Annotated in this window: 55 protein-coding genes, 5 pseudogenes and 1 CRISPR repeat array (1 of these 61 cut by a window edge); of the genes and pseudogenes, 16 read left to right on the top strand and 44 right to left on the bottom strand. The window is 68.9% G+C overall.

Features of this window, described 5'->3' with window-relative positions; genetic code table 11:
* Positions 1 to 91: 91 nt before the first annotated feature.
* From ACIRVK_RS36500 to ACIRVK_RS36550, 11 genes are all read right to left on the bottom strand, one after another.
* Positions 92 to 1231, bottom strand: a complete 1140-nt coding sequence (locus ACIRVK_RS36500) for a glycosyltransferase family 4 protein (RefSeq protein WP_404254885.1) — start codon at positions 1229 to 1231, stop codon at positions 92 to 94.
* A complete protein-coding gene (locus ACIRVK_RS36505) occupies positions 1228 to 2463 on the bottom strand; it encodes a polysaccharide pyruvyl transferase family protein (RefSeq protein WP_404254987.1) in 1236 nt (411 codons plus the stop codon). The genes ACIRVK_RS36500 and ACIRVK_RS36505 overlap by 4 nt, the downstream gene beginning before the upstream one ends.
* A gap of 5 nt (positions 2464 to 2468) precedes the next feature.
* A complete protein-coding gene (locus tag ACIRVK_RS36510; RefSeq protein ID WP_404254887.1) occupies positions 2469 to 3977 on the bottom strand; it encodes a lipopolysaccharide biosynthesis protein in 1509 nt (502 codons plus the stop codon).
* Complete coding sequence (locus ACIRVK_RS36515) at positions 3974 to 5122, bottom strand: glycosyltransferase family 4 protein (protein ID WP_404254889.1); 1149 nt, start codon at positions 5120 to 5122, stop codon at positions 3974 to 3976. Before ACIRVK_RS36515 ends, ACIRVK_RS36510 begins: the two co-directional genes overlap by 4 nt.
* Positions 5119 to 7509 carry a DUF2206 domain-containing protein gene (locus ACIRVK_RS36520; RefSeq protein WP_404254891.1) on the bottom strand — a complete coding sequence of 797 codons (2391 nt, stop codon included), beginning with the start codon at positions 7507 to 7509 and terminating at the stop codon, positions 5119 to 5121. Before ACIRVK_RS36520 ends, ACIRVK_RS36515 begins: the two co-directional genes overlap by 4 nt.
* Positions 7506 to 8597: a glycosyltransferase family 4 protein gene (locus ACIRVK_RS36525; RefSeq protein ID WP_404254893.1), complete on the bottom strand. Its 1092-nt coding sequence runs from the start codon at positions 8595 to 8597 to the stop codon at positions 7506 to 7508. Before ACIRVK_RS36525 ends, ACIRVK_RS36520 begins: the two co-directional genes overlap by 4 nt.
* Positions 8598 to 8677: 80 nt before the next feature.
* The gene (locus ACIRVK_RS36530; protein WP_404254895.1) at positions 8678 to 9274 is read right to left on the bottom strand and encodes a hypothetical protein; all 597 of its coding nucleotides are present in this window, start codon (positions 9272 to 9274) and stop codon (positions 8678 to 8680) included.
* Positions 9271 to 10197: a glycosyltransferase family 2 protein gene (locus tag ACIRVK_RS36535; protein WP_404254897.1), complete on the bottom strand. Its 927-nt coding sequence runs from the start codon at positions 10195 to 10197 to the stop codon at positions 9271 to 9273. The genes ACIRVK_RS36530 and ACIRVK_RS36535 overlap by 4 nt, the downstream gene beginning before the upstream one ends.
* A 1627-nt stretch (positions 10198 to 11824) precedes the next feature.
* A complete protein-coding gene (locus ACIRVK_RS36540; protein ID WP_404254899.1) occupies positions 11825 to 12097 on the bottom strand; it encodes a hypothetical protein in 273 nt (90 codons plus the stop codon).
* A complete protein-coding gene (locus ACIRVK_RS36545) occupies positions 12097 to 12330 on the bottom strand; it encodes a hypothetical protein (RefSeq protein WP_404254901.1) in 234 nt (77 codons plus the stop codon). Before ACIRVK_RS36545 ends, ACIRVK_RS36540 begins: the two co-directional genes overlap by 1 nt.
* Before the next feature lie 317 nt (positions 12331 to 12647).
* Positions 12648 to 13454: a hypothetical protein gene (locus tag ACIRVK_RS36550; protein ID WP_404254903.1), complete on the bottom strand. Its 807-nt coding sequence runs from the start codon at positions 13452 to 13454 to the stop codon at positions 12648 to 12650.
* 76 nt (positions 13455 to 13530) lie between these two features.
* Between ACIRVK_RS36550 and ACIRVK_RS36555 the strand changes: the two genes are divergently transcribed.
* On the top strand, positions 13531 to 14112 hold the full coding sequence (locus tag ACIRVK_RS36555) for a transposase (protein WP_404254905.1): 582 nt from the start codon (positions 13531 to 13533) through the stop codon (positions 14110 to 14112).
* Here the strand turns inward: ACIRVK_RS36555 and ACIRVK_RS36560 are convergent.
* Positions 14066 to 14214 (bottom strand): annotated as a pseudogene (locus ACIRVK_RS36560) (IS5/IS1182 family transposase); the annotation flags it as partial. The gene ACIRVK_RS36555 and the pseudogene ACIRVK_RS36560 overlap by 47 nt on opposite strands.
* 209 nt (positions 14215 to 14423) lie before the next feature.
* Between ACIRVK_RS36560 and ACIRVK_RS36565 the strand changes: the two are divergent.
* Positions 14424 to 15173: a transposase family protein gene (locus ACIRVK_RS36565; RefSeq protein ID WP_404254907.1), complete on the top strand. Its 750-nt coding sequence runs from the start codon at positions 14424 to 14426 to the stop codon at positions 15171 to 15173.
* A gap of 46 nt (positions 15174 to 15219) precedes the next feature.
* Here the strand turns inward: ACIRVK_RS36565 and ACIRVK_RS36570 are convergent, their stop codons facing one another.
* The 7 genes from ACIRVK_RS36570 to ACIRVK_RS36600 all read right to left on the bottom strand — a co-directional run bounded on the left by ACIRVK_RS36570 (position 15220) and on the right by ACIRVK_RS36600 (position 20635).
* The gene (locus ACIRVK_RS36570; protein WP_404254909.1) at positions 15220 to 15342 is read right to left on the bottom strand and encodes a hypothetical protein; all 123 of its coding nucleotides are present in this window, start codon (positions 15340 to 15342) and stop codon (positions 15220 to 15222) included.
* Positions 15343 to 15761: 419 nt separating this feature from the next.
* A complete protein-coding gene (locus ACIRVK_RS36575; protein WP_404254911.1) occupies positions 15762 to 16667 on the bottom strand; it encodes an NADP-dependent oxidoreductase in 906 nt (301 codons plus the stop codon).
* 255 nt (positions 16668 to 16922) lie between these two features.
* Positions 16923 to 17690: an SDR family NAD(P)-dependent oxidoreductase gene (locus ACIRVK_RS36580; RefSeq protein ID WP_404254913.1), complete on the bottom strand. Its 768-nt coding sequence runs from the start codon at positions 17688 to 17690 to the stop codon at positions 16923 to 16925.
* 65 nt (positions 17691 to 17755) lie between these two features.
* Positions 17756 to 17962 (bottom strand): hypothetical protein, encoded by a 207-nt coding sequence (locus ACIRVK_RS36585; RefSeq protein ID WP_404254915.1) that lies wholly within the window; start codon positions 17960 to 17962, stop codon positions 17756 to 17758.
* A 229-nt stretch (positions 17963 to 18191) separates the two neighbouring features.
* On the bottom strand, positions 18192 to 19130 hold the full coding sequence (locus ACIRVK_RS36590; protein ID WP_404254917.1) for a catechol 1,2-dioxygenase: 939 nt from the start codon (positions 19128 to 19130) through the stop codon (positions 18192 to 18194).
* A 90-nt stretch (positions 19131 to 19220) separates the two neighbouring features.
* A complete protein-coding gene (locus ACIRVK_RS36595; protein WP_404254919.1) occupies positions 19221 to 19865 on the bottom strand; it encodes an FMN-dependent NADH-azoreductase in 645 nt (214 codons plus the stop codon).
* 56 nt (positions 19866 to 19921) lie between these two features.
* A complete protein-coding gene (locus ACIRVK_RS36600) occupies positions 19922 to 20635 on the bottom strand; it encodes a DsbA family protein (RefSeq protein ID WP_404254921.1) in 714 nt (237 codons plus the stop codon).
* 118 nt (positions 20636 to 20753) lie between these two features.
* Here ACIRVK_RS36600 and ACIRVK_RS36605 point away from each other — a divergent pair, with 118 nt between their 5' ends.
* On the top strand, positions 20754 to 21155 hold the full coding sequence (locus tag ACIRVK_RS36605; RefSeq protein WP_404254923.1) for a winged helix-turn-helix transcriptional regulator: 402 nt from the start codon (positions 20754 to 20756) through the stop codon (positions 21153 to 21155).
* A 315-nt stretch (positions 21156 to 21470) separates the two neighbouring features.
* Here ACIRVK_RS36605 and ACIRVK_RS36610 read toward each other — a convergent pair.
* The 7 genes and pseudogenes from ACIRVK_RS36610 to ACIRVK_RS36640 form a co-directional block, all read right to left on the bottom strand.
* A pseudogene (locus tag ACIRVK_RS36610) lies at positions 21471 to 22250 on the bottom strand (SDR family NAD(P)-dependent oxidoreductase); the annotation flags it as partial.
* 28 nt (positions 22251 to 22278) lie between these two features.
* Positions 22279 to 22719: pseudogene (locus ACIRVK_RS36615) on the bottom strand (acetyl-coenzyme A synthetase); the annotation flags it as partial.
* 156 nt (positions 22720 to 22875) lie between these two features.
* Positions 22876 to 23916 carry a helix-turn-helix domain-containing protein gene (locus ACIRVK_RS36620; protein ID WP_404254925.1) on the bottom strand — a complete coding sequence of 347 codons (1041 nt, stop codon included), beginning with the start codon at positions 23914 to 23916 and terminating at the stop codon, positions 22876 to 22878.
* Positions 23917 to 23938: 22 nt separating this feature from the next.
* On the bottom strand, positions 23939 to 24913 hold the full coding sequence (locus ACIRVK_RS36625; RefSeq protein ID WP_404254927.1) for an alpha/beta hydrolase: 975 nt from the start codon (positions 24911 to 24913) through the stop codon (positions 23939 to 23941).
* 29 nt (positions 24914 to 24942) lie between these two features.
* Positions 24943 to 25395 (bottom strand): DedA family protein, encoded by a 453-nt coding sequence (locus ACIRVK_RS36630; protein WP_404254929.1) that lies wholly within the window; start codon positions 25393 to 25395, stop codon positions 24943 to 24945.
* Entirely contained in the window at positions 25392 to 26093 is a 702-nt protein-coding gene (locus ACIRVK_RS36635) for a hypothetical protein (RefSeq protein ID WP_404254931.1), read from the bottom strand. The genes ACIRVK_RS36630 and ACIRVK_RS36635 overlap by 4 nt, the downstream gene beginning before the upstream one ends.
* Before the next feature lie 544 nt (positions 26094 to 26637).
* On the bottom strand, positions 26638 to 27333 hold the full coding sequence (locus ACIRVK_RS36640) for a TetR/AcrR family transcriptional regulator (RefSeq protein ID WP_404254933.1): 696 nt from the start codon (positions 27331 to 27333) through the stop codon (positions 26638 to 26640).
* A gap of 451 nt (positions 27334 to 27784) precedes the next feature.
* On the opposite strand from ACIRVK_RS36640, the gene ACIRVK_RS36645 reads away from it, so the two are divergent.
* The 5 genes from ACIRVK_RS36645 to ACIRVK_RS36665 all read left to right on the top strand — a co-directional run bounded on the left by ACIRVK_RS36645 (position 27785) and on the right by ACIRVK_RS36665 (position 32353).
* The gene (locus ACIRVK_RS36645; RefSeq protein ID WP_404254935.1) at positions 27785 to 28513 is read left to right on the top strand and encodes a DsbA family protein; all 729 of its coding nucleotides are present in this window, start codon (positions 27785 to 27787) and stop codon (positions 28511 to 28513) included.
* A 441-nt stretch (positions 28514 to 28954) separates the two neighbouring features.
* A complete protein-coding gene (locus ACIRVK_RS36650) occupies positions 28955 to 29152 on the top strand; it encodes a hypothetical protein (RefSeq protein ID WP_404254937.1) in 198 nt (65 codons plus the stop codon).
* Positions 29153 to 29182: 30 nt separating this feature from the next.
* Entirely contained in the window at positions 29183 to 29845 is a 663-nt protein-coding gene (locus ACIRVK_RS36655; protein ID WP_404254939.1) for an NAD(P)-dependent oxidoreductase, read from the top strand.
* Between the two features lie 43 nt (positions 29846 to 29888).
* The gene (locus ACIRVK_RS36660; protein WP_404254941.1) at positions 29889 to 30614 is read left to right on the top strand and encodes an SDR family NAD(P)-dependent oxidoreductase; all 726 of its coding nucleotides are present in this window, start codon (positions 29889 to 29891) and stop codon (positions 30612 to 30614) included.
* A gap of 269 nt (positions 30615 to 30883) precedes the next feature.
* Positions 30884 to 32353: an MFS transporter gene (locus ACIRVK_RS36665; protein ID WP_404254943.1), complete on the top strand. Its 1470-nt coding sequence runs from the start codon at positions 30884 to 30886 to the stop codon at positions 32351 to 32353.
* 138 nt (positions 32354 to 32491) lie between these two features.
* Here ACIRVK_RS36665 and ACIRVK_RS36670 read toward each other — a convergent pair.
* From ACIRVK_RS36670 to ACIRVK_RS36685, 4 genes and pseudogenes are all read right to left on the bottom strand, one after another.
* Positions 32492 to 33397, bottom strand: a pseudogene (locus tag ACIRVK_RS36670) (integrase core domain-containing protein).
* Positions 33398 to 33512: 115 nt separating this feature from the next.
* A complete protein-coding gene (locus ACIRVK_RS36675; RefSeq protein WP_404254945.1) occupies positions 33513 to 34172 on the bottom strand; it encodes a GntR family transcriptional regulator in 660 nt (219 codons plus the stop codon).
* A gap of 557 nt (positions 34173 to 34729) precedes the next feature.
* Positions 34730 to 35086 (bottom strand): ferredoxin, encoded by a 357-nt coding sequence (gene fdxA / locus ACIRVK_RS36680; protein WP_359427609.1) that lies wholly within the window; start codon positions 35084 to 35086, stop codon positions 34730 to 34732.
* Positions 35087 to 35161: 75 nt separating this feature from the next.
* Positions 35162 to 36187, bottom strand: a complete 1026-nt coding sequence (locus ACIRVK_RS36685) for a cupin domain-containing protein (RefSeq protein ID WP_359427611.1) — start codon at positions 36185 to 36187, stop codon at positions 35162 to 35164.
* A 207-nt stretch (positions 36188 to 36394) separates the two neighbouring features.
* On the opposite strand from ACIRVK_RS36685, the gene ACIRVK_RS36690 reads away from it, so the two are divergent.
* The 4 genes from ACIRVK_RS36690 (at position 36395) to ACIRVK_RS36705 (ending at position 40253) form a co-directional block, all read left to right on the top strand.
* Complete coding sequence (locus ACIRVK_RS36690) at positions 36395 to 37147, top strand: sigma-70 family RNA polymerase sigma factor (RefSeq protein ID WP_404254948.1); 753 nt, start codon at positions 36395 to 36397, stop codon at positions 37145 to 37147.
* Positions 37148 to 37246: 99 nt separating this feature from the next.
* Complete coding sequence (locus tag ACIRVK_RS36695) at positions 37247 to 37810, top strand: hypothetical protein (RefSeq protein WP_404254950.1); 564 nt, start codon at positions 37247 to 37249, stop codon at positions 37808 to 37810.
* A 284-nt stretch (positions 37811 to 38094) separates the two neighbouring features.
* On the top strand, positions 38095 to 39234 hold the full coding sequence (locus ACIRVK_RS36700; RefSeq protein WP_404254952.1) for a hypothetical protein: 1140 nt from the start codon (positions 38095 to 38097) through the stop codon (positions 39232 to 39234).
* Complete coding sequence (locus tag ACIRVK_RS36705) at positions 39231 to 40253, top strand: hypothetical protein (RefSeq protein ID WP_404254954.1); 1023 nt, start codon at positions 39231 to 39233, stop codon at positions 40251 to 40253. The genes ACIRVK_RS36700 and ACIRVK_RS36705 overlap by 4 nt, the downstream gene beginning before the upstream one ends.
* A gap of 631 nt (positions 40254 to 40884) precedes the next feature.
* Here ACIRVK_RS36705 and ACIRVK_RS36710 read toward each other — a convergent pair.
* From ACIRVK_RS36710 to ACIRVK_RS36720, 3 genes are all read right to left on the bottom strand, one after another.
* The gene (locus tag ACIRVK_RS36710; RefSeq protein ID WP_404254956.1) at positions 40885 to 41814 is read right to left on the bottom strand and encodes an NADP-dependent oxidoreductase; all 930 of its coding nucleotides are present in this window, start codon (positions 41812 to 41814) and stop codon (positions 40885 to 40887) included.
* A 250-nt stretch (positions 41815 to 42064) separates the two neighbouring features.
* Complete coding sequence (locus ACIRVK_RS36715) at positions 42065 to 42454, bottom strand: SDR family NAD(P)-dependent oxidoreductase (RefSeq protein ID WP_404254989.1); 390 nt, start codon at positions 42452 to 42454, stop codon at positions 42065 to 42067.
* Positions 42451 to 42627, bottom strand: a complete 177-nt coding sequence (locus ACIRVK_RS36720; RefSeq protein WP_404254993.1) for a hypothetical protein — start codon at positions 42625 to 42627, stop codon at positions 42451 to 42453. The genes ACIRVK_RS36715 and ACIRVK_RS36720 overlap by 4 nt, the downstream gene beginning before the upstream one ends.
* A gap of 93 nt (positions 42628 to 42720) precedes the next feature.
* Here ACIRVK_RS36720 and ACIRVK_RS36725 point away from each other — a divergent pair, with 93 nt between their 5' ends.
* The gene (locus ACIRVK_RS36725; protein WP_404254958.1) at positions 42721 to 43131 is read left to right on the top strand and encodes a winged helix-turn-helix transcriptional regulator; all 411 of its coding nucleotides are present in this window, start codon (positions 42721 to 42723) and stop codon (positions 43129 to 43131) included.
* A gap of 88 nt (positions 43132 to 43219) precedes the next feature.
* On the opposite strand, the pseudogene ACIRVK_RS36730 reads toward ACIRVK_RS36725, so the two are convergent.
* The 7 genes and pseudogenes from ACIRVK_RS36730 to ACIRVK_RS36760 all read right to left on the bottom strand — a co-directional run.
* Positions 43220 to 43435, bottom strand: a pseudogene (locus ACIRVK_RS36730) (nitroreductase/quinone reductase family protein); the annotation flags it as partial.
* Between the two features lie 315 nt (positions 43436 to 43750).
* Positions 43751 to 44440, bottom strand: a complete 690-nt coding sequence (locus tag ACIRVK_RS36735; protein ID WP_404254960.1) for a DsbA family oxidoreductase — start codon at positions 44438 to 44440, stop codon at positions 43751 to 43753.
* Positions 44441 to 44576: 136 nt separating this feature from the next.
* Positions 44577 to 44702: a hypothetical protein gene (locus tag ACIRVK_RS36740; protein WP_404254962.1), complete on the bottom strand. Its 126-nt coding sequence runs from the start codon at positions 44700 to 44702 to the stop codon at positions 44577 to 44579.
* A 112-nt stretch (positions 44703 to 44814) separates the two neighbouring features.
* Complete coding sequence (locus tag ACIRVK_RS36745) at positions 44815 to 45228, bottom strand: helix-turn-helix domain-containing protein (RefSeq protein WP_359427629.1); 414 nt, start codon at positions 45226 to 45228, stop codon at positions 44815 to 44817.
* 956 nt (positions 45229 to 46184) lie between these two features.
* Positions 46185 to 46518: direct repeats of the CRISPR family, unit length 28 nt; unit sequence GGCTCACCTCCGCTCGCGCGGAGAGGAC.
* 246 nt (positions 46519 to 46764) lie between these two features.
* A complete protein-coding gene (locus ACIRVK_RS36750) occupies positions 46765 to 47736 on the bottom strand; it encodes a hypothetical protein (RefSeq protein WP_404254964.1) in 972 nt (323 codons plus the stop codon).
* 86 nt (positions 47737 to 47822) lie between these two features.
* Positions 47823 to 48224 carry a DUF6009 family protein gene (locus ACIRVK_RS36755; RefSeq protein ID WP_125195902.1) on the bottom strand — a complete coding sequence of 134 codons (402 nt, stop codon included), beginning with the start codon at positions 48222 to 48224 and terminating at the stop codon, positions 47823 to 47825.
* The gene (locus ACIRVK_RS36760) at positions 48221 to 49456 is read right to left on the bottom strand and encodes a phage/plasmid primase, P4 family (RefSeq protein ID WP_404254991.1); all 1236 of its coding nucleotides are present in this window, start codon (positions 49454 to 49456) and stop codon (positions 48221 to 48223) included. The genes ACIRVK_RS36755 and ACIRVK_RS36760 overlap by 4 nt, the downstream gene beginning before the upstream one ends.
* Before the next feature lie 237 nt (positions 49457 to 49693).
* Here ACIRVK_RS36760 and ACIRVK_RS36765 point away from each other — a divergent pair, with 237 nt between their 5' ends.
* From ACIRVK_RS36765 to ACIRVK_RS36775, 3 genes are all read left to right on the top strand, one after another.
* Complete coding sequence (locus ACIRVK_RS36765; protein WP_404254967.1) at positions 49694 to 50380, top strand: hypothetical protein; 687 nt, start codon at positions 49694 to 49696, stop codon at positions 50378 to 50380.
* Between the two features lie 99 nt (positions 50381 to 50479).
* Positions 50480 to 51463, top strand: coding sequence for a phosphotransferase family protein (locus ACIRVK_RS36770; RefSeq protein WP_404254969.1), 984 nt, complete (start codon positions 50480 to 50482; stop codon positions 51461 to 51463).
* A 115-nt stretch (positions 51464 to 51578) separates the two neighbouring features.
* Positions 51579 to 51980 (top strand): hypothetical protein, encoded by a 402-nt coding sequence (locus tag ACIRVK_RS36775; protein WP_404254971.1) that lies wholly within the window; start codon positions 51579 to 51581, stop codon positions 51978 to 51980.
* Between the two features lie 40 nt (positions 51981 to 52020).
* Here ACIRVK_RS36775 and ACIRVK_RS36780 read toward each other — a convergent pair whose 3' ends face one another.
* The 4 genes in view from ACIRVK_RS36780 to ACIRVK_RS36795 are tightly spaced (each overlapping or abutting the next) and all read right to left on the bottom strand, a layout consistent with a single transcriptional unit that may run on beyond the window.
* Entirely contained in the window at positions 52021 to 52818 is a 798-nt protein-coding gene (locus ACIRVK_RS36780) for a class I SAM-dependent methyltransferase (RefSeq protein WP_404254973.1), read from the bottom strand.
* On the bottom strand, positions 52815 to 54065 hold the full coding sequence (locus ACIRVK_RS36785) for an ATP-grasp domain-containing protein (protein WP_404254975.1): 1251 nt from the start codon (positions 54063 to 54065) through the stop codon (positions 52815 to 52817). Before ACIRVK_RS36785 ends, ACIRVK_RS36780 begins: the two co-directional genes overlap by 4 nt.
* Complete coding sequence (locus tag ACIRVK_RS36790; protein ID WP_404254977.1) at positions 54062 to 55201, bottom strand: glycine amidinotransferase; 1140 nt, start codon at positions 55199 to 55201, stop codon at positions 54062 to 54064. Before ACIRVK_RS36790 ends, ACIRVK_RS36785 begins: the two co-directional genes overlap by 4 nt.
* Positions 55195 to 55414 carry the end of an aspartyl/asparaginyl beta-hydroxylase domain-containing protein gene (locus tag ACIRVK_RS36795; protein WP_404254979.1) on the bottom strand. It continues 791 nt past the right edge of the window, so only the last 220 of its 1011 coding nucleotides appear in the window; the start codon falls outside the window, past its right edge; its stop codon occupies positions 55195 to 55197. The genes ACIRVK_RS36790 and ACIRVK_RS36795 overlap by 7 nt, the downstream gene beginning before the upstream one ends.

Raw genomic sequence — 55414 nt, forward strand, 5'->3', positions numbered from 1 at the left:
CAGCCACCCCACACCCCCAGCAGTCGGACGGACGTCTCGGGACATCCAACCGCCGGAATCACCAACCCGGCCAACCTTCCCGGTCAGAGCACTAGAGGGTCCGGAACAGCTCCAGGTACCGGGCCGTCAGGTGTGGCCAGGCGTAGCGCTCCTCGGCCTCACGGCGGCCTGCCGCCCCCATGCTGTCGGCGAGGCCCCCGTCGGTCAGCAGTTTGGTGCATGCCGCGGCGAGGGCGTCCGGGTCGCCGGGTGGTACCAGCAGGCCCGTCTCACCGTCGGCGATGACGTGGGGGATACCGCCAACGGCGGAGCCGACGACGGGTGTGGCGCAGGCCATTGCCTCGATCAGTGCCATGCCGAAGGACTCCGCTTCGGTCAGTGACGGCAGCGACAGGACGGCGGCTGTGCGCACTGCGTCCGTCAGGGCCGTGCCGCTCAGCGCGCCGGGTGTCTCCAGGCGGTCGCGAACGCCGAGTTCGTCTGCGAGGTTGCGCAGGTCGGGCAGAGCGTCTCCGTCGCCTATCAGGCGAAGTCGCGCTCCGGGTATGTCGTCGGCAAGCCGCGCGAAGGCGCGGATCAGCACGTCGACGCCTTTCCATGCCGAGGAGCGGTCCATGCGGCCCACGTAGACGATCGTGCGTGCGCGCCGCGAGGCCGACTCGCCCGGTGTGAAGCGGTCGGTGTCGACGCCTGGTGTGATGCGCATGGCGTGCGGTCGGCCCTCGGCCAGCGAGACCGGTGACACGGCGACCAGGCGGTGGGCGCGGTTGAAGACCCGGGGTAGGAGAACCTTCTCGTACAGGCCGATGAGCCGGTCCGCGGCGCCGCTGTCGGGCTCGCCCTTGTGCATCGAGCCCGCGTGGTACGTCAGTACGGTCGGCCTGCGCCCGGACACGGCGACGGCGAGGTCGCCCAGGCCGGGCACGGGCGCGTGCGCGTTGACGACGTCGGCGTCGGTCCGCCGCAGCCAGCGGCGTAGTTGCAGGGGCCACAGGGGGCTGAGGGGGGTGTTGGACAGCTTCAGCCAGGCGCCGAGCCGTATGACCCGGATGCCCGCTTCGGTGGTGACGCGGGTGCGCAGTCCCCGGTCGAGGCGCGTGGTGATCACCACGGCGCGCAGACCGGGATCGGCGGCGACGGCGGCCGCCAGGCGCGCGGTGTACTGCTCCACTCCGCCGATCTTCGGCGGGTAGTACGGGGTGACGATCGCGATCGTGCGGCGGCGACTCACACCGCCTCCCGCAGACGGGAGGGCAGAGACTGGGCGCGGGCGACGTAACCGGGCAGGTTCGCGTCGAGGATCTGGCGGTAGGGGTCGGGGTCCTTCAGGAGTGGTTCCACCAACGCCCAGAGCCTGTCGTGGGTGACGTCGGCGATGGGCAGGACCCACTCACCCAGGCCCAGATCGGCCATGATTCCGCGGGTCTTGTGCTCGTACTCGATGGCCACACACGGGACATCACTGGTGAGCGAGAAGATCACCGAATGGAAGCGGGTGCCGATGAGCAGCGTGCACTCGTCGTAGAGGCCCTTGAGGTCGCGGTAGTCGACGACCTCGTCGACCAACAGCGGGCCGCTCGTGCAGTGTCCTGCGATCCGGCGCTCGCAGATACGGTCGTCGTCGCCGAGGTAGTCGGTGCTGACCTGAGGGATGAGCACCACGTGGGCCCCGGTGGCCTGGACGGCGTCGATGGTACGGGCGAGTTCTCGTTCGTATCGCTCCTGGGCGGTGGCGGATAGCCAGCGGCGGGCGGTGACGCCGACCAGCCGCTCGTCCGGCCCGACCCCGAGGCGGGACCGCCAGTCGATCCGCCGCTCGGGTTCGAAGGCGAAGCCGGCGTCCACCGCCCGCTCGATACGGTCGGCGGGGACCTTGCATGCCAGCAGCTCGCCCACGCTGACGTCCTCGCGGGCGAGCACCGCGGCCGAGCGGCGCATGACATGGCCGACCAGCCGCCGCTGGACGGCTGCCGGGAACGGTCCGAAGGACTGTGGGGCCCACACCACCGGGACGCCCGCCTTCTGGGCCAGTAGCGCCGGGAGCAACACGAAGAAGACGTTCTGGTAGCCGTCGAGGCCGGGACGGGCCAGGACGTAGCCGCCGCCCATGGACACCACCAGGTCCGCACCGATCACGGCCTCGGCCTCGCGTCGGGCCTCGGCCGGCAGCACCCGCAGCAGGGTGCGGGCGAGCGGGCGGGGGAGCGTCACGGCGGCGGTGCCGGCGAGGCCCAGCAGTGCCTTGCGCAGGAGGCGGCGGGGCAGTGTGGTGGTGCCGTCGGCGACGTACCGGCGGATGGAGCCGATGTTCCGCACGCCCTCGAACGCCGGGTGCGCGGCCGCGTCTTCCATTCCCGCGATCGCCAAGTCGGCATCGGGGAAGGCTTCTTGAACGTGGCGCAGGCAGACGGAGAGCAGCGCCGCGTCGCCCGCGTTCTCGCGGACGTACGCATTGATCACCACGATGTTCAAGGGGCGGGCCTCTCGGAACGGGAGCGGGGCCGGGACGGTCCGGCCGAGGGGGACGGGTAAGGGCTGGCGGCGTCGAGTGCGAAGGGGCCCTCGGAGGGGCGGCGGGTGAACTCGTCGGGATGGTCCGGCCCGTCCTTGGAGGCGTCCAAGACGGCTCGCTCGTAGGAAACGGCGGCCTGGCCGGGCACCCCGTCCCTTGCTGCCTCGGACGTGGCAACGGCGTACCGCGACGTCGCCTGGCTCCATATCAGACTCGCGGTGGCGAACACACCGGCCACGGCATTGCCCACGGCCCACGCGTATCCGACCCAGACCAGTCCGCGGTCGGCGAAGGCCACGCTCAGGCCGATCGAGAGGACGGCCATGATGGCGTTGGCAGCGATCAGGTGACGCATGTGCTGGGCCAGCTTCAGGGCGAAGCAGGCCCAGGTGTTCAGAGCGACCGGCAGAGCGGCGATGGCCAGGACGGTCAGCAGGGGACGCGCGTGCTGCGCGTAGCCTGCGCCGAACACGTGCAGCAGCAGCCCCCCTCCGGCGACGACCACCGCGGCGGCGGGTACCTGTACGGCGGCGATGATCCGCCCCGAGCGCAGCATCAGCTCCCGGAACCGCGACTCCTGGTGGGAGACCTCGGCGAAGACGGCCTCGCCGACGGCGGTGGAGACGGCGTTCAGCATGGCCGCGATCTGGAAGGCCACGAAGAAGTAGCCGGCCTCGGCCGCGCCGAGCTGGTGCAGCACGATCAGCGGTGTCGCCAGCACAGGCGCCAGGTTGACCAGGTTGGAGACGTGACTGGCCACCGAGAAGCGGAACTTCTCGCGCAGCCGGGTGCCGCGGGTACGCAGGTCGGCCCGGAAGCCGAGGCGGCGTCTGAGCACCAGCAGGGCGACGACCACCGTCACCGCGTAGCCCACGCCCGCCGAGGCGACGATACCGAAGACGCCGAGGCCGGTGAGGAGGGCCGGGACGGCGACCTTGGAGGCGCCCTGGGTCAGGCCGTCGATCAGGACGTTGTACTCGGGTATGCGCGCCGCGTTGAAGACCGATTTCACCAGCATGCTCGCGGCCGCGCAGCCGCAGAAGGCGGCGAAGGCGGCTGCCGACATCCAGTCCTCGCGGACGAACTCCAGCTTGGCGCCGTACAGCGGCAGCCCGAGCAGGTAGATCCCGCCTGCCGCGCATCCCACGATCCCGACCAGCAGCAGGGCTTGACTGATCTGCGCGTTGCGCGCCTCCCGCCGGGCCGGGAATCTGATCAGCGTGTTGTTGAGCCCGAGCAGGCTGAACGTGGCCAGCAGTGAGGTCGCGGAGATCAGCGAGGTCGCGAGGCCGACCTGGGCGGCGGTGTAGAAACGGGCGACCACGACCCAGAACACGAAGCTCAGGCCGGCGGTGACGACGGTGGAGACGAGCAGGAAGAAGGAGCTGCGGTAGATGCGGTCGCCCGTACGGCGGTGCCGCCCGCGGTCGGGCGTGACCGCGGCCGGGGCGGTGATGTCCGTCATCGGCCTTCACCGCGCCCGCGGTAGTGGGTCAGCAGGGTCTGGACGTGGTCGTCCCAGGCGAACGCCTTTTCCGCGTAGGTACGGGAGTACTCGCCCATCCGGGCCCGGCGTTCCGGGTCCGCCGCCAGGGCGCTCAGTTCGGCGGCCAGGGCTGGCACCTCGCGCGGCAGCAGGGACAGTCGGTCGCGGTCCAGGTGGTAGGGGGCGTAGCCGGGATCGTCGGTGGTGACGACCGGAAGCCCGGACGCCATCGCCTCCTGCACGGTGAGGGGGAAGCCTTCGGCGGTCGAGGGGAGGGCGAAGACGTCGCAGGCGCGATAGGCGTCGGCGACGGCCTCCTGCGACAGGGTGCCCAGGTGGTGGAGGCCGGGGCGGCCGACGAGGGCTGCGCTGTCGCCGCCTCCGGAGAAGACCAGGTCGTAGCCCGCGGCGGGGGTGTGGGCGGCGAGGAGCAGGTCGTACCCCTTCTTGGGGACGAGCCGGCCCGCGAACAGGACCAGGACCCGGTCGGCGGGCAGGCCGAACCGTTGGCGGGCGAGCGTGCGTTCGGCCTCGGAGGTGGCCGGCCGGAAGTGTTCGGTGTCCACGCCGTTGGCCAGGTGGTGGGCGCGGTGCTGCCGCGCGCCGTATGCACGTACGAATTGTGCGACCGAGGCGTTGAGGGTGAACACCGCGCGGGCGCCCCGCAACAGGGCGCGGCCGGCCACGCCGTACACCGCGCGTTGGACAGCCCGGACCAGGCCGGAAGGGTGCTCGACCACGGCCACGTGCTGAGTGAGGACGTAGGGGGTGCGGGTGAGGCGTGCGGCCAGACCCGCGGCCCAGGAGCTGAGGTAGAGGCAGTCGTGGATGTGCACAGCGTCCGCCCGGCGCACCAGGCGCAGCGCTGCGGTGAGCAGTGCGGGCGAAAACAGGGGGAAGGGCACGCCGGCCCGGCGTTCGGCGCCGTTCCATGCGGCCACGCGCACCACTCGTACGCCGTCCTCGACGGTGACGGAGGAGCGGTCGGCGCTGGTGAGGACGGTGACGTTGACGCCTTGCGCGGACAGGCCCCGGGCCTCGCGTTGTACGACGTTCTCGATGCCGCCCAGATGCGGCGGGTAGTAGTGGCTGACCAGGAGGACACTCAGCTGTCGTGCGCTCATCGGTAGATCACCGCTCCCCCGTTGCTGTAGATGAGGTCCCGCGAGTCCAGAACGGCCATCGGGTACCGGTACGTGATGAGGTCGCCCCCGTAGAACACGGTCACGTCGCCGGTGCGGGTGGGCGTGGTACCCAGCAGCACGTAGGAATCCGTGCGCAGGGCGGCCGGGGAAACGTCGGCGAGCGTCGGATGGGTCAACAGCGCCTGCAGCCGGCTGTAGCTGAACCGGTCGGTCTGCACCAGCCCGCTGCCCTCCTCGGTCAGGCGCCCGTCGAGCCAGAGCGCGGCCCTGCGCTCCTCGGCGTGGGGGTAGTAGATGGCGTAGTACTGGCCGGAGTCGGACAGTTGTAGCTGCCCCGGATAGCCGCCCAGCACCTTCGGCACCACCCCGGCCAGGTCGAGCAGCAGCGCCGCCAACAGCGCACAGGCCAGCGGCACGGTGCGGCGGCCGGCCCAGCGCAGGGCCCACACGGTGGCGGTGGCGAGGAAGGGCGCGAAGAAGAACAGGCCCTGCTGGAAGGCACGTAGCAGGCTGTAGTCCACGGACAGTTGCGGTACGAGGGTGAAGACGGCGACCATGCACCAAGCGCCGACGGCGATGGTCACCTGATCGCGCACCGGGCGGAATGCGGAGCGGCGAGCCCACAGCGCCACCACGAACCCGGCCATCGCCATCACCTGGAAGAACAGTGCGGCCGCCTGCCGCAGTCCGCCGTTGAGGCCGGGCACGCTGATGCCGAGCCCATCGATCGCCCGGCCGACGGCGGTCAGCTTCATGACCGGGACCGGGACGACGGGTGTGGACAGGCCGTCGACCTTCTTCAGCGGCAGGTAGGCCCCGCTCGCCCGCTGCGACGCCGTCTGCTTCAGCAGGTCCGCCTTGTACTCCTGCAACCGCTCGGTGGGGGGCACTTTGGCGCCACCGAAAATGCTGTAGGCGGTGTCCGATGAACCGGCTTGCGATGTGCCGCCGAACATCGCCGACGCCACCTCATGGAGGGTGCGCTGGGCCTGGCCACCGGTGTGGGTGAGCGGGCCCGCCCACAGCAGAGCGAGGACGGCGGGCACGACCACCATCCACCAGGTGAGGAAGGAGCGCATCCGGTCCTCGCGCCGCCTTCGCCGCGAGCGGTCCCGGCCCCGCCGGGACACCAGTCGCCACGCCTTGTCGAGAAAGAAGGAGACCGCGAGGGTGCCGACGACGACGTAGGTGGTGGAGTAGTGCGACAGCACAATGCCGGCCAGGAGCACCACGAACACGATGCGGCGGACCCGCAGCGGTCCCTGCGAGTCGGTGAGCACCACCATGGCGCAGCCCAACAGCAGGAACGCGATCTCCTGGCGCCCGAGGTAGGGCATGTCGGTGAAGAACGTCGGGAACACGATGAAGTACACCGCTGACATCAGCGCGACCACCCGCGGGGCCACGTTGCGTACCGCGCGGTGCACCAGCACCGGAGTGAGCGCGAACAGGAGCGGCAGGACGACCTTGAAGATCGCAGTCTCGGACAGGGCGGTGAGCTGGAACACGCTCACCGGCAGCAGGGTGATGCTCAGACAGGCGTTGTACGGGTCGGTGTAGGTGCTGATGTCCCAGTGCTCGCCGCCGAGGGCGAGCCGGAAGTACAGGAACTCCTTCTGGATGTCGTGACCGGTGATGTACTGCCCGCGCAGCGAGGTGAGCAGCAGCAGCGCAGCCGACGCGCAGTACAGGCCGAACTCCAGGACGGGCACCGGGTAGCGGCCCCGGCGCAGCAGGAGCAGGGCGATGAGCGCGGCGACGACGATCATGGCCACTGTGCTGACGGCGCCGCCCAGACCGTTGTTGAGCCGGATCGGCCCGGCCACGGCGAGGACGAGGGCGACCCCGCCGACAGCGGCTACCGGCTTGACACCCCGGGTGGCGAACAGCCCGCCCAGTGACGGCCGCTTGAGCCGCTTCGGCTCCGGTGCGAATACGCCGAGAGCGACGAGTACGGCGGCAGTGGCGATCGTCAGCACGAGTCGGGTCAGCGGACGGTCAACGCCGAGCGGCGGCAGCGCCGTGTTCACGGTGAGCGCGACGACCATGTCCGTCATCACCGCGAAACCGATCGACAGCAGCAACACCGCGGTCCCGGTGGTCACGATGCGCAGGGCCACGCCCCGCCACAGCAGCACGGGGACGCCGAACAACAGCCACAGACCGGCCAGGGTGTGCAGTGCGGCAGGCGACTGGGGCAGCAGCTCGACGACGCTCGCCGGGGCGAGGCTCAGCAGAAGGGCGAAGCGCCGGTGGAACAGGGGACGGCGGCCGGCCCGGCTGGGCCGGGCGAACCGTTCCTCGTCGGCGGGCGGCTGCGGGTCGGGCGCGGTGATGCGCAGGGCCAAGGTGTCCTTCGTCGTCACAGGCCCGCCTTGGCATAGACGTCCTCGACCAGCCGGGCAACGGTCTGCCACGAGTAGTCGCGGGACCGTTCGGCGCTGGCACGTGCCATCCTCGCCCTGAGCAGGTGGTCGCCGGCGAGGGTGTCGATCGCCTCAGCCAGGGCGGCCGATTCGGGTGCGGCCAGCAGACCGGTGTCCCCGACCAGCTCCCGCGTCCCCGGAACATCGGTGGCGACGACGGGCAGCGCCGCTGCCATCGCCTCCAGCACGACCAGCGGCATACCCTCCTTGTCGGACGGCAGCACGAAGGCATCGGCGTCGGCGTACGCCTTGACGAGGTCGTCGCCGAGGAGCCCCCCGCTGAACTGGACGTTCCGCAGGCCCAGTCGATCGGCCTGTTCCTCAAGCCGCCCCCGCAGCTCGCCGTCACCGACGATCCGCAGCCGTACGTCCCGGCGTGCGAGGTGCAGGGCGTCCAGCAGCCGCGCCACGTTCTTCTGGACTCCGAGCCGGCCGACATACAGCAGCTTCAGAGGCCCAGCCGCCGGCTCGCGGACCGGCATGAAGTACCCCTCGGCCACACCGTTCGGCACGACGTGGACGCGGTCGGCGGGCACCCGGTACCGGTCGGCGAGGAAGGCCGCCTGGGCGTCGGTCAGCGCGATGACACCGGCCGCGGACCGCAGAACCCGGCCGAAGACATGCTCCTTGTACTGCGGAAGGAGGGCGCCCAGCCGACCGGAAGCATCCACGTCGAGATGGAAGTGCAGCAGAAAGCGGGTACCTCGCAGCCGGGCGGCAAGGGCGACCATCTCCGGCAGCAGAGCGTGAGCACAGTGCAGGTGCAGCACCGCGTCACGGGGCAGCCGGGCCAGGTGCGCAGCCAAGCCCGGGGCGACGGCGGTGTGCGCCACCTCCACGGCACGGTGCCGGTACACCACGACCCCCTCCTCCCGGGAGGTGCGCGGCGCGCCGGCGGAGCCGAGGGCGGTGGTCAGGACCCGCACGTGATGCCGCTTGGCCTGCTCCCGCGCCAGGTTGGAAACGACGCGCTCAAGCCCACCCAGGTGCGGGGGGTAATAGGGAGTGATCTGGACGATGGTGCGCATGAGGCTTCCCGTGGGGTGGGCTGGCGCGGCTCCTGAGAGCAGGCGGGCGGTCGGTGAACTGGCGGCCGAACACGAGACCATCAGTGCAGGTGCATGCGGAGGCGCTGCGCATGCCCAGGCAGCGCCACTTGTACGAGGTTCGCGTGGCGCTTCGCGCCCTTCTTGAGGCGCAGCCGGACATCGACACCTAGCAGCGCGCCTGGTTTGGTGGTGACCGTTTCCGTCATGACCGCCAGCTGACGGCCCTTGGCGTCCTGGGCCCAGGTCCGCACGGCGTGCCGACCGCCGGTGTCGCCGTGCTCGACCAGCTTCAGGGGTACGACGAGTTCGTCGCCGTCGAAGAACGGCTCCCTGCCGAAGTACAGCTCGATGTACGCCTGCTGGCGCTCTGTGAAGGAGTCCCGCAGCACGGACCGCACCTGAGGTACGGTCCACGCGGCACCGCACAGCCCGAGCACGACCAACACGCCGAGAACGGGCACGAGTACCCGACGCAGCGGTCCACCACCGCCGACCGGCCCCGCCACGGCGAGCCGACTGAAACCAGCACTGACGGCCCTCTGAGACCACTCACGGCGCAGGCCCCGTCGACGCGGGCCGATGGCGGCGGGCTGCAGCGCCTGGTGATCGCCCGCCTCCCGCCGCTTCGGTCCGTCGTCGAACGGCGGTGTGCTCACGCCATTTCCAGAGGAACCTCATCGGAGGCGCGCTGGGACGGCATGCCCTGCAGCGTCCTGTGTCCGCTGAGCTGTTCCCCCTTGCCGGCGCCCAGCTCGGACACCGGCCGCGTCTTGGCACCCAGTTCGGCCACAGCGGTCACCGCCCGCTCGGCAGCCTGGGCGGCCCGCTCCGCGGCAGCGTTGGCCCGGGCCACCTCCGCCAGCGGCACCATCCTCGGGGGCATGGTGCGCAGTCGGTTGTCGCGGAGCTTGTGCTGGAACAGCTGGCGCAGGTTGGCGACCCCGTCGGGCAGAGCGTTCAGCTTGACCTCCCCGCCGCGGACCCGGTACTCGATGGGAACCTCGAGGCAGCGGAAGCCGGCCCGGGTGGCCGCGTTCTTGATCTCCTGCGAGAAGGCCATGCCCGGCGAACGGACATCGATCGCCTGCCACACGTGACGCTGGAAGATCCACATACCGGACTGCGAGTCACGCAGCCCGTTGCGGAACAAGGTCCGGCTGAGGGCGCTGAGTGCGTGGTTGGCGATCGTGTGGGACGGCTTCATGGCGTGCCGGTTCTCGACACCGAGCCGGTTCGTGGTCATGAACTCGACTTTCCGCGCGTCCATGATGTGCAGCAGATGCGGCAGAGCGTCGAACGGATACGTGCAGTCGGCGTCGCCCGTGGCTATGACCTCTCCACTGGCCGCGTCGAACCCGGCCTGGTAGGCGTTGCCGTACCCCCGCCGAGGCTGCGGAACCACCACGGCGCCCAGCGAGCCGGCCACCTCCGCGGTGGCGTCGGTCGACGCGTTGTCGACCACGATGACTTCGATCATCCAACCGGCTTCGGCGAGTTCACGACGCGGGATGGATTCCATCACCGTCGGCAGGTTCTCAGCCTCGTTGAGCGCGGGAATGACGATGGACAGAGATCTCACAGGATGCCCCCCAGAACAGGCACAGACGCTCACGAGACATCACCGGGAACACGGGCCCCCTTGCCCGCTCCCGGCAGTGCCTCGGCCCGTGCCTCACGACACGTGCGCCCTCCGCACCGCGGGTCTCCCCCTCGCCCGTTGCACACATACATGCACCACGAACTGATGTCTCCTTCAATCACTTCACATTCACACTAACTCATCATCACTTCACTCACACACCTCCTTGACTTAGTTGTTATGACACCTCTCAGGTGTTACCGGGGGATACGCCGAAGGTCGGGCACTGCGCACATATCGGGATTAATGCAGATCAACTACCGTTGCCAACAGGCCTGTTGTACCACCTGGCGCCCGGTCACCAGCCCCCGGGACGACGAAGCCGACGCCAATGCGGCGCATATGCCCGACGGATCGCTTCCTGCCGAGCCGGCGTATGCATCCGCGAAGCCAGAACGTGCGTCCCCGTCCGGGGGTCTCTCAACGCCATGTGCGGCCGGCCCAGGGTCACCGCCTGGGGTCCTGAAGTCGCCTCTGGGGGGGGCGCTGGCGTCGGGGTCGTCGACGTACCGGGTGAGGTCCTTGCCCATCAGGCGATATATCAGAGCGGGAAGTCCCATACCGAGCAAGAAATCGCCGTCGCGGAAGGCGTTCCAGCCTTCACGGTAGACACGGAAGGCCGTCAGCTCGTCCTGCAGGTCCATGTCAGGGACTTTGCGAGGTCGCGAATTGAGTGAGATCGTCCGGTAATGGGCTGTCATGTCACGTTCGTGTGGGCCCTGATGCCGATGCAGGCCACCCCCGCACCGGCGAGGAGGACTGGGCAACGCCGGCGGTCCGTGAGGTCGCTCTTCGGAACACCCCCGCGTCGGCGGGGAGGACGCCCAGCTGGCGAAGTCGTTGACGTTGTCCGTCGGAACACCCCCGCGTCGGCGGGGGTGTTCCGGCGTTCGAGCACATCGACTCCGGCCGATCGCTGTCCTCCCCGCCGACGCGAGGGTGTTCCGGAGCGCCGCGCGGCCTGGCAGAACGCGCAGGTGTCCTCCCCGCCGACACGGGGGTGTTCCCGTGGCGGCCGTGAAGACGTCGGCGGCCCGGTCGTACCGCTATTCCCCGATGGCGTGAACAGCCAGGTATCAGGCCAGCGGTTGATCCTCGCGCTGCGCCGACCACGGTCGTGTCGGCGCGCCGTGTGCCCACTCTGGTCGCACCCGCGTAGCGGCCCATCACCCCCTTGACCGGTTACTCGATACCTTCCTGCGCAGCGGGCTACGGCCGCACACCACCCCGCGCAACAGGCCCGACCACGAACCCGACCACGGCAACGCGCACCCCGACCACAAACCCGACCACACAGGTCACAGCGCTATGCACATCCCTGACCGGAAACTGCGCAACCGGCCTGCCGATTGCGCAACGACTGACATCTGCCACCGCTCCGCACAGCGCAGACCCTGCGCATCACCTCGGTCCCGAGCCCCGCCCCCAGCCATCGCGGTGCGTGTGCGCAACGGCCACGGCCGCTCATGCGCAGCCGAGTGCGCAGGCCGACTGTCACAGCGCAGACCGGCGCAGCCCCGAGGCGAGGTGCGCAGCGGTTGGACCACCTCAGGTCAGGGCGGCGTCACTAGACCTCGATGTAGGCGACGACGACCACGGTGCGCAGGGTGGTGACGAAGTACAGGACGCGTACGTGCTCGATGTCGTCGGTGTACTGGCGCAGTTGGGGGCCGGGGGTGTCGTTGGGGATCGGCTCGCCGGCGTCCGGGTCGACGGAGATGACGACCAGGGCCCGGTCCAGGGCGTGGATTTCCGCTTCGCTGGTGATGTTCTCCAGCTGCTTCGCGGCGGTGTCGGAGAAGGCGATGCGGGCGCGGCGTGGGCCGTGCTGTGGGGGCATCAGGCGACGGCCGGGCGTTGCTTGGCGAGGCGGGCGAGGTGGGTTTCGCGCAGCTCTTCCCACGGCGTGCAGTCCTCCACCGCAGGCAGCCCGTTCTCCGCAATGTCCTCCAGAACTGCAGCGAGCTGGTCGGCCTTCGCGCGGGTGCGGGCGGCGTAGGCGCGGACCGCGTCGGCGGCCGCGGGCTCCAGCTGCTGGCGGACGTGGTCGGCGGGGGCCGGCTGTTCGGTCATCGGGGACTCCCCATGCGCGGAACGGCGTGTGTGACCACGGTATCGCTGGTCCTCCGGCGGCGGGACGAGTCCGGGTGAAACCGTCGCTGGCCTGCCCCGTCCGGTACTCGAGCGCGGAGGCCCCGTCGACGCGCAACGAGAGGAGAGGGGCGGCGCCTCCTCAGGCTGATGCCGTCTGTCGTCTTGCAGCCCTCGGAGAGGACAGGGAGTGTCCAGTCGACCACGACGGGCCGCGCGGGCTCGGGACTCGGTGCCTCCGGTGCCGTTCCGCCGGACGAATCCTGTGGACCTTCTCATCGTCCGCACAGGCAGATGCCTCAACGCCCCGTACGGTTGCGCGCCAAGCGGCGATCGCCGAGGAGGTCACGCACGGTGAGCCTGGCATCGGGGTCCTGGGACCAAGCGTCCACCATGAGCCTCGTTCCCTTCACGCTCACGTTGCACGCTGCATTGCACAACACTACCGCCAAGCCGATCGCCGGTATCGACAGCATTTCGAGCATCGCCTTTCCCGTGCTCGGCTGAACGCCGGCACTCAGCTGGCTGTCCGTGAGAGCCGAAGGCTTGACGAGAGCATCGATGGTGATCACCACGAGTGCGACAGTCAGCAGCACTGTCGCGGCGACCGCGAGTCCAGTAGCAAGCCTGTCCACGCTCTGTCCGGCCATCACCCGTCGATACGCGACCACTAAAACGCAGAGGCACACGACGAGGCAGGCGCCTGCCGTGCTGTTCATGGGGAGTAGGTGGGCCAGCCTCCCCGGTTCCAGAAGTCGTGCGTAGCCTTCCTGTCGGATCGCCGTCTCGATTTCCTGCCCTCGGGCGCGATCCAGCCAGAGTGACAGGCCCTGACCCATGACGTACCACAGGCCGAGTAGGAACAGTTGCGCGCAGGGAACGAGAACACTGACCGCACAGGCTCTGACGATGTGCACCAGCGGCATCGCCCTGGAAGTCGCGATGTAATCGCGCACAACGCGCCCGCGCTCGACGGTTCTTCGGGCAGTATCGTTCCAGCTTCGAAGCCAATGGGCCAGCAGGACCAGGGTGATGATCCCGGAAGGGATGCCGAGGAACGCAAGGAGTGCGGCCAGGACTGCGCTCGGCGTGGGCAGTTGATTCACGTCCATCGGTCCCCCGCGGCTCCGCAGCCCCCTGACGTGAAGCCAGTATCCTACGCCTTCCAATCTGAGCTGCCCCGTGGTCTGCCCTGGGTCTGATGGAGTCGGGTCGCTGGAGAATTCCGTCCAGCAGCCTCCGGAGGCCGTCATACCCCGCAGGTATCCACCCGAGTTCCGCCGCCGTGTCCTCGACCTGGTCGCCTCCGGCGGGAAGGTCGCCGCGGTGGCGAAGCTCCTCGGCAGCAGCGCGCAGACCATCTACGTCTGGCGCCGCCAGCACCTGATCGACACCGGGCAGATGCCCGGTGTCCCCACCCACGAGCAGGCCGAACTCGCTGCGGCCGGCAAGCGGACCGCAGAACTGGAAGCCCAGCTGGCTATCCACCGCGTGCACACCGGCACCGCACTGCGCGGCATGGCCACCTTTCGCAACCTCGCCACAGGCGCCCTGAAGGTCCTGGGAGTCGGTGCCGCTCCGTCCACGCCGGCTCACCTCCGCTCGCGCGGAGAGGACCAAGGTGGTTCCCTCGGGCCAGCTGCCTGTCACGGCTCACCTCCGCTCGCGCGGAGAGGACGCTACCGGGAACACGCACGCAGCACCCTTCGGCGGCTCACCTCCGCTCGCGCGGAGAGCGAAGTTCACGCCTTCGGGTGTAGATGAGCCATGAGACATGCTCGACCAGCTCGTGCGGGACATCGAGCGTGGAAGGATACGGAACCAACGAAGCCCCCCGGCCGTCGGCGTGTTGAGTGAGATCACCACACCAACGACGAGGGGCTTCGCCACGTCACCCCACCTGACCAGCCTGTTTCACTCCTCAGACCCCAGGATGAAAGAGGTTCACTGAGCGTTTTCAGTGTGGCCACTGATCGAGTGACGGGGCAGTGTGAGGTCGGGGCGCGCAACGGACAGGGCTCCCGTGCCGTTGAGGGAGGTGTTCGACGTCTCAACTCATCAGCACAGGAGCCCTGTTGGTTCCGTATCCTGCCGCACTCGACCTGCCTCACGCCTTGGTCGAGTGGGTCACGATGCTCATCGTCACCCGTGAGGGTGACCGGCGGTGCAAACTCCCGCCGCACCGCCGTGCGCTGGTCGCACTCGTGTACCTGCGTCGCCATGACACCCTCGCCCGTATTGCCAGAGCCTTCGGGATATCCGTCGGTACCGCCCATGCCTACGTCATCGCGGTCACCGGTCTGCTCGCCGAGCATGCGCCGGGCCTGCTGAAGACGCTGCGCGCGCACGACCCGGACTTCGTCCTCCTGGACGGCACGCTCGCAGAGTGCGACCGCGTCGGCGACGGCAAGGCCGACTACTCCTCGAAACACAAGCGGCACGGGGTGAACGTGCAGGTCGTCACGGACCCGACCGGCGAGATTCTGTGGCTCTCGCCGGCATTGCCTGGCCGCACCCACGATCTGACGGCCGCCCGCACCCACCAGATCCTCCGGATCTGCGCGCGCCAAGGCGTCCCTATCCTCGCCGACATGGCCTACATCGGAGCGGGCGACTGGGTCACCACCGCCAAACGTCGCCCGCCAGGCGGTGAACTCACCTTCACCGAGCAGACCGAGAACCGGGCCCTGTCCGCGGCCCGGGCACCTGTCGAACGAGGCATGGCACGGCTGAAGTCCTGGCAGATCTTCCGCAGATCCCGCATCAGCCCCAACCGCATGAGCGTCATCACCAAGGCTGTACTCACCCTGGAGAAGCACCGCTGAAAACGCTCACTGATCGCCGTGCCCGCCCGGTTCCTGGCGGCAGTGGTCAGAAGCTGTACGGGCCGAAGCGACCCCAGGCCACCAGGGCAGCCAGGATGAGCAGGACGGCGTTGAAGGCGATGGCGCCGGGTTCCTTGCGTCGGGCGTGGGTGATCGCGGCCGGCACCATCACCACTACCAGGCCTGTCGCGGCCAGCGGTGTCAGTACGGGGGTGTGCTAGTGGCCGCGGGCAGGATCAGTCCGAGGGCGCCGGCGAACTCCACGACCCCGATGAAGCGGACGCTGCCTGGGAGAAGTCGGCCACCCAGGGCAGCTGTTCGGTCAGCTAGAGGGGCAGGGAAGGAGCGCGCGGGCACCCCTTCCCGGGAGTGGCCGAGAAGTGCCAGTCGGGCGGCAGCGCCGCCGCCGGCGGTCAGGAATGCTCGTCTGTCCATCATGAACCGTTCTGGGAATGGGCCGTTGTGGCGGCGGGCCCGGGCAGGCAGGTGTGCAGGAGGGATGCGATGGGCACGGCAGCATGCCCAGCCAGGTCAAAAAGAGGGAATGTTGAGCAGGGCGGTGCCGATCGCCGGGGCCGTGGGGCCTGCTCAGATCTTGATGACGAGCTTGCCCCGGGCGTGGCCGGCCTCGCTGCGGGCGTGGGCCTCGGCGATCCGGTCGAGGGGGTACGCGGCTTCGATGTGCGGGACGTACGCTCCGGCCGCCCCCAGGTCCGCGGCCTCCACCAGCGAGGCCGGCGTGGGGACGTCGGGTGAGACCGAGAGACGGGCGCCGTGTTGCTGAGCGGTCGGGTCGGCGATGGAGACGACGGCTGCCGGAGTGGGCGCGATCTTGACGAGGTCCGGCAGGGAGCCGGCGCCCGCCACGTCGGCGACGACGTCCACACCGGCGGGAGCGAGCGCGCGCACGCGGTCCGCCAGCCCGGGCCCGTAGGTCGTGGGCGTGGCGCCGAGCGAGCGCAGGTATGCGTGGTTGCCCTCGCCGGCGGTGCCTATCACGGTGGCTCCGCGGGCGACGGCGAACTGGACCAAGGCACTGCCGACACCACCGGAGGCACCCTCGACCAGCAGCGTGCTGCCCGCACCGACCTTCAGCTCGTTCAGCACGCGGATCGACGCCTCGGCCGCCGCCCCCACGGCTGCGGCCTGCTCCATCGTCCACGCGTCCGGTACCGGCGCCCATTCGTAGAGCACCGCGTATTCGGCCGTGGTCCCCACGCTCGAGTTCCCGAACACCCGGTCGCCGACGGCGACACCCGTCACGCCGTCACCGACCTCGTCCACCACTCCGGCTGCGTCCCGGCCCGGGATCTTCGGGAACTGCAGCGGCATCATGTCCTTCAGGTACCCGGCCCGGAGTTTGACGTCGATCGGGTTGACACTGGCGGCCTCGACCCGGATCCGGACCTCGCCCGGACCGGCGTGCGGCTCGGGCACGTCCTCGACCCTCAGCACCGACGGGTCGCCGTACTCGTGATAGGTCACTGCTCGCATCGAAAAGGACCTCCAAGTTCTCAATAGACTTGGGTAGTTGGGAGTCGATAGCCGGGTGGGCGGTGGGGCGGGCGCCATGCTGCGGGGCGCTCAGGCGGCCTTGGTGACCGAGCGCATCACCCGTGCCGCGTCCGCGCCCGCACGAGGAGGATCCGCACGCCCCTCGGGAAGGGGACCTCATGGGCCCCTCATGGGGCCATGAGCATGCGGTGTCCGGTCCCGACGAGGGGGGCCGACACCGCATGCGTGGCTGGGTCAGACGGCCGACCAGCCGTTGTCGACGGGGAGTACGACGCCGCTGATGTTGCTCGCCTCGTTTGAGGCGAGGAACACGATGGCCGCTGCGATTTCCTCCGCCGCGCCCACGCGGCCTATGTTCTCCCGGTAGCGGCCCACGATCGATGCGCCGTCGCCATCGAAGGTGACCGTGTCGGATATGTGGGTCAGGGTGCCGCCGGGGGCGACGGCGTTCACGCGGACGCCACGGTCCCGGTACATGACCGCGGTCGACTTCGTCAGGCCGATGATCCCGTGCTTGGAGACGGTGTACGCGGTGCCGGCGGCGCTGCCGCGCAGGGCCGCCTCCGAGGCCGTGTTGACGATGGCGCCGTTGCCGCGGGCCAGCAGGTGGGGCAGGGCGGCACGGGTGAGCAGGAACGGAGCGGTGAGGTTGATCCGTATGACCCGCTCCCACTCCGCGTCGCTCACATCGGCGGTGGCGGTCATGGTGTCCATGATCCCGGCGTTGTTGACCAGGACGTCGAGGCCGCCGAAGGCTTCCACGGCCGTGCTGATCACCTCGTCGACGGTGTGCTGGTCGCTCAGGTCGCCGACGACCGCGCGGGCGGTGCCGCCGTCCGCTTCGATCTCCTTGACGACCGCCTCGGCGCCGTCGGCGTTGAGATCGGCGACGAGGACCTTGTCGCCGAGCTGCGCGAACCGCAGCGCCGTGGCGCGTCCGATCCCCGACCCGGCGCCGGTGACGACGACGCCGCGACCTTGTGATCCGGTTGTGCTGCTCATGCTGCCGCTCCTTCCAGGAGGGACACGGCCTGCCGCCAGGGCGTGCGGGCGGCGAGGGCCTGTTGTCAGGTGCTGATGCTCTTGGGTGGCTTGCCGACGGTCAGGACGCCGGCGAGGTGGTCACCGGTGCGGTGGACAGCGGTGAACTTCCGTTGCTCCAGGCTGTCTTCAGCGATCCGTATCTGGTCGTGGCCGCGCAGGCAGCCGTAGGCAAGTGGGTGTTTTTCTTCCTTCCGGCGTTGTTGATCTTTGTTCCGGAACGGGGTGTGCATGCTGCCGGGACTTGATGAACCGGGTGGATGAAGGTCTTGTCGCCTCGTGTCCTTCGGGCTCTTGAACGGTTCGATGCCGCCTGTCCCTGGGGCCACAACGCTCACTACCACCGCGGGGCGCCGCCGGGTTCCAAGGCCGTGGGGGGGGCGGGCAGGCGCCGCCCACGCCGCGTTGTTCACCGGGGGTACGTCGGCGGCCAGCCGGCAGGTGCGGCGTGGCCGCTCCGGATCACTCTTTCCAGAAGCCTTCGAGGTGGTAGGGGTCCTTGACCTCGTCGAAGCCGATGGGGCGGAGTGTGTAGTCGCAGGTGAGCGTCCGGTAGGGGCCGGTCAGACCGCGTGCTTCCCACTCGGCGGGGTCGTCGTGGAGTTCGGTCCTGTAAATCAGGTCCCGTGCGATGGCACCCTCGCTGACCGTGTCGACGAGCGGATCGCCGTCGAAGTGGATCTGGTTTGTGAGCATGTGATGGTCGTCGTGGGTGATGTGCGCGTGGATGTGCCTGGCGCGTGAGTTGGCCCGTCCCAGCATGAGCAGGAGGCCGTCGAGCAGGCTGCCCGGCACCGCCGCGCCCTCCACCCCGGGCACGACGGTCCGGTACTCGTAGCGGCCCTCGGCATCCGTGACGATCTTGCCGCGCAGGTGGTACTTCGGCAGGTCGAAGTCGACTACGTCGAGGCCCGCCAGGGGTCCCGCCTGCTCGGGTGTCAGGCCCGAGTACCGGCCGTCGGCGGTGGTCTGCCAGAGATCGATGACCGCGCCGGGCAGCGGCTTGCCCGAGGTGGAGCGTACGGTGCCGGAGACGAGCAGGGTTTCGCCGGGCTCGTCGGGCGCCATCGGCAGGACGCCGGGGTTGTCGATCTGCGGTGCACCGGGGACGTAGGCGGGCCCGGTCGCCATCCAGGTGGAGGCGCCGTCCTTCTCCGGGTGCGCGTAGGCCCTGCCGTAGCTGACCTCCATCGTGTTGTTGGCGAGGAGCTGGATCATCGCCAGCGGGAACTCCCCTGACGCGACGAGCTTCGTCACGTAGGTGATGGCCTGACCCAGCTCCTCGAACGTGATGCCCTGCCTGAGTGCCAGGTCCCCGAACGTCTTCTGGAGATCGTCGAAGACGACGCGCAGGCGCTGGTTGAACGCGATGTCAGTGTGGGGGGTGTCAGTGGTGGTCATGTCACTCCAATCCGGCGTCGCCGTCGGGGGACGGCGCGCCTAAGGTGGGACAGCTGTGGTGCATGAGGTGGGTGTGGATCATGGGGTGGGTCAGGCGGCGGGTCGGCCGGTCAGGGTCGAGCCCAGGCGGCGGGCCTCGTCGTGCGCCTTCGTCAGGGATGCTTCGTGGAGGGGGAGGAGAGGGGCCATCATCGGCACGTGCGGGGCCATGGTCAGCTCGGGCAGGACCGTCGTCAGGTCGAGGCCGAGGTTGGTCGGGTGGCCCAGGACGGTTTCCAGCGTGGGCACCAGGTGGTCCATGCCCTCCTTCGGGGCGCCGGGGCCGTAGCCGCCGCCGCGCGCGGAGATCAGCACGGCCGGGCGGCCGAGGGTGGGAGGGGCTGCGTCGAAGCTCAGGGTGCGCCCGCCGACCATGATCTGGTCCAGCCATGCCTTGAACACGGACGGCATCGTGAGGTTGTACAGCGGCACGGTGAACAGGTAGGCGTCGGCGCCGAGGAACTCCTCGATCAGCTCGTCCTGGACCGCCGCGGCCTTCGCCTGCTCGGGGGTGTGCTCGGCGGGGTCGGTGGTGCGGGCGGTGATGCCCGCCGCGCTGAGGTGCGGGGCGGGTGAGGCGGCCAGGTCGCGGTGGACGACCGGGCCCTTCCACTCGTCACGGAAGGACCGGGCGACCTGACGGGAGACGGATGCCTCGCCGAGCGAGGACGCGTCGATGTGCAGCAGGTAGGACATGGCGAAGTCAGCCTTTCAAATCAATCAAGGGTGGGTCGGGGGGTGAAGGGTGGGGGTCAGCTGCGGGCCGGTATGGCGCAGCCGTCGGGGCCGCAGACCGCAGCGTCGCCGCCGGTGGTGAGGGTGAGCGGGTGGGAGGCGTCCCAGGCCGTGCGCAGCACGTCGAGAAGGCCGTCGCTGTCCTGCGCGCCGGGAATGCCGTACCTGCCGTCGACGACGATGAAGGGCGCGCCGGTGGCGCCCAGGCGCTGGGCGCGGGCGGCATCGTCGCCCACCTGCCGCCGGTAGCGGTGCTCGGTGAGCGCCCGGCGGGTGCCCTCGCGGTCCAGGCCGATCTCCTGGCCCAGGTCGAGCAGGTCGTCCATGCTGAAGACGGGGCGGGCCTGGCCGAAGTAGGCGCGGAAGATCGCGTCCCAGGCTTCACGGTTCTTGCCCTCGGCGGAGGCGTGGGCGAGGAACTCGTGCGCCAGGTCCGTGTTGCCGACCAGGTTGTCCAGCACCCGGTAGGGGGTGAGTCCCTCGGCTGCGGCCAGCGCCTCGATCCGACGCGTGGACGTCTCGGCCTGGGAGCCGCCCATGCCGTACCGGCTCAGCAGCACCTCCCGGACGGAGAACGTCTCCCCCACGGGGAAGGAACTGCTCAGCGGGAACGAGTGGTGGACGACCTCCACCTCATCGCCGTGCTCGAACCGCTGCACGGCCCGGTCCACACGGTGGCTGCCCAGTCCGCACCAGGGGCACGTGACCTCGGCCCAGACCTCGACCTTCATGACGCGCCTCCCATGCCTACGCTTTACTCCTACGTTTTGTTCGTAGCGCCATGATGGACCAGTATGGAAGCCGATACAAAAGGCACTTTGATGTGTGTGCCGGAGAGGAATGTGCGTCATGGAGGTCACCGGCAGTTCGGGCGGCGCGGCGGCGGCAGCGGGGCCCTGCGCCGCCATCCCCGCCGAGCACATGGCATTCATCCGGCAGGTCCTCGACCGCGTCGGCGACAAGTGGAGCCTGCTGCTCATCGCGGTGGTGGAGGCCGGCCCGCTGCGCTACACCGACCTGCAGCGCCAAATCCCGGGAATCTCCCAGCGGATGCTCACCCTCACCCTCCGCCAGCTCCACGAGGACGGTCTGATCACCCGCACCGCCTACGCGGAGGTTCCACCGCGCGTCGAGTACGCCCTCACCCCGCTGGGGCGCGGCCTCCACGAGATCGTGACATCCCTGATCGGCTGGGCCACCGACCACCACGACGAGATCCGCGCGCACCGGGCCCGCGCCACGGCATCGTGAAGAGCGTTTCAGCGCGCAGGCGTACTTGAAGTCGATGCGGCAGCGCACCGCCTCGGCAGGAACCGGCGGCACGCTCACCGTGGCGAGTTGGGCCGGTCCCGTACCCACATCGCGGTCGTCCCCGCGGGATTCTCGCCCGCGGCACCTGCGCGGTCAGGGACGGGACCTGCCTCTGTCGGACCCCATCGATCCGGTGCTGTCATTCAGGTGGAGGGTACGGGCGCTCCGCGCACAGCCCATCCACGCTTCGTGGTCACCGAGTTGACGGCAGTCGACTTGGCCTGCGCGGACCAGGATGTCGTGGTTGGCAACCACTCAACTGGGGTCGGGCGCCACGCCGGTCAACTCGGCGCTGATGTCCCACAGACGCGCGGCGGTCGCGGTGTCGGCCAGTCGGCCTCGGAACTGGTTCGAGTCTGGGCCTGCCGCGCGCTCCGATGACCCGTGGCCCCCACAGCTGGCCGCCGTGCACCGCTGGATCCAGTACTGCCCGGACGGGGGCCAGGCCACTGCGCCCTTGCCCTGCGCCACGGCGCGGAGCTGCAGGCCACGCAGCAGTTACCCCGTCGTGCGGGCGTGCACGGGCGGGCGTGACGGCGAGAGCGAGTCGAATCCGCCACCAGGATGGACGACCACGCTCATGATCGGGCTCCTGGTCGTACGCAGCCGGCGGTCGAGCTCGAAACCGAACAGCATCTGGGCGAGCTTCGACCGCCCGTACGCACGCCTGGTCCGGTAATCGCGGATGCTCTGGAGGTCGTCCATGTCGAGTCGCGCGGACTTGCCCAGCATGCTGCCCATGACGACGATGCGGCCGCCCGGGGCCATGATCCGCATCAGGTGTGCGGTCAACGCCCGATGCCCGAGGTGGTTGGTGCCGAACGTCAACTCGTGACTGTCCACGGTCTCCGCGCGCTGCGCCAGCTCGCTCAGCACGCCCGCGTTGTGCACGACCGCGTCGAGCTTGTCCAGCTCAAGCCGGTCCACCGAGGGCTTGACCGAGGACAGATCGGCCAGATCCAGCTCGACGGCCCGCATCCGTGCGTTCGGTATGCGAGCGCGGATCGCGGTGATCGCGGCGGCGGCCTGAGGTCGTCTCGTGTCCGGCCAACAGCAACAGGCTGTCCCGCAGCAGGCGGCGCATGATCTTGCCGGAGCGGGTCTTCGGCAGCTCGGCCACCGGCAGGATCCGCTTGGGCTTGGCGATCGGGCCGAGGGTGGCGCCGACGTGGCCCTGCAGGTCGGCGATGAGGTTCTCGTCCTCGGCGTTCGCCGTGCCGCGCAGGATCACGAAGGCGACGATGGCCTGTCCGGTGGTCTCGTCGGCGGCACCGACGACGGCCGCCTCGGCGACGGACGGGTGGGAGACGAGCGCGGACTCGACCTCGGTGGTGGAGATGTTGTGCCCGGACACGAGCATCACGTCGTCCACCCGGCCGAGCAGCCAGATGTCCCCGTCGTCGTCCTCCTTCGCGCCGTCACCGGCGAAGTACTTGCCCTCGAAGCACGACCAGTACGTGTCGAGGAAGCGCTGGCCGTCGCCCCAGATGGTGCGCAGCACTGTTCGTACGCCTCGGCCGTGACGTTGGCGTTCGCTGCCAGGTCCGCGGGCGGCGCGAACCTGCGCTCTTCCTTGAGCAGGTTCGCCCGACTCTCGTCGGTCATGGGAAGTCCCTTGTCACGTGGGTGAATCAGTGGCGCATGGGCGGAGTCGGCTGTTTCACGGCTGGAGGGGGTGGTCCTCGCCACGAGCCAATTGCCTTGTGAGGAGCGCCAGTTGTAGCCGCAGGTGGCCTGTGAGGGTGTGGACCGGCCAGCCGAGGAGACCCTCTGCGCGGGCGAGTCGCGCCTGCAGTGTGGAGTGGTGGATGTTGAGCTTTGCGGCGGCGGCGCGTCGGCTCTGGGTGGTTGCGACAGCGCCCAGCGTGGCGAGCATCCATGGGGCGTCGGCGAGCGCGGCGTCGAGTGCGCGGGCGTCGGGCGGAGGCCCGGTGTCCGATCCGACGAGGTTCGCGAGAAGCAGGATGTCGCCGAGATCTTCGGCGTACATCACGCGCTCGCCCGGGTCGCCGGCCGTTCCCTCGCCGGTGAATCGCAGCGCGGTCCGGGCAACTGCCCAGGACTGCGGCAGATCGAGCACAGGGACGGCCGGCCCGATTCCGACCCTTCCGGCGGGCAGATCGGCCTCCTTCAGTCGCTCGCCGCTGTGCGCGGGCAGGATTCGCGGATCTCCGCCCGGCACGGCCAGCGTGCGCACGCGTACGGTCGGGTCTCCACTGGTGAGACCGAGAGCATGTGCCGCGTGCATACGGGCTTCATCGGGCGCCGCGGAATCGAGCACCGTCTCCAGCAACGCCGGATCGTCGGATGGGGAGAGCGGCGCGCGACCACGGGTGCGATCCAGGATCTGGCGGAGAATGCCGGACGCTCGCTCCAGAATCACTGCGTCGACCATGCTCGGCGGGCCGGTGCGCTCCAGCCACAGGGCCGCCGAGATGTCCGGTGCGAGTTCCCGGGAGAGCCAGGAGGAGTCCGGCGGGGTGTCGGTGTCACGACGCTTCCCGTCGGGCTCTACGCGGATGCGCACGCGCCGGGCCGTGTCGATCAGCCGGGCCGGACATCCGGCCAGTACGGCGGCGCCACGCACCAGTGCCTCCAGGCCGGCCCTCGCTTCGGCCAGCCGGTCGAAGTAGGCGATGGCCTGGACAGCAGCCCCGGCATCCGGGTCCAGGGCGGTCAGGCGTCCGGCGAGTTCGTCCATGTGCTTCGGGGGATCGGAGGCGTCATTCGCCCAGTAGCCGGCGCAGCCACGTCACGCGTGCGGCGGCCGTGGCCTGGGAGATGGCGGCCTGGGGGGCCATGGCATCGAAGTTGTGGAAGCCGCCGGGCCATACGTGCAGTTCGGCGACTCCACCGGCCTGCCATATGCGAGATGCATAGGCGACAGCCTCGTCGCGGTAGGTTTCCCCGGAGCCGACGTCGATGAACGCCGGGGGCAGCCCGGACAGATCCTCCGCGCGGGCAGGCGCCGCGTACGCGGGTACGTCGTCACCACCGCGCCGCTCACCGAGCAGGGCCGTCCAGCCGACTTCGTTGGAGGTGCGGTCCCATATGCCCAGCCCGTTCATCTGGAGGGCGGAGAACGTGTCGTTGCGGTCATCCAGCATGGGGCACATCAGCACCTGCCCGATCGGGCTGGGGCCCTTGCGATCCCGGCTCAGCAGGGCCAGCGCCGCCGTCAGGCCACCGCCCGCGCTGGTGCCGGAGATGATGATCCGCTCCGGATCCGCGCCGATCTCCTCGGCGTTCTCCGCCACCCACGACAGGCCGGCGTACACGTCCTCCACCTGAGCGGGGTACGGGTGTTCAGGCGCCAGTCGGTATTCCACCGACACCACGACAGCGTCCAACTCCTGCGCCCAGTCGAGGGGTGTTTCCACGCCCATCCTGTTGTCCCCGAGCATCATGCCGCCGCCGTGGATGTAGTAGAACACCGGGCGTGGGCCGTCCGATGCCGCGGGGCGGCAGATCAGCAGTGAAACGTCCGGCTCGCCCTGAGGGCCGGGGACCAGCCGTTTCTCCACCTGAAAGTGGCCGTCACGACTCAGGTGCTCGTCGGTCACCAGTGCCATGCCCTGAGCTGCGGCCTCGCGCACCTGGACCACCTCGTCCAGTGAGAAGAACGCGGGCAGGTTCTGATTGATGATCTCCAGAGCCGCGGCCAGTTCCGGGTCGAAGGGGGGTGGGGTCAACGCCATGACGTGCTCCTTGGTTGGTACGGATCGCCTCACTGGGCGTGCATCCGATCGTCCATGCGTGATGGGGGTACGTGGGCTGCCGTCTGGCGGTATTTCTCAGCCACGTGGCGGATATGCCGAGAGACAGGCGTATGAGGGCTCGATGGAGCCCGAATTGCAAGAGCCGCTTTGCGGCGGACGCCGTTCCCGCACGGCAGGAAGGTCCGGCCCGCCGACCGTGTGTTCGGACGGCGCTTCCACCGACGGCCCAGGGCGTAGCCGAGCGTGTCACCAGTCATGCCGCCGGCTACGACGACCGCGGCGAGGACCAGGACGTTGAGATCGCCTCGGCCCGCGATCGCGGACGCGAGCAGGATGACCGTTTCGCCGGGCAGGAGCAAACCGATGAAGGCGCCGGTCTCGCCGGCTGTCATGGCGAACACCACGATGTACGACCACCATCCGGCCGCCTCGATCAAGGTATCGACGTGCATGGTCGTCAACCCGCTTGCCGCAACGGTAGTAGCTCAGGGTCGGGCTGCGGGGCTGGCGTCTGGCTACGGGACCGGAACGGCACTACGAGCCGTTGCGACGTCATCACCGGCGCCGTGTCCACGGCCGCGCGCTGTTGCCCGCCTCTTCGGCCCCACGGACGCCCGGTGGCGTACCACGTCATGAGCGGTACGGCTGCGGCCAGCAGCACTGCGAGCCATGTGCGGTCCGCAGTCGATACGGCCAACGTCGCGGTGGACAGGGCGAGAAGCAGCACCGTGACCCGTGGCCAGGTCCTCCGGCCGGCGGCGACCACCGCCAACGCCATCAGGGAGTACCAGCCCGCCTGTGCACCGGGGAACGCCACGTAGTCACGCAGGAGGAGCTCCTCGCGGACCGGCCAGCTCTGCATGACGGCGAAGGCGCCGAGACCGACCATGCCGGACAGCAGCAGCGCAATGGCAAAGCGCACATACAGCGCCTGATCCCGCCTGGCCAGCCAGAAAAGGACCAGTACCGTCAGGGGCAGCGCGGCCCAGGCCTGGCCCCAGGACAGCGCCTGCGCCGTGTCTCGTCCGAACGACACTGCGTCCTCTGCAACGGTGGCTCCGTAGGGGCTCAGCCGGCCGGCGGCGGACAACGCCCAGTCGGTCTCGCCGGACGCGTCCTGGCGGGCCGACACGGCGAGGAGGATGGCGAAGGAAAGCACCGTCGCTGCGACCGCGGCCGCCGCACGCCGTCGGCTCCGCCGGACGGTCGCTTCGGGTGGTGCCGTCCGGCCGGCAACTCCCGGTCTCTGGGTACCGCGCATGCGATGAGCGCAGGCGGCGACGCAGCTCACCGAGGGTTCCCGGCCGTAGGTGCCGCGCCGTTCAGGCGTTGCGCCCGGGCTGCTTCCCACAGCGGAATGACGCGCTGGGTCATTCGTTGCGCAGTGCTCGGCGACGGGGATCCGCTGTCCCTCCGGGATACGGACGGGGTCATGGCGGCCTCCTGATCAATCAGAGGCGCGCCGTTCAGCGGACGCGCCAACAGGTCCTGCTCATTGATCAGGTAAACCGGACTGTCATCTCCGGTTATTTCGGCCAGAAAGCGTGACGTGGGTCACATTTTCAAGGGGCTCTGATAGTGGACCGGATCCGCATCTACGTCGACCCCGGGGAAGGGTAAGCCGCTACACGCCCCGGACGCGTGCATCCTGCCCGAGGCCCTGAGGGTGGCGTCACACCGCTCCCGGCTGCTTCGGCGGCAGATCAGCGATTGCCGTCCTGGCCAGCGGATTTCAATCCCTTCGACTCCGCGTGCTCCCGTTTGGCGCGCGCAGCCTGCAGGGGGGTCGGTGCGGCAGGGAGCGGACCCGTCCGCCCAGGCCGGCATGCCTCGAGCAGGAGAGCGACGAGACGTCGCCACGCGTGCGGGGCGGCCAGGCGGGTCATTTGCGTCACGGCCGCGTTGGCGACGAGGAAGAGGAAAATATCCTCCGGTACGAGGTCGTCCCGGACTGCGCCGGCTTCTTGTGCGCGGCGAAGGATCTCGGCCTGGGCGCGGGCCTGGCGCCTGCAGGCTCCCGTCACTTCTTCCGAATTGGGGATCTCAAGAAGGAGCAGGTCGCCGAGACCCCGGTCGGTGGCCATGGCAGCACAGAGCCGCTCCACATACGTGCTGAAGCCGACCCAGGGGTCCTCGCACTGTGCGGCCTCTTCGGCGATGGCCGCCACCTTCACGAGCTCCTTCTCGAAGGCGGCTTCGACCAGGGCCCGGCGTGTGGGGAAGTGTCGATACAACGTTCCCGCACCCACGCTCGCGCGCTCCGCGACCTCGTCCAGTGGGGCATCCAGTCCCCGCTCTTCGAAGATCTGGCGAGCGGCCTCCAGGATGCGCTGCCTGTTTCGCAGGGCGTCTGCGCGAAGCCCCCGCCCGCTGACCTGTGCGCTCTCCGTCGATGCCATGGGTCCATCCTACCAATGGGAGAGTGCCGTCCGGTTAATGATCGGTGACTCTCGGAGGCCCTTGAAGATGCCGTGGAGAGTCGCCGAGCTGTGGCTGCTGTGCCGCCGGAGACCTTCTCGTCCCGGGTGCGCGTCGATCGCCGGCGTGGCCTGCCAGTTGGCCCTTCCGTGGTCGCGTGCCGACCGTAGCGGCGCCCTCAGCACCCCGAGCGCATCGGCCACACCTGCTCGGCCGCCAGGCCTGCGGGTCCTTGATCGCTTCCATGAGTGCTCGTGCCCCCAGTCCCGGGCTGCACCAATAGATCAGCTTCGACCCGCTGAGGAGTTGGGTGGTGATGAAGGCTCCAGTCACCGTTCCTATCCGCTACGCACAGCAATGTTCCTTTTGTATGGCCTTCTATGCTGACGCATCATGGCGTTACACACAAGGAGTCGGAATTGGAGAGGCGTCATGCAAGTGGAGATCTGGGCCGAGGTGACCTGCCCCTGGTGCGGACTCGCCAGCCACCGCGTCCATCGGGCCGTGGAGCGGTTCGAGCACGGGGACGAGGTGACGGTGGTCCACCGGTCGTTCCCGAGCGGCGACTTCTCCGAGGGGCAGATCCTCGGCGTCCGCGAGGCTCGGATGCGGCAGCATGGCATCGATGCCGCCGAGGCAGAGGCATCGACCCGGCGGATCGAGGCCCTGGCCGAAAGCGAGGGCCTGAGCCCCTACCACGTGCTGGACAATCGGGTCGGCAACACCGAACTGGCCCACGAGTTTCTTGCCCACGCCTCCGTCGAGGGTAAGAATCGCGAGGCCTGGGACGCGATCCTCCGTGCCTACTTCGGCAGGGCCGAGTCGGTCTTCGCCCTTGAGGACCTGCTGAAGCTCTCGGATGAGCTCGGCCTGGACCGCGAGCAGACCCGCCAGGCCCTCACCGAGCGGAGCTACCGAGCCGTGGTCCGCGGTGACGCGCGGCGTGCTCAGCGCCTCGGTGCCACGGGTGCGCCGTTCATCGTCATGGATGGACGTCACGGCGTCGCTCGTGCGCAGAAGACCGACATCCTGCTCGACCGGCTCCGCACCGCTTGGGGCGAAGCCCACCCCCTCGCCCCCGTGTCCGAGGGCGACGCCCCCGTCTCCGGCCCCAATGGCCGCGCCGAGCCGGCAGGAGGGGTTGGCTTGGGGTGGCAGTGAGGTCGAGTGTTGACGTCGCGCGTGTGACGCGGGCTGCCACGATCAGGGCAATCATCGCCTCCCCGCACCCGCGACCGGTCGGCAACATGACGGTGGCTGCGGTCAGTTCGTCGCGCCCGAGCCGAGGGCTGCGTTCCGCGGCGCCCCCGCCCGGGCCGCATACGCGAGACAACGCCAAGCCGTGCCACAACCCGCCCGAGGCCCCCGATTCCGGCAGCGATCGGTCCGACGGTGTAGTCCATGACACACATTCCCCTCCGTCACGCACAGCAATGTGCCTTTTGTGCAGCCTTCCGTGCTGTCGCACCATGGCGTTTCGCACAAACAGTCGGAATTGGAGTTGTGTCATGCAGGTAGAGATCTGGGCCGAGGTGACCTGCCCATGGTGCGGACTGGGCAGCCACCCCATGGACCGGGCCGTCCCGGTCCCGGTGCTCCCAGGTGCCCACCCTGGAGGCCGTTCTGGGCCGCGATGACCTCCTCGGTCTGGACGTGACCACGGTGATCCCGGAACCGGCCATGGCCTCGCACGTTCCGGCTCCGGCCGCGCTCCTGCCGCTGCACGAAACGTCCCTGACCGACGCTCACGAGCAGGTCCGGCGTCTGAACACAGCCGTCCCAGCCCAGACCGCCGCCTGACCACGGCCTGTCACTACATAGGAGAAACCCATGACTAACCTGCTCGTTCTCGGCGGCAGTGGCCGCACCGGAATCCATGTGCTCAAGGAGGCCGCCAAACGAGGTCACCGCGTTCGTGCCCTGGTGCGCAACCCCGACGCGGTCGGGGACCTGCCTGGCGTCGAGTTGATCGGCGGCACGCCCGAGAACATCGACGACCTCCGCAAGGCCGCCAAGGGAACGGAGGCGGTGATCAGCGCGCTCAACAACGCCCGCGCCTCTGACAATCCCTGGGCGAAGCCTGTCAGCCCGCCCATGTTCATGACCAACGTCACCCGTGACCTTCTGACTGTGATGGGTGAGCACGACATCCGCCGGATCGTCATCATCTCCACGCAGGGCGCCGGAAGCGACTGGGCCCGGATGAATCCGCTGGTCAAGACCGCCATCAACCTGTCCAACCTCAAGGCCGGTTTCGCCGACCACAGTGGCGTGGAGGAGGTCGTTCGCGACTCCGAGGCCGACTGGACCCTCGCCAGGGCCGTCGCCCTCACGGACAAGCCTGTCGGCCCTTCGTTGCGAGCCGCCGAGGCCGGCACCGAAAAGGCCGGTATGCGCATCTACCGCGCCGATCTCGCCGGTTTCCTCCTGGACGCCGTCGAGCAGGGCACCTGGATCCGCAAGGCGCCGCTCGTCTGGAACGCACGAGGCTGATACGCCCCCATCCGCCGTCTTCGAAGCATTTCGAGGGAGAGCCATGTCCAAAGTGATCGCCATCTTCGGTGCCGGCTCCGGCCTCGGAGCCTCCGTGGCCCGCCGTTTCGCCCGAGAAGGCTTTCAAGTCGCCCTCGTCGCGCGGCGCAAGGACCGCCTCGACGCTCTCGTCGAGCAACTGATCGTTGAAGGCGTGGACGCGGTCGGTTTCACCGCCGATCTCTCCGCGCCAGACCAGATACCCGGTCTAGTGGGCGCGATCCGAAGCCATTTCGGCCGTATAGACGTCATCGAGTACGGTCCGATCAGCGGAGAGCAGAGCTTCGTCTCCGCCGCCCAGCTGACCCCGGCGGCGCTGGCCAAGGATGTCCCGCTGCTCGTGCTCACACCGCTCGCCGTCGCGCAAGCCGTGCTGCCGGAGTGGATGGAACGGGGCGACGGCGCCTTCCTGATGACCACGGGTGCCAGCGCGGTTCACCCCGTGCCGCACCTCAGCGGCGTCGGCCCGCTCATGGCCGCCGCCCGCAACTGGCTGTACTCCCTCAATGGCGAACTGGCCGTATCCGGTATCTACGCCGGCACTCTGTCCGTCGGAGCGTTCATCGCCCGCAGCGAAATAGGTGAACAAGCAGCGTCAAGTGCCACGGCTTCCGACGCGCCAGGGGTGGGCCCGCTCGTCGATCCGGACGACCTCGCCGCGCACTACTGGGACATGTACACCAAGCGCGACCGTATCGAGCAGGTCCACCCCGCTCCTCATGGCAGTTGAGCCGTCCAACGGTCGTCCGGGCGTCGACCGCACTCGTCTGCCGACGGCGCGGGCGGTGGGCATTGAGCGAGCGGCTTGTCCAGCTCGAAGATCGCAGAGATCCCAGCTGTTCTCTTCTTGTGCGTACGGGGCAGCGGATTCGGGCCTGGCTGATGTCGGCACATCCGCTGTCCAGCGCGGCCGACACGGCACCGTCGATGAAGAGATCACCAGGTTCACGTCCGTACCAGGGCACCGCACATCACTGATCATCCTCACGGAGAACGACCATGCCACAAGCGCATACCAGCTCCGCCTCGCCCTCCCGCACGAACGCCTACGTAGCGGTGCTCGCCTTCAGCGGCATCGTGATCTCGCTGATGCAGTCCCTGGTGATCCCGATCGTGCCGGAGCTACCGAACCTTGTCCACGCATCGCCGTCGGACACTGCCTGGGCCGTCACGGCGACCCTGCTCGCAGCAGCGGTCGCGACCCCGATCACAGGCCGACTCGGTGACATGCTCGGCAAGCGCCGCATGCTCCTGGCCAGCCTCGTCATGATGGTCGCTGGGTCTTTCACCGCCGCCCTCGCCGACTCCTTGACCCCCTTGATCGTCGGACGCGCGCTTCAGGGCATGGCCGTCGGTGTCATCCCGCTCGGCATCAGCATCATGCGCGACCTACTACCCGCTGAACGGCTCGGCTCCGCCACCGCGTTGATGAGTGCCTCCCTCGGCGTCGGCGCTGCCTTCGGCCTACCGGCCGCTGCGGTCATCGCAGAGCATTTCAACTGGCACGTGCTGTTCTGGTCCGCGGGAACCGTGGGGATAATCGCCGGCCTGCTCGTAGTGGCCGTCGTACCGGAATCTCCCCAGCGCACGGGAGGACGTTTCGATCTGCTCGGTGCCGTCGGCCTGGCGGTCGGCCTGGTCTGCTTGCTGCTGGCCATATCCAAGGGCACTGACTGGGGGTGGGCCGGCGGAACCACCCTCGGACTGTTCGCCGCAGCCGCTGTGGTCCTGCCGATATGGGGCATAGTCGAACTGCGCACCGAAGCCCCCCTGGTCGACCTGCGCACCACTGCCCGCCGACAGGTGCTTTTCACGAACCTTGCCTCGATCGCGGTCGGTTTCAGCATGCTCTCGCTGTTGCTGATCCTGCCGCAGCTTCTCCAACTGCCCGAGCAGACCGGCTACGGGCTTGGCAGTTCCCTGCTCACCGCCGGATTGGTCATGGCACCGATGGGCCTGGTCATGATGGCCACCGCCCCCGTGTCCGCTGCCGTGTCCAGGGCCCGGGGTCCGAAGACCACGTTGCTGATCGGCACCCTGATCATCGCCGCAGGCTTTGCCATCAACATTGTTCTGATGGCACAGCTGTGGCAGTTCGTCCTGGTCACCTGCATTGTCGGTGCCGGCATCGGCTTCGCCTTCGGATCCATGCCCGCGCTCGTCATGGGCGCCGTCCCAGCTTCGGAGTCGGCCGCCGCGAACAGCCTCAACAACCTGATGCGCGCCATCGGTAGCTCGACTGCCAGCGCCGTCGCGGGCGTGGTCCTCTCCCAGATGACGACCACCTTCGATACCACCGTCCTGCCGTCGGAGAGCGGGTTCAAGACGGTCATGGCCATCGCCGGCGCTTCCGCCCTCCTCGCCTTCGTCCTCGGCACCTTCATTCCCAGCCATCGGGCGACGGCACCCGCGCCGGAGAAGGCGCCCGACTCCGCTCCCGAACCCGTAGCCGATGCCACGACAGACTGACAACTGGCACAAGAACTCGGCCAGACTGCACCGGCATCGGCCAGGTTCAGCAGCTTCAGATCCTCGGCGGAGTGCCCTGTGGGGGCCTCAGTGATCGCCGTCGGCCTCTGCGGCTGCCGTATATTTCGTCCGCCCAGGTCAGGCGACGTGCCGGTACTCGTGGATCACTCGCAGTGGTGCTGCCGCTGCCTGGTTCATCGCTTGATGGGGCCGGTGGGCGTTGTAGTGCGCCTCGAACTGGCGGAGGGCGTGGCGTAGGTGGCGCTCGTTCCAGATGAGGGTGCGGTCCAGGAGTTCGTGGCGGCAGGTCTGGACCCAGCGCTCCATGATTGAGTTCGTGCGAGGCGTCCGGACGCCGGTGAGCACGGTCTGGACGTCGGCGGCTGCCAAGATCTGGTCGAACTGCGCAGGGAACTTGGAGTCCCGGTCCCGGATGAGGTAAGTGACGGTGGCTGAGGCGTCTTCGGCCGGTCAGGGTGACGGTCTCGATGAAGTCGCAGGCCAGGAGTGCGTCGGCCTGAGAGTGCAGGAAGTCGGTCCAGGTCGTGGCGGCCCGGTCGGGTGCGGGGTCGATGCCCTCGGCCTGAGGATTTCCCAGACGGTGGAGGCTGCGATCTTGATGCCGAGGGTGGCGAGTTCGCCGTGCACCCTGCGGTAGCCCCACGACGGGTTCTCCCGGACCAGGCGCAGGATCAGGATGCGGATCGAGCGAACGGTGGGCGGGCGGCCCGGCCTATTGGATCGGCAGGCGCGAGCGTGGCGCTGCTTGATCAGGTCGCGGTGCCATCGCAGCACGGTGTCGGGCTGGACCAGCAACCGGAGCCGACGCAGAACCTGGCGCGGCAGCGGCACCAGCAGAGCCGCGAGGAACGCCCGGTCTTCCGGGGCGAACTTCACCCGGTCCTCCCCGAGCTGCCGCTCGAGAACCATGATCTGGTGGCGCAGGGCGAGGATCTCCGCGTCCTTGTCGCGGTCGCTCATCGGTAGCAGCCGCAGCGCAGCGAACGCATTGGTGATGGCCAGGTAGGAGAGACGAAGCAACACGAGCGCTCACACTGCCTCAGCACCGAACAAGCCCTTGAGCTGCATGGATGACATTCTCGGCAGGCGCACGGCCAGCGCGGGCAGGCGAGCCGGCCGCGGCGGCCCGGGCCGGGGTCTAACCGAAACCCAGGGCGGTCCGGGTGCTGGCCAGGTGGGTGAGCACCGCGGTCCGCGCACGTTCGAGATCGCCGGCGCCCACTGCGTCGGCGATCTCCGCGTGCTCGGCGAGGATGGTCTCCCGCCGGCCCTCGTCGGTCAGCACCGACACCGCGGTCATGCGCACCTGCCGTTCCCGCAAAGACCCGTAGAAGCGGTTGAGCAATACGTTGCCGGCCGCGTCGAGCAGCGCGGCGTGGAAGAGGCGGTCCTCCTCGAGGAACGCCTCGGTCTCGTCCTCCGCAGCCAGGGAATGCTGCCGCTCCAGGTGCTCGCGAAGCGTTCCGAGGAGCGCCTGCCGGGCCGTGGCGGACCCCTCGACGACCTTTTCCACGGCGAAGCGCTCCAGGAGCGAACGGGCCTCCAGCACCGCCTGTACCTCCTCGGAGGACACGGGCACCACCAGGGCGCCGCGCTGCGGGTAGAGCCGCAGCAGGCCTTCGACCTCAAGGCGGAGGAACGCCTCACGGACCGGGGTGCGGGACATGCCGAGCGCTTCGGAGACCTCGCCCTCGCTGATCAGCTCGCCCCCGGGGTACTCCCCGCGCAGCACCTGCCTCTTGACGAAGGCGTAAGCCTTGTCCTTCGCCGCCGGCTGGCGAGCGTCCGCCCTGGCCATCACCGCACCTCCGGCATGCTGGGATACCACTGATCGCCAGTATAGATCCCAGCCGTCTCACGGCGGCCGCCCCGCCGTCGCTGCAGCCGGGGGCGGCCTGCGGCCGAGTTCGGAACGAAGCCCATCGGGGCCGCCCAGGACGTGGCCGCACAAGAGTGGCCCTGCGCCGGGGTTCGGGGAGCCAGGGCTCGGGGAGCCCGGGGAGAATGTAGATCACACGTCATGTCGCCGGAAGCGATAGCACGATGGCAGTTCGGGATCACCACCGTCCACCACCACCTCCTTTGTGCCGCTGACGATCAGTCTGGCCGGAATCACGGCCGGACGGGGGCGGCCGCCGCCCGTTCCCCCGGGTGGTCGAAGCGCTACGTCATGTCTGTTCCATCCCTTCGAGGCTGTGCGTCGTGATCGGTCGATCGGGGCGGTCGCTGAGGGCCCCGGCGCGACCGTTGTCCGGGCCGGCGCGTGGGGCATGGTGACGGTGCACTGACTCCGGCCGTGACCGCCGGTGAGGGCGGTGCACGGCCGGTGGGGTTGCGCTTGGGGCCCTGCGCGGATCAGTCGCCGCGCAGGCGGCGGGCGGCCCGCCCGGTGGCGGGTTCCTGGTGCGGGAGTGCCGCGACGACCGGGTGGTCCCGGTCTATGGCCCCGAGGGGCGCGGCGCCCGACGGGGAACCGAGTCCGGCGAAGAACTCGGCGTTGACGGTCTGGTAGTCCCGCCATCCGTCCGGGAGTTCACCTTCGTAGAAGATGGCCTCGACGGGGCACACGAAGACACAGGCACCGCAGTCCGTGCACTCGTCCGGATGGATGTACAGGGAGCGCCGGCCCTCGTAGATGCAGTCGACCGGACATTCGTCGACGCATCCCTTGTCCTTGACGTCCACGCAGGGCTGCGCGATGACGTAGGCCATGTCCGATCACCTCGCTCGCACGGGCTCCGTCGGGTGCGGGCGGCCGAATGGCCCGTACCCGACGGGGCCGGGGGATCAGCGGCGGTCGCTGAAGCGGATGTCGAGGGTGCGCAGGTACGTCTGGAGTCCCGCGTCCTGGACGGGGATGAGGTGGGCGTCGGTGCCCGACTCGTTGTAGTGCGCGTGCCACATGCCGGGCGGGGTGATGAACGCGCCGCCGGGCACCCAGTCGACCCGGATCGGGTTGACGATCTCGCCCCGCTCGTCGAGGCGCTCCCCCAGCAGCGTGTAGCAGCCCTCGGCGGGGGCGTCCAGGATGAGGTCGAGCGCGACCGACTGGTGCCGGTGCGGGCGCTGTTCCTGGCCGGCGGGCAGGACGCCGAACATCGCCCACAGCACGTGGGTGATGGTCAGGGTCTGCTCCTCCTCCGCGTTGGCGAGCAGGACGCTGACGCGGCTCTTGTCGTTCGCCCCCGGGCGGGAGGCGATCTTCTCCAGTTCGGCGACCAGGTCGGCGCGGCGGAACTTCGTCGCGCGGAAGCGCGGCTCGGTGGCCTCAGCGCCCAGGTAGCGCAGCAGCGGCTCGTCGTGGACCCAGTAGAACGCGGTGTCGGCCTCCGCGTAGTGCGCGGTCCTGCTGCCGGCGGGGAGGGTGACGACGTCGCCCTTCTCCCAATTGATGAGCCGGCCGTTAACGGCGGAGTACCCGTGGCCCTTGAGCACGTAATACAACTCGGACGTGGCGTTGGGGCGGGTCGCGATCTTCTCGCCGGCACGGATCCGCACGAAGTTGGCCAGCAGGCCGGGGCTGGTGGCCTCGCCGAGCTCGATGCTCAGTTCCTTGGACAGGTCGAGCGGAACGATCCGCGACGGACCGTCCGCGTACAGCTCCGGGCCGAACTGCCTGAGCGGTACGCGGCTGGTGTAGCCCAGTCCGATCGGGTTGGCGGCCTTGCTGTACTCGAAGTACCGGGCGTCGCCGCTCCAGTCCTCGAAACGGCCCTCGAAGCCGTATTCGGCGACGTTCACTTCCGGGGCCGGAACTGTCGGGTCCAGTTCACTGACGGTGGCCTCGGCGCTCTGCGGGGTTGCAGGAGCCATGACGACTCACTTCCTCTCTCCACATAGCCGCAACTTGTATCTAAGTCCGATTCAAAAAGTATCCTTGTTGTTGCGCGGACGCAACCGGTTGGGCGTCCCGACGGCGCGAAGGTAACGAAGGCCGCAGGTGGCGGGCGTCGCGCGAACCGCCGGTCGTCCCGACGGCCGCCGCGAGCATACTGAGATACAACTTCCATACAAGAGCAGGTGGGAACATGCCCGGCCTCAGACCCGGCCGACCGTGACGTCCGCTTCGCCGAGTCCCTGGCATTGCTCGAACCGCTGTACCGGACCGCACTGCGGCTCACCCGCCACCGGGCGGACGCCGAGGACCTGGTCCAGGAGACCTATGCCCGCGCCTACGCCCACTCCCGCCAGTTCCGCGAGGGCGCCAACCTGACCGCCTGGCTGCACACCATCCTGACCAGCACCTTCATCAGCACCTGCCGCAAGGCCGGTAACGCCGCCGTACCCGGCCGGCCCGACGAAAACGACCACCGGTGGCTACCGGGCTCGGGGCGGCACGCGCGCTCGGCCGAGGCGGCCGCGCTGGAACGCCTCGCCGACGCGGATGTCCGCGCCACCCTGCGCGCCCTGCCCGCCGAACAGCGGCTCGCGGTCTACCTCTGCGACGTCGAGGGCTATCGCTACCAGGAGATCGCCGCGTTCACCGGCGTGACCACCGGCACCTTCGGTTCGGTGGGCTCCATGCGCGGCGACCGTTCGGCGACAGGTGGTACGCCTCACCGGCCCGCCCCGCGCAGGTCCCCGGCATGCGGCGGCGGCAAACGCTTTCCGGGGTGCCGCCCGTCGCGCACATCTGTCGCCGGTACACACATCAGTGTGCCTTTTGTGCGGCTTTCCATAATGGTCCACCATGACGTTACGCACAAACAGTCGGAATCGAGGGTGCGCCGTACATCGACGGCTGCACCGGAGTGGAGTGACTGTGACCACTGAGGCTGCGCCTGACATCGCGTTCAACGAGCGGCTGGGGGTCGTCTTCGACGGTATCCACAGGCGTTCGGGGCGGCGATCTACCTCTTCGGGATCAAGCCGATGGAGGTCGAGGACGGGAAGGCCTACGCCGACCCGGAGAAGGACGGCGCCTCCACGTTCATGCCGACCGGCCCCGCCTACGCGCCCGACGAGCCGGGCGAGCCGCTCATCGTCTCCGCCGTCGTGCGCTCGACCTCGGGCAAGCCGCTGGCCGGCGCGGTGGTCGACCTCTGGCAGACCACCGCGGACGGCACCTACGGGGGCTGGCTCCCGAGCAGGCAGCCCCCTCGGCGCCCCTGGGGGTCATCGACTTCGACCTGCCCAAGTACCACGTGCGAGGCAAGATCGTCACGGACGCCGAGGGCCGCTACGAGTACCGGACCGTCGTGCCGGGCCTGGAGTCCGCGACGCCGCCGGGGGCCCCTCGAGACGTTCCTGCACATGCTGGGACGGAACACGTCACGCGCGCGGCACATCCACGCGTACGTCTCGCACGAGGGGCACCACAGGCTGACGCACCAGGTCCACTTCGACGACGATCCGGTGGCCGACACGGTCAGCGAGGGTGCGCTCGCGCGGAGCTTGATCTACGCGAGTGTGAAGCACAGCGACCCGACCGAGTGAGAGGCCCGTGGCCTCACCGGCCCGTTCCGGACCCTGACGTGCGACTACGTCCTCCGCCCCATCGGCTTCGACGAGGTGAAGGACCCCTACCTCCGGCCAGCCGCCGCCCCGGTACGACGCGCGCCTCGCGCCATGTGCCGTACAGGCGTTCAGCCGGGATCCACGGCTCCGGTACAGGCAGGGGCGGTGTCGCAGAACTTGGACCCTCCGTCCGTGTGTTCGCTCGGACGGTCGGCCCATGACGTGGACAGACGTTTCGTATCTCCAAGACTGAGAGGAACAGTATGAGCGTGCACGAGAAGGACAGGGACCAGGAGGGCTTTGCACTGGGCTCACCGGAGTTGCGTTCGGTGGGCCCTGTTGCGTTCACTCCTGACGGAGTCCTGTTCGTCGCCGACAACGTGCAGGCGGAGATCCTGGCGTTCGACCTCTCGTCGGACGACCGGAAGACGGGGGTCGTCGAGATCGACGGCCTCGACGAGCGGCTGGCGGCCTTCCTCGGCTGCGCCGTGGACGATGTCCATGTCCGCGACCTGGCCGTCCACCCCCTCTCCCGGGCGCTCTATCTGTCCGTGATGCGGGGCGCGGGTGAGAGCGCCGTTCCGCTCGTGATCAGGGTCGGCGACGGCGGCGAATTCTCGCAGAGCGTGGCCGAGGACGTCAGGTACGCGCGGATGCGGATCGACGACGCGCCGGCCGCCGACGACGAGCGGGAGGAGGCGAGCGTGACCGCGGACAGCGATCCCGCGGGCGAGTGGATAGACGTGCCGCAGGTCGGGATCACGTTGCGGATCACGCGCGCCAGTCTGCGCGGCACCACCGTGACCGACCTGGCGTTCGTCAACGGCGAGCTTCTGGTGGCAGGGGCTTCCAACGAGGAGTTCGTCTCGACGCTGCGCCGTATCCCCTTCCCGTTCCGCGGTGAGGCGCAGGCGAGTTCGCTCGAGATCTTCCACGTCTCGCACGGCGCCTACGAGACGCACTCTCCGATCCGCGCCTTCGTCCCCTACGGCGGCGGCACGGGCATCGTCGCGAGCTACACCTGTACGCCGCTCGTTCATTTCCCGCTGAGCGACCTCACCGGTCAAGGGACGCGGGCGGTCGGCCGGACTGTGGCCGACCTCGGCGCGGCCAGCTCCCCGCTCGACATCGTCTCGTTCACCCAGGGCGGCGACGAGTACCTGCTGGTCTCGAACGCCCGCCTGCCGCTGATGAAGATCGCCTGCAAGGACATCGACGCGCAGGAGGCGCTGACGGAGCCGCGTGAGAGCCCGGAGCTGCTCCGGGAGCCGGCCGGTGTGCCGCTGCGGGGACTGCCGCACGAGGGCGTCAGCCGCATGGCGGTGACCGACGGGCATGTGCTGATGCTCCAGCGCGACGACTCCGGCCTGCACCTGCGGGCCCACAGCACCGCATCGCTGTGACCGGGCCGGCTGTCGGCCTTCGCGTCGGCGAACACGACGGCCGTGTCTGCCTGGTGGTCACCGGCGCTCCGCGCTCCGCCCGCCTGGCCGTGGTGCCGGCAGAGCTGGCCGCACGTGCGAAGGGCTGGCAGCCCCTCGCGGGGACGTTCGACGAGCGGGACGGTGAGGCGTGGTTCCTGCCGCGCTTCCCGCTCGTACCGGGCCTGCGGTACGCGCTGCTGATCGAGCGGGCGGTGGCGGCGGAGAGCGAGATTCCGGCGCCGGCGGAAGCGGCGCCGGGGACCGAGGTCGTCTCGATCACCCCCTCGGCAGAGGAGGTGCCATTCAACCTCCTGAGGGTCTACGTCTCTTTCTCCGCGCCCATGAGCGAGGGCTGGGCAACTCGTGCGATCAGAGTCGTCCGCGCGGAGAGCGGGGAGGAACTGAACGACGTGTTCCTGCCGATGGAACCGGAACTGTGGGACAGCTCGCGGCAGCGGCTGACGCTCCTTCTCGACCCCGGCCGCATCAAACGCGGCCTCGCACCGAACACGGAATTCGGGTACCCCCTCACCGAAGGAGTCCCGGTCAGCATCGTCGTCCAGCAGGACTTCCGGGACGCCGAAGGGCGACCGCTCCTGGCCCCGGCCAAGCGGTCGTACCGGGTCGGGCCTGCGATCAGGACACGGGTCGATCCGTCGCTGTGGCAACTCACCCTCCCGCGTGCGGGATCGAACGACCCGCTCGTCGCCTCCTTCGACCGCCCCCTCGACCACGCACTCCTCCGGCGCTGCCTCGCGGTCCTCGACACCGCGACGGTGCCGGTGCGGGGGGAGGCGCACATCGACGAAAGCCGGCGCAGGTGGTCGTTCACACCCTCCTCACCTTGGCGAGCGGGCGCCTACGCCCTGCGGGTCGACTCCCGGCTCGAGGACGTCGCGGGAAACTCCGTCCGCCGCGTCTTCGACCGGGAACTGCACCTTCCCGAACACGAACCACTGGACGTACGCAGGCTGGATCTCCCCATCCACACGGTCTGAATCTCCGTACTCGCGGCCGCGTGTCCCGTCCGGCGAACCCGGCGGTGACTGTTCGGGGGCCCGCGATTCCCGGCGGCAGTGGAGATGGCGAGCGTCTTGGGGATGACCGGCGACCCAGGTGTCCTACATGCTGGTGATCCGTCACGTCCCCGTGACGTGGTCCAGGGCGCGCTCATCATTCTCAGCCACCGCTGGGAGGATCGACTCGTCAAGACAGACGGCACTCGGTTGTTCGAGGGGCCGCTGAACAACGTCAGAGCCAGCGCAGACGCGACGCCAAAGGCGCAGCACGGCTAGGGAGTTGTCCTGCCGTCTGCGCCACCTGAAGCGGCGGGTCGGGCCACGTCCCGCCTCGATCCGCAAGGATGCGCAGCACAGAGCCCGGAACGGTCCGCCGGGCACGGACGGCCGGAGTGCGGTGGGGGGCGCCGGCGGTACGCGGCCCCCCGGCCGGCGATGGGATGGGGGATTTGTCCGCCTCGCACGAACCGGCCCCGTTCTCACAGCGACAGCGGCGTCGGCACCACCCATACCGACGCCGATGGGCGGGCGTTCACCCGAGCGCGGACCCGCGCAGGTGCACGAGGCGACCGTTGAATGTGCAGCCCAGGACTCACCTGACGGCAGGAGGTCAGAGGATGATCACGATCTTCCCGCGGACGCTGCGGTTCTCCAATGCGGTGAAGGCGGCCACGGCTTCCTCCAGGGGGTAAGTGCGACCGACGCGCGCGGTGATGGCGCCCTCGGCGAGGTAGGCGGTGAGCTCGCGCAGAACCCCGTCGGACTGTGCGCCCTGTCGGATGACCGTCAGCCCCAACTGATCCGCCCTGTTCTGGTCGATCGCACCGCTGACGCTGACGAGAGTGCCACCGCGCCTGAGGATGCCGTAGGACTTTTCCAGGGAGGTGCCGCCGACAGCGTCCAAAACGGCGTCGAAGTCGTGGAGGTGTTCGGAGAAGTCACTGCTCGTGTAGTCGAACACCTCGTCCGCGCCGAGCTCCCGGACGAGGTCGACACCGTCCCCGCTGGCGGTGGTGGCTACGTACGCACCGAGGTGCTTGGCCAGCTGGACGGCCGCCGAGCCGACCGCGCCCGAGCCGCCGCTGATGAAGACCTTCTGGCCGGACTGCAGCTTCAGGCTGTGATCGATCGCCTCGACGGCGGTGGTCCCGCCAACCGGCATCGAGGCGGCCTCGGCGAAGCTCAGGCCACCTGGGATCGGTGCGAGGTTGCCGGCCTGGACGAGAGCCTGCTCGGCGATCGCGCCGCTGCCGCCCAGCAGGGTGTACGCGTTGCCGTAGACGCGGTCGCCGACGGCGAAGCCGTTCACGTCGGGGCCGAGGGCGGCGACCACTCCGGCTACATCGCCCCCGAGGGTGGCGGGGAACTGCAACGGCATGAGCGCCTGGGCGTACCCGGCGCGCAGAGTCGCATCGAGCGGGTTCAAGGCCGCGGCCTCGACGTTGATGAGGACCTGGCTGCCGATTGGAGCCGGCAGCGAGACGTCGGCGATGGTCAAAACGCTGTTGTCGCCGTACTCGGTGATCTGCAGTGCGCGCATGGATGAGGTTCCTTCTGCGGGACGAGGTGTGGGTGCAGGAGGTCGGTCGCACCTAAAACGATGTTGACTCCATCGAACGGGGCATGCAAAAGGCACATCGGTGTTCGCGTATCAGGCACACCGGTGTGCGCGGGAAGGGGAGTAACACGTGGCGTCAGCAGCGGGGTCAAGCCATGCGGCAGCCGGCCCACGAGGCGGGCGTGTGCTCGGGATGGCCGAACGAGAGTGGAGACGGGCAGACCGTGTCAGGTCAGGGCCGGAGAAGAGATCTGGCATGTGCGGACGAGCCGATGGCGGTCGCGGTGAACTCGGCGGGTCCGGCCATCGGGTCCATGGACGATCCGCCGGTGGTGCAGCTGATCGTCGCCGAGCCGCGCTCGATCATGCCGGGCAGGACCTGCTCGGTCGCGGCGAGGCCGCCGTAGAGGTAGTGGTCGATCTGCGGCTGGATGCTGACGTGGCCGGCCTCGACCGGGGTCGGGTTGCTCAGCCCGGGGGCCGGGTTGTGCGGGGCGGGCGAGTACTCGAGGACGTCGACCTGGCCGAAGCGCTCCTTGACGCGGTCGAAGGCTGCGGCAACCGAGGCGGGGTCCATGACGTCGGCGGCGAAGCCAGCGGCCTCGATCCCGGCGTCGATCAGTTCGGCGGCAAGGGCGTCGAGCCTGGCCTGCGTCCGGCACGGAAAAGCCGTTGCTGCCGAAGGCCTTGGCTGGCGATGGACAGTCCGAGACCGGAGCCGGCTCCGGCGATGGCGATGGCAATGGCAATGGCAATGGCAATGGCAATGGCAATGGCAATGGCAATGGTGGGCATCGCTGGCTCCTTTCGATCTGTTACATACTGGTGGTGCGGCAGCAGACCAGATGGAATGCATGCCGGGGTTCATGGATGCGGAGGGCGGACGAGATGGCGACAGCGAGGACGATCAGCGGGCCGTGCCAGGCGTGGCCGGAGGAGAGCGCGTTCATCCGCGAGGTACTCGACCGGATCGGCGACAAGTGGACCGTTCTGATCATCAGCACCCTCGGCTCGGAGCCCCTGCGCTACTCCGACCTGCAGGCCAGCATCCCGGGCATCTCGCAGCGGATGCTCACGGTGACATTGAAGGCGCTGGAGCGCGACGGGCTGCTCACCCGCACGGCCTACGCAGAGGTGCCGCCCCGGGTCGAGTACGACCTGACCCCACTGGGCCGGTCACTGCTGGAGGCCGTGATGACGCTCGCGGGCTGGGCGGCCAACCATCACGAGGACGTCGCCGCCAGCCGACGCGAGCACGAGCTGACGGGCGTCGGCCGGCGGAAGTCGGCCGGAGATTAGCCGGCCGGTCGGCGCGTCGGCTGATGCGGATGACGGGCAGTTCCCGGTCGGCCTTCTTCGTGTGGCCGACGATGCGGGGCGATCCGGCGCTGATGCGCTGCCAGGCTTCGGCGCGTTCGTCCCCGTGCGGCTCCTGCGCGTGCAGCGGGACGTCCTCGCCGGCGATCACGGCGCTGATCGCGTCGGGCGCGGCGGCGAGGTTGCGGTACCAGGCCGGATGCTTCGCGGCACCGCTCGCCGACGCGCAGATGAGCCACGAGCCGTCGGTGTCCGGCCAGTAGGCGATCGGCGTCTCGTAGACCATGCCGGTCTACCGGCCGCGGGTGACGAGCACGAGCACGTTCGTCCCCATCATCTGCGTCCGGCCGTTGCGGATCGCCTTCGCCTGACGGGCCGGCAACCAGCGCATGATCCCGCTCGGGCCGATCATGCCGCCGCGCGTCCCGTTCGGTGTGGTGAATGTCAGGATGCGCGGCCCCTCTCGTTCGCATTCATATCCGTTCCGGACGCCTCATCCTGGACGCCCGGAACCGCGCAGTACTGTAGTCGTCGTCCGGCTCGCAGAAGCCCATCGGCTCGGCGTCGAGGACCTTGAGTGTGGGGACCGGCGCCTTCACGCTCACGCCGGCAGCTCCTCGGACGCGAGAGCTTCGACCGCCTGGTCGAGAGCCTGACCGTAGCCGGCCACGGACTGAGCACCCGATGCCGCGATCCGGCGGCCGAAGACCGTGAATGGCACCCCGCGTGCGCCCAGCGCCGCGCCCTCCGAGACGTCGGCCCGGACGTCGTCGGCGAACTCGTCCCCCGCGAGGACCTCGCGCACCCGATCGCCGTCGAGGCCGAGCGACTGCGCTATCTCCACCATGGTGTCGGCGTCGTACGGGTTGATCTCGCCGGAGAAGAACCGGTCCTGGATCCGGGAGAAGAACTCCACGCCCTTGCCGGACTGCTCGGCGAAGTGCATCACCCGATGCAGATCGAACGTGTTGGCGTTCAACCGGTCGAGATCGAACTCCAGCCCCTCGCCGTGAGCGAGCACCTGGAACTGCTTCTCCGCCCGGAGGACGACCTCGGGGTTGCCGCCGTGCTTGCGCATGAAGACAGCAGCGATGGGCTCGGGATCCTTCGGGGAGTCGGGGCTGAGCTCGAAGGACCGGATCTTCACCCGGAAGCGACCCGCATCAGGCCGGGCCTCGATCGCGCGCTGAAGACGGTGCTTGCCGACATAGCACCACGGGCACCCGAGATCGGCCCAGACCTCGACGAGGACGGGGGCCTGTTCGGCTGTAGGGATCTGTTCCACGCTCATCACCTCATGATCGGTTCGTAACCCCATTGTGAGTGCGTTGAGCGAGGCGTACAAAAGGCACCTTGAAGTGCGTTGCGGTCATCAGCAGCGACTACGCCGCCATCTGCGAAGAGCCGCGAGGCCGGAAGGTGTCTGCTCAGGAGCTGGCGTCGGCGCGTGTGACGAGATCGGCGATGCGGCCCCGCATCTGCGGTGGGCTGGAGTACATCGGGAAGTGGGCGCAGTACTCGATCTCGGCGAGTTCGACGCCCCCCTCGGCCAAGGGGGGAGAGAGGACAGGGTGCTGTTCTGCTCCCTGTACATGAACGTCTTCGGTGCCGGGAGTCCGAGGAACCGGTCGAGTAGCTTGCCGCGGTCGAAGAGGGTTCCCTTCGTCAGCGCGAAGTGGCTGCGGTTTCGGCGATGAGGGCTCGGTTCTGGCGGATTTCGTCGTGGTGGTCGGAGGCCCAGCCGATCAGTTGCTTGACGATCTCCTGGAGGCTGCGGCTGAGGGGGGTGAGGGTGTATTCCACGCGTGGTGGCACTTCCGCGTAGGCGGTGCGTGTCACCAGTCCGTCCTGCTGGAGTTGGCGCAGGGTGAGGCTGAGCATGCGCTGGGAGATGCCTGGTACATCTCGCTGCAGCTCGGTGTAGCGCAGAGGGCCGTCCTCCAGGACGGCGACGATCAGCAGGCTCCACTTGTCGCCGACGCGGTCCAGGATTTCTCGGATGAAGGCCATCTGCTCGGCAGGGATGCCCGCGCAGGGCCCCCGGCCTGTGGCGGCGATCGTCTCGATGGTCTCGTCCATGACGTACATCCCTCTCCGGCTCACACATCAAAGTGCGTTTTGTGTCCGTTTCCATACTGGCGCATCATGGCGTTACGCACAAACAGTCGGAAAAGAGACGCGTGCGAAAGTAGGGATCTGGTCCGGAGATCACGTGATGATGGCCGTGTCGTTCCGGCCGTGGCCTGACTCGTGCTCTGGCTGGCTCCGGTGGGCCTCCGCGGCCCGGGCCCGGGCGGCCCTCGGAGATCACCGCCTGCCGCCACGACAAACTCACCGCCCATCTCCGCGCGGCCGGCCTCGGAGCCATCGCCGACCTGGGCTTCGTCGACCTCGACGATAGCGGCCCGGACGCCGACCCGGCGGTGATCACCGGCTACAAGGCCGCCCGCAACCGGCCCCTGACCCGTTGCCAGAAGCTGTCCAACACAGCACTGGCCGCGGTGCCACCCCGGTCGAGCACGACTGCGCGCACTTGAAGAACTGACGCGTCCTGGGCAAGGTCCGCACGGATCCGAAGTGGGCGACCGCGCTAGTACGGGCCCTGCTGGTCCTCACGAACAAGGAGTTCCCCGATGACCGACGATCTTGTCGCTGGACCACCGCCCCGGACCTGGCCGAGCATCCCCACACCCACGCACACGCACACGCACACGCACACCAGACCATCCGACCTGCAGTTTTCACGAAGCACACTGCTCACGGCGGTACTTCAGCCATAGCACCGCTGTACGGCCGGAGAAGACCAATCACTCGGACGCAGACGCCACAGACCTGAGCGACGGCAGCGAGGAGCCCCGCCGATCATGCACGGACTGAGGCACCCGCCCCGGCCCCACCCCACCGGCCTTATCCGCTACCCTGTCAGGGGCCGCCCTCAGGGGCAGTCCCCATCCTTGCCGCAGCGGGGACAAATACTCACTCAGAGTATTCATCCACGTTTTACGCAAGGCCCCTCTTCACAGGCAGGGCCGGGACGGCTCACCTCCGCTCGCGCGGAGAGGACTGGCCCTCGTCGTGCCACTTGGCCATGAGCAGCGGCTCACCTCCGCTCGCGCGGAGAGGACAGCGGCAGCGCCATCTACGGAGCCACCACCGCCGGCTCACCTCCGCTCGCGCGGAGAGGACGTTCACTTCGATCCGCCCGAGACTCCGCCGGCTGGCTCACCTCCGCTCGCGCGGAGAGGACTCGTTGCCGCGGGTGCCGTCGTAGTTGACCTGCGGCTCACCTCCGCTCGCGCGGAGAGGACGAGTGCACCAGGAGGATGGCGTCCGGGTGCCGCGGCTCACCTCCGCTCGCGCGGAGAGGACCCCAGAGGTCGACGAGTTGCTCCTCAGGGTCGGGGGCTTCTCGGTCGCCGTCGGGATCGAGGAGCTCTTGGATGTCGTGAACGATGCGTGGCAGGAGGCGGAATAGGCGCAGGCCGTCACGGAAGGAGCGGCGTGCTTCTGCTTCCGGGTTGGTGGAGGCGTGGAGGGAAAAGGCCAGCGGGATGGTGAGTTCGGCTTTGTAGAGGTCGGCGATGTCGTAGATGAGGGCTTGCTGGTTGCCGTCATCTACCGCCATGACCGACCACGATACTGCAGGTGATCTGGAACTGTTTCCCCGTGGGATTGTCGCCAGAGCGTGGATCGCCTCTCAGACCCCGTGTGACACTCCCGGGTGCTCTTCGCGAATTCAGCCGCGAGTTCGCCTGGCGGCATGGGGTATCTCTTGCCGGGTTTCTTGAGCCCTACATAGGCGTACGTGAGATCGTCACGCTCTGTTTCTATCGGCTCGAACTCGTCGAAGGCGCTGAAGGAGACAGAGACGACGTTCGCGAAGGATGCAGGTTCTGGGTCAGCTTCGGCAGCGAAGGCAACTGTTCCGTGCTCGCCGGCGGACTCGATTAGTGTGCGGGTGATGCCATTGAGGATATGGCTTTTCCCGACTCCATTGCGTCCGATGAGGACATGCACGTTGGTGGGGGGCTGGACGTGAGGCGTTACGTCAAAGGACAGCTCTAGGGGCGGCGTGGCACCTGCACCGGGGAAGGGAGGCGAAGTGTAGGTGAAGTGATATGGAGTCAAGGCCTCGCCACCGTGGGCAATTCGGGAAAACTGCAACATGATGGTGGCCAGTTCAATTCCACGCATCAAAGAGACTCTCGTAACATCTTCGAAGAGCGCCAGCCCCAGCTTTTCGCGCGGCCCAAACGCGAGGTCCTGGAGTGCTTGCAGAACGGTCTCTCTTGTCTCGTCGCCGAGTTCCTTGAGGCGTTCGTAGTATGTCTCGTCAGTTCCCAGAGAGAAATATTGGCTTGAATCTAGTTCCTCAAAGGTCTCGGGTACGCTGACACGGGCCGGCCCCTCCCCCATTCCGAAGGTAGCGATTCTGACATTGCCGACCTTCACTTGACGCTGGCCATCGGAACACCACAGCGTAAAGAACGTCTTGAACGAGTGATCATCCCATTCGTTGCTCTCCAGATACGCCCCAGGAGCATGCTCCGCTGGCCGCCTGAAACGGTCCAATACCGTGAGCTGCATCCTGCACTCCCCGTGATCCCATCCCGCCCACGATCCGTAATCCAGCGCTTCTCAGCCTGCTTACGCAGCCTGGCCCATCACGCGGATTACAGCGGGAGTTCTATGCCGAGTTCTTGCATGGCGGCGGAGGGTGGGCCGCCTTGGGAGCGTTCGGTTTTGTAGCCCTTGACGCGGGGTTCGAGGGTGCGGGGGTCGACGGCTTCGGAGGGGGCGCCTTTGGCGTAGTCGCCGTCGGGTTGGCTGTCGCGGTCGTGGGGCAGGAGCCAGAAGACGCGGCGGCGGAAGGTGCCCGAGGCGCGGGAGGCTTTGGCGGTGGGGGCGAGGTTCGCCCAGCCGATGAGGCGGCCGTCGCGGCGGTAGGTGGGGCGGCCTTTCCGGGTGGGCAGGCGGTCCAGGCTCTGGCGGACGTAGTCGAGGTTGTCGATGTCTTCCAGCCAGACGAGTTCGGTCTCGTGGCTGATCTCGTCCGGGTCGATCAGGGAACTCATGTGCCGGCGCCCCTCTCTTCGTCGGTCAGCAGTCCGATGCCCGGGTAGTACTTGCGCTGGTTGGACACCTTCATTTCCTTGGGCGAGGCCAGCCCGACGAGTTCGCGGGTGCGGGCGGCGAACGCGCGTGAGGACATCACCAGTGCGCCCTCATTGTGGCACCAGTTGGTGTAGGCGGCGTAGAGCGTGGTCTGTTCGGCGCGCAGGTCCGGGGCGAGGCGGCAGCATTCCTCGTAGAAGCGCCCGGTGTGGTCCTCGGTCTCGGCGTAGGCCGTGGTGGCGATGCGGACGCGTTCGGGGCCGGTGAGGTCGCGGTCGCTGGCCAGGTAGCGGCGGGCGCCGTCGATGAGCCAGCGCAGGATGCCGGGGCCTTCTTCGACGACGAGGAGGTCGGCGAGGTTGTCGATTTTGCGGTCGTCAGCGACGACGCGTTCGAAGGGGATCAGTCGCATGCGGCGCCAGAGGGCGAGGCCGCCGGTGCCGACTTCGGGTTTGTGGTTGCCCAGGAGCCACAGTTTGTGAGTGGGCTGGAAGGAGAAGGGGTCCTGGCGCATGCAGCGGGCCTTGATGCGGTCGCCGCCGGTCAGCAGTTTGACGCGGGCTTCGTCGAACTTGTCGCCGGGGCTGATTTCGGAGCAGACGTAGATGCGCCGCCCGTGGAGTTCGGCGAGGTCGGTGGGGTGGCCTTCGAAGGGCTTGGCCATCAGGAAGCCGGGCGGGGCGGCGTCGGCGTAGTCGCCGAGGAGTTTCATCATGACGTCCAGCAGGACGGATTTGCCGTTGCTGCCGATGCCGTAGAGGAAGGGCAGGATCTGGGCGCCGACGTCGCCGGTGATCGAGTATCCCAGCAGCAGGTGCAGGTAGTCGATCATTTCCTGGCCTTCGGCGTCGTCGCCGAAGGTGTCCGCGAGGAACCGCAGCCAGCGTGGGATGGGCATCTGCTGGGGGCCGACGGTGGTGGAGCGGGAGTGGAAGTCCTTGTTGGGGTTGGGGGCGCTGATCAGTCCGGTGCGCAGGTCGACGACGCCCTGGGGGGTGCACAGGGCGTAGGGGTCGGCATCCAGGCGGTCGGCTGTGAGGACCATGCCGGGTGCGGATCGGGCCTGGGTGAGCATGTAGTGGATGCCGGCGGTCGACATGGCGCGGGTGCGGTGCTTGTGCAGGGCCTGCATGGTGAAGCGGCCGAGGTGGTCCTGGTCGGCGATGAAAGCACCACGAAGCCGCCAAGGAATCTCCGCACCCAGCAGTACGTACTGGAGATGTGCGACCAAGCCCTGCTGCTGGTCTGCGACCTGATCAAGGGAACGGCAGTGAATCTGGCCGCCTGCAAGTGAGCACCGCCGCTTCAACGATGTCGCGGGCGGCTTTCCTCTCACTGCGGGATCCGGTGAGCCTGGGCCGGGCCTGCCGGGAGCCAGTGGTGACAAGTAAACTTGTCACCAGGCCCAGCGACAAGTATTCTTGTCGCTATGGAATCCAGTCTGGACGCCTTCTGGCGTGACGTTATGACCCTGCAGGAGCCCCCGTACCGGGAACCCGGCGACGACGAGGTCCTGCAACTCCAAGACCAGGTGGCGGAGGCTGCTCACACCCTGGCCCGTGCGATCTCGACGCGGGAGTCCGCCTACCGCGCCGCTGGGCAGGAGGCCCCCAGCGGCATCGCAATCTCGCCTGACTGGCAACTCGCGTACCTGTACGCCCTTCACGAGATCGAAGGCATCGCCCGGCGCCTTGCCGACGGCACGGCCCGCACTGCCGGCGGCACCGGAGCGAGCTACGCCCAGCTCGGGGCGGCCTGGGGAATCACCAAGCAGGCCGCGCGGCTGCGCTGGCCCGGTGCCGTGCGTAAGCACGACGACACCAGCGGCGAAGGCGAACCGTTCGAGCTGCGGCTCGGCGGGGGCATCGCTGAGATCGTTCAGCTCCCCAATGAGGGAGGGTTCGTCTGGGAGGCCACCGGAGCCGACCGCGCCAGCGGTCAGTCCCAGGAGCCGTACGGAAGCCGGATCGAGGCCGCAGCCCACGCTGGCGCCTTCCTCGCCCGGCATGCGGTCCCGGGCGATGACACGGACGATCTCGACGAGGCACACGACGGCTGCTTCGAGCCCCACCTCGGTGCCGAGGGCTACGTCGACTGTGACGGCACCGCCCTCTGAATCCGCGCGGCGCGAAAGCACGCGGGACCACTGCCGACCTGGCGCAAAGCGAGCATGTGAGACCGACCCGTCCCCCGAACAGGCCGTATAAGGAGCGTCATGGACTTCCGCCCCCTCCCCCGCGATCCAGAAGCCTTCCAGCAGCCCGTCACGGCCGAGGACATCGAAGCGATCGCCCTGCGAGCCTTCGGCCACACCGTCCGTGTCACCTCGGCGGTCGAGCTGGGAGGAGGCATGTACAACAACACCTACCGGCTCGTGGCGGATGGCCTCGACGGGCCGGTCATCCTGCGCATCGCCCCCGCTCCGGAACGCCAGTTCACCAGCGAGCACGAGTTGATGCGCAACGAGTACGCCACCGTTCCCTTTCTCGCTCCCATCGCCGACCTCGTTCCGCGAGTCCTGGCCGCCGACTGGTCGCAGGAGATCACCGGCCGGGACTGGATGGTGCAGAGCCACCTCGGCGGCACGCCCGCCCCCGACCGTCTCGGCGACTATCCCCGCGCCCTCTGGCAGGGGTTCTTCGCCCAGCTCGGCACGATCGCGAAGAACATCCATGCCGTAGCCGGCCCGCGTTTTGGGCCCGTCGCCGGACCCGGCTACGCCACGTGGAGCGAGGCCGTGCTGGCCTCCCTGTCCGCCATCGCGGACGATGTCAGCCGCGTCGGGCTGGACGCCACGGACGTACGCAAGGTCGCCGACCTCGCCGCCGAACACCACAAGGTCCTGGACGAGATCACTCAGCCCCGGCTGCTCACCGGCGATCTGTGGACCGTCAACACGATGCTCGCGGCCGCGCCCACGCCGGTCATCAGCGGCGTCCTCGACCTGGACCGCACCCTGTGGGGCGATCCTTCTGCCGACTGGACCATCCGCATGGCCAGCGCCAAGACGGACGAACGCACGGCGTTCTGGGACACCTACGGGCCCCGCGCTGCCACGGCCGCCGACACCTGGCGGGCCTTGGTCTACGAGGCACGGCATCTGGGGGCGATCCGGCTGGAGCGGCACCGTCTCCACAACCCTTCTGGCGTCGATGACACGTACACCTCCATGGCCGCCGTTCTGGCCCAGCTGATCTGAACGTCGCTGCCGGCCGCCGGGGGACGCCGCCTCGTCCTCCTCGTACGAGCGGTTCCCGCGGAAATGTCTGCGCGTCGCGCCGTGGTCGGCTCGGTTACGGCGTAGAGGTGACGGCGTGGACCACGACTTCAACATGAGCCTCACCGTCGCGATGGGCAAGCTGTTCGGCCACCCTGCGGAAGGGTGGCCGGCGAGCACCCGGTACGTGCACCCGTATCTCGGCATCATCGTCCGCAGCGTCGGCCTGGACGGGGCTGGTGGATTCTTCGAGGCAGCCCGCCAGGCCTACCGGCGCGAGCAGGAGACCGAGCGGATCGGCGGATACCAGTTCGGCTTCCCCGCCTACCTTTCGACCGAGATGGGCGATGTTGAGCCGACCTTGGCCCTCACCGCGGCCTGGGAGGCCATCAAGGCCGTGCACCAGATCGCCTCCCACCGCGACTCCGGCGCGGACTTCGGGCAGTACATCGACTGCGCCATCGCGGCCTGTACACGCGTCGTGCCCGCGCCGGTGTAGTGGCACGTCGCGCACGTTCGTTTGGTGCGGTCGCCTCCGTTCAGTCTCGTACGGCAGTGACGGCGACGCGGTGCAGCAGGTGCGCGGTGGGCATGCGCCTACGTGCCTCGCCCTGCAGTCCGGCGAGTGCCGAGCCGGGCTCGGCGTCCAGGGTCAGCGCGGTGCGGTAGATCCCCTGGTAGACGTCGTCCCAGGCCGGGGTGGTGGCGCAGTGCACGTCGGTGAAGCCCGCCGTGTGTAGCACACGGATCCAGTCGGTGTGCCGATGGCGTGGTGGCAGGCGCTCGTCGCCGGGGGTGTGCGGGTGCCAGCCGGTGAGCACCAGGCGGCCGCCGGGCTTGAGGATGCGCAGGGCCTGGCGGGCGGCGGCGACGCGGTCGGGGGCGTACTGCAGGGCGTCCAACGACAGGGCCCGGTCAACGCATTGGCCGGTCAGGGGGAGGCGAGCGAGGTCGGCCACGGCGAAGGCCGCATCGGCCGCGAACGGCATAGCCCGGTGGCGGGCCTGGGCGATCGCGACCGGGGAGAAGTCGATGCCAACCAGGGCCGCGTGCGCGCGGCCGGCGAGCCACAGGCCGGGACCGCCACGGCCGCAGCCCAGATCGGCCAGGATCTGTCGGGAGCGCAGGTCGAGTTGGCGGGCGAGGTGGTGGAGCAGGTCGGCGCAGAGGAAGGAGAACAGGTCGAGATCCGGCGGAAGGTCCGGGTCGACCAGGCGCGCGATTGCGCTGAAGGCGCTGTCCTGCCCCTCGGTCGCGAAGAGGCGGTCGAACTCCGACGCACTGGTGGTCTGGTGGCCCGCGGTGTCGACCGCGCGGCCGCCGGGTGGTGTGCTCATGTCCTGCTCCCCGAGGCAACCGTGACGGTGATCTGGCGCAGGATTCGATCGGCCTGCTCGTCGACCATGCGCGGATCGTGGCCGGTGACGATGACGTGGCCGAGGCGGCCGCGGTTGGACGTCGCCGGGCCTACGTCCGATCCCTTGGCCGCGCGCACGCGTACGGCGGGGATGGTGCGGGTCACCTCCGGCAGGCCGGTGACGGTGACCAGCTGTCCCTCTTGATCTGTGGTCAGGAACCGTACGGTGGCGTAACCGCCGCCGGGGGCCGGTGTGATGGTGACCCGCCTGCCGAGGGCGATGTCCCACAGGGTGCGCCACGGGTCGATGCCGAGCGCGTGCTGGATGAGGACGCCGATGTGCCCGGCGCCGAGACGGGCACCGATCTCCAGGACGGTGCACCGGCCGTCGGGCCTGAGGAGGAGTTCGGTGTGGGTGGCGCCGTTGCGTACGCCGACCGCGGCGATCGCCCGTCCGGCCTGCTCGAGCAGGGCCCGCTCGGCGGCCGCGGGGAGGCGAGCGGGCAGCGCGTGGCCGAGTTCGACGCGGTGGCTTCCGTCGGTGGTGTGCTTGCGGGTGATGCACAGATGGGTGGCGACGTCGTGCTGGGTGACGGATTCCACGCTGAACTCGCGTCCCTGGACGCGTTCTTGGACCAGGACACGCTCATCGCGCGGCATGCCGTACATCACCCTGGCCGCGCGGGCGGCATGCCATGCCGGCTCCAGACCTTCGGGACTGGCGACCACGGTGACGCCTGCCGATCCGGCGCCGTCGGCCGGTTTGACGACACATGGGAAGCCGACCGCCCCGGCCTCGTGCAGGTCCCGCAGCTCCCGCAGGTCCGCGACGACCGTGGTGGAGGGCACGGTGACGTGGCCGGCCTCGAGCGCGGTCGCCATGAGGGCCTTGTTGCGGGCGGCGACGGCGCGTTCGGGATCGTTGCCCGGCAGGCTGAGGGCCGCGCATGAGCAGGCGGCGACTTCGGTGAGGTACTCGTTGACGGTGAGGAGGGCCTTCACGCCGATCCGGCGCCCGTAGCCGGTGATGTCCGCGACGGCTTGGCCGGGCTGGGCGAAGTCGGTGACGAGGCAGCCCGCGAGGAGCTGGCGCAGCTCGCCGGAGTAGGTGGCGAGGGTGGCGGCGTCGGTGACGGCGTGCACGGGATGGCCGGAGGCGACCGCGGTCCGGGCGAGCGCCTCGGACTCGGGGCCGGCCGCCTCCAGCAGCAGGACCGGAACGCTCACCGGTAGTCCACCAGGCCTCCCGCGCGATGCGTGTCGAGGGTGAAGCAATGCGCCCCGCCACCGAAGAGCCTGCGGTGCCGGTGCTGGAGGGGGATCACGGTGAAGCCTTCGTTCTCCAGAGTCTTGATCAGGCCGGGGCAGTCGGCGTTGACCAGTACCCGCTCCTCGTCCAGGGACAGGACGTTGATGTCTATGTACGGGCTGGTCAGCAGTAGCTCGGCGTCCGTATAGACGGGGAACTGGCCGGCCTCCGGTTCGGGCGGCACGATGAACTTCCAGCTGCGGAAGGGCGCGGGAAGCAGGTCACGCAAACCGGCGTGCCGGGCCAGGAACACCCCGGGGCGCAGGGCCAGGAGCATGGAGTCGATGTGGTTGTCGGCCATCCGGTACACGGTGTGCACGCGGGAGCGGTCCTCCAGGTGCCGCTTCAGCCAGTCGACGGCGAGCCGGTGGTTGTCCTGCGCGATGTTGACGATCAGGTCCTGGCCCAGGCGCAGCACCTGCGCGCCGTCGAGCATCATCTCCACGCCCACGTCGTACGGGCTGAGCTGTGGGTCGTTGATCGGCTCGGTCGGTCCGCCCAGGGTGGTGGCTGCGGACTGGGCGTAGCTGAGGTCGAAGGAGCGGTCGGTCAGGGTGGGGCGGGGCATGGTGGTCCAGCGGGCGCCGGTGTCGAAGTAGGAGCGGAAGACCTTGCTGAGGAGCCTGGTTTCCAGGTAGCGGGAGCGGATGGCCGGGGGCGTCTCGATGATCTCGTCGCCGAGGACGAGGGTGTTGTCGCGCACGTTGAGGGCGGGGGTGGGGGCGGCCTGCCAGCCCAGTCCGGCGATCGGCAGTGCGTCTTCGGGCAGCGGCAGCGGCCGGTGCACGGTGATGCCGAGCGAGGTGAGCGTGGCGGCGAGGTTCTCGACGTCCTCGTGGAGTTCCTCCGTGTACTGCTTTCCGATCTTCCAGGTCTGGGCCTGTTCGCCGGCGTGGGCGGCCAGGCGCGGATAGGCCCAGTCGGAGCGGTAGCCGCCGATGGACTCGTGGAAGAACAACTCGAACGTGAGGTCCCGGTCGTGCCCCACGTAGTTCTCCGCGGACCCCACGATGATCTCGCTCAGCGGGGTGAAGTCGTCGTAGCTGTTCAGCATGTGCTGCGTCCTCGATTCGTCGTGTCAGGTGCGTTGGCCGGGCTGCTGTCGGCGGCCGGGAGGAAGATCTGCTGGCTGGTCACGGCACGGCCGTGGCGGGCGTGGAGCATGAGGTCATTGCCGAGTTGGAGGGTGCGTTGCTCGCTCCAGCCGGCGTAGCGGTACTCGCCGTCGATGACGTGCTCCAGGGCGAAGCTGCGCTCGGCAGCAGTG

Origin of the sequence: Streptomyces sp. NPDC101152 (assembly GCF_044768275.1) — a bacterium.
Classification (GTDB): Bacteria; Actinomycetota; Actinomycetes; order Streptomycetales; family Streptomycetaceae; genus Streptomyces.

Bases quoted from the DNA above. Each gene is read 5' to 3' on its own strand.
- ACIRVK_RS36545 (WP_404254901.1), bottom strand. From the start codon at position 12,330: ATGACCGAACAGCCGGCCCCCGCCGACCACGTCCGCCAGCAGCTGGAG.
- ACIRVK_RS36755 (WP_125195902.1), bottom strand. From the start codon at position 48,224: ATGAGTTCCCTGATCGACCCGGACGAGATCAGCCACGAGACCGAACTC.
- ACIRVK_RS36580 (WP_404254913.1), bottom strand. From the start codon at position 17,690: ATGAGCAGCACAACCGGATCACAAGGTCGCGGCGTCGTCGTCACCGGC.
- ACIRVK_RS36595 (WP_404254919.1), bottom strand. From the start codon at position 19,865: ATGTCCTACCTGCTGCACATCGACGCGTCCTCGCTCGGCGAGGCATCC.
- ACIRVK_RS36570 (WP_404254909.1), bottom strand. From the start codon at position 15,342: ATGGTGCCGGCCGCGATCACCCACGCCCGACGCAAGGAACCCGGCGCC.
- ACIRVK_RS36710 (WP_404254956.1), bottom strand. From the start codon at position 41,814: ATGCGCGCACTGCAGATCACCGAGTACGGCGACAACAGCGTTTTGACC.
- ACIRVK_RS36645 (WP_404254935.1), top strand. From the start codon at position 27,785: ATGCAAGTGGAGATCTGGGCCGAGGTGACCTGCCCCTGGTGCGGACTC.
- ACIRVK_RS36600 (WP_404254921.1), bottom strand. From the start codon at position 20,635: ATGAAGGTCGAGGTCTGGGCCGAGGTCACGTGCCCCTGGTGCGGACTG.
- ACIRVK_RS36790 (WP_404254977.1), bottom strand. From the start codon at position 55,201: ATGCTGAACAGCTACGACGACTTCACCCCGCTGAGCGAGATCATCGTG.
- ACIRVK_RS36525 (WP_404254893.1), bottom strand. From the start codon at position 8,597: ATGCGCACCATCGTCCAGATCACTCCCTATTACCCCCCGCACCTGGGT.
- ACIRVK_RS36720 (WP_404254993.1), bottom strand. From the start codon at position 42,627: ATGCCCACCATTGCCATTGCCATTGCCATTGCCATTGCCATTGCCATT.
- ACIRVK_RS36770 (WP_404254969.1), top strand. From the start codon at position 50,480: ATGGACTTCCGCCCCCTCCCCCGCGATCCAGAAGCCTTCCAGCAGCCC.
- ACIRVK_RS36695 (WP_404254950.1), top strand. From the start codon at position 37,247: ATGGAGGTCGAGGACGGGAAGGCCTACGCCGACCCGGAGAAGGACGGC.
- ACIRVK_RS36725 (WP_404254958.1), top strand. From the start codon at position 42,721: ATGGCGACAGCGAGGACGATCAGCGGGCCGTGCCAGGCGTGGCCGGAG.
- ACIRVK_RS36735 (WP_404254960.1), bottom strand. From the start codon at position 44,440: ATGAGCGTGGAACAGATCCCTACAGCCGAACAGGCCCCCGTCCTCGTC.
- ACIRVK_RS36625 (WP_404254927.1), bottom strand. From the start codon at position 24,913: ATGGCGTTGACCCCACCCCCCTTCGACCCGGAACTGGCCGCGGCTCTG.
- ACIRVK_RS36540 (WP_404254899.1), bottom strand. From the start codon at position 12,097: ATGCCCCCACAGCACGGCCCACGCCGCGCCCGCATCGCCTTCTCCGAC.
- ACIRVK_RS36590 (WP_404254917.1), bottom strand. From the start codon at position 19,130: ATGACCACCACTGACACCCCCCACACTGACATCGCGTTCAACCAGCGC.
- ACIRVK_RS36765 (WP_404254967.1), top strand. From the start codon at position 49,694: ATGGAATCCAGTCTGGACGCCTTCTGGCGTGACGTTATGACCCTGCAG.
- ACIRVK_RS36585 (WP_404254915.1), bottom strand. From the start codon at position 17,962: ATGCACACCCCGTTCCGGAACAAAGATCAACAACGCCGGAAGGAAGAA.
- ACIRVK_RS36640 (WP_404254933.1), bottom strand. From the start codon at position 27,333: ATGGCATCGACGGAGAGCGCACAGGTCAGCGGGCGGGGGCTTCGCGCA.
- ACIRVK_RS36575 (WP_404254911.1), bottom strand. From the start codon at position 16,667: ATGCGAGCAGTGACCTATCACGAGTACGGCGACCCGTCGGTGCTGAGG.
- ACIRVK_RS36605 (WP_404254923.1), top strand. From the start codon at position 20,754: ATGGAGGTCACCGGCAGTTCGGGCGGCGCGGCGGCGGCAGCGGGGCCC.
- ACIRVK_RS36510 (WP_404254887.1), bottom strand. From the start codon at position 3,977: ATGACGGACATCACCGCCCCGGCCGCGGTCACGCCCGACCGCGGGCGG.
- ACIRVK_RS36655 (WP_404254939.1), top strand. From the start codon at position 29,183: ATGACTAACCTGCTCGTTCTCGGCGGCAGTGGCCGCACCGGAATCCAT.
- ACIRVK_RS36700 (WP_404254952.1), top strand. From the start codon at position 38,095: ATGAGCGTGCACGAGAAGGACAGGGACCAGGAGGGCTTTGCACTGGGC.
- ACIRVK_RS36675 (WP_404254945.1), bottom strand. From the start codon at position 34,172: ATGGCCAGGGCGGACGCTCGCCAGCCGGCGGCGAAGGACAAGGCTTAC.
- ACIRVK_RS36780 (WP_404254973.1), bottom strand. From the start codon at position 52,818: ATGAGCACACCACCCGGCGGCCGCGCGGTCGACACCGCGGGCCACCAG.
- ACIRVK_RS36620 (WP_404254925.1), bottom strand. From the start codon at position 23,916: ATGGACGAACTCGCCGGACGCCTGACCGCCCTGGACCCGGATGCCGGG.
- ACIRVK_RS36515 (WP_404254889.1), bottom strand. From the start codon at position 5,122: ATGAGCGCACGACAGCTGAGTGTCCTCCTGGTCAGCCACTACTACCCG.
- ACIRVK_RS36685 (WP_359427611.1), bottom strand. From the start codon at position 36,187: ATGGCTCCTGCAACCCCGCAGAGCGCCGAGGCCACCGTCAGTGAACTG.
- ACIRVK_RS36665 (WP_404254943.1), top strand. From the start codon at position 30,884: ATGCCACAAGCGCATACCAGCTCCGCCTCGCCCTCCCGCACGAACGCC.
- ACIRVK_RS36660 (WP_404254941.1), top strand. From the start codon at position 29,889: ATGTCCAAAGTGATCGCCATCTTCGGTGCCGGCTCCGGCCTCGGAGCC.
- ACIRVK_RS36745 (WP_359427629.1), bottom strand. From the start codon at position 45,228: ATGGACGAGACCATCGAGACGATCGCCGCCACAGGCCGGGGGCCCTGC.
- ACIRVK_RS36750 (WP_404254964.1), bottom strand. From the start codon at position 47,736: ATGCAGCTCACGGTATTGGACCGTTTCAGGCGGCCAGCGGAGCATGCT.
- fdxA (WP_359427609.1), bottom strand. From the start codon at position 35,086: ATGGCCTACGTCATCGCGCAGCCCTGCGTGGACGTCAAGGACAAGGGA.